Annotated in this window: 47 protein-coding genes, 2 tRNA genes, 1 rRNA gene and 7 pseudogenes (1 of these 57 only partly in view); 40 read left to right on the top strand and 17 right to left on the bottom strand. The window is 63.1% G+C overall.

The window, feature by feature from the left end; translation table 11 throughout:
• Positions 1–617 carry the 5' portion of an IS701 family transposase gene (locus OKW35_RS44085; RefSeq protein WP_429555333.1) on the bottom strand. The gene continues 565 nt to the left of window position 1, outside the view, so the window shows 617 of its 1,182 coding nt (coding positions 1–617); its start codon is at positions 615–617; its stop codon lies beyond the left edge, outside the window.
• A 258-nt stretch (positions 618–875) separates the two neighbouring features.
• Between OKW35_RS44085 and OKW35_RS44080 the strand changes: the two genes are divergently transcribed.
• Both OKW35_RS44080 and OKW35_RS44075 read left to right on the top strand, forming a co-directional pair.
• Positions 876–1,616, top strand: a complete 741-nt coding sequence (locus tag OKW35_RS44080) for an aldo/keto reductase (RefSeq protein WP_429555332.1) — start codon at positions 876–878, stop codon at positions 1,614–1,616.
• A complete protein-coding gene (locus tag OKW35_RS44075) occupies positions 1,606–1,797 on the top strand; it encodes a hypothetical protein (RefSeq protein WP_429555331.1) in 192 nt (63 codons plus the stop codon). Before OKW35_RS44080 ends, OKW35_RS44075 begins: the two co-directional genes overlap by 11 nt.
• Before the next feature lie 117 nt (positions 1,798–1,914).
• On the opposite strand, the gene OKW35_RS44070 is transcribed toward OKW35_RS44075, so the two are convergent.
• Positions 1,915–2,937: an IS30 family transposase gene (locus OKW35_RS44070; RefSeq protein WP_429445436.1), complete on the bottom strand. Its 1,023-nt coding sequence runs from the start codon at positions 2,935–2,937 to the stop codon at positions 1,915–1,917.
• Positions 2,938–2,962: 25 nt separating this feature from the next.
• On the opposite strand from OKW35_RS44070, the gene OKW35_RS44065 reads away from it, so the two are divergent.
• The 5 genes and pseudogenes from OKW35_RS44065 to OKW35_RS44045 all read left to right on the top strand — a co-directional run bounded on the left by OKW35_RS44065 (position 2,963) and on the right by OKW35_RS44045 (position 9,229).
• Complete coding sequence (locus tag OKW35_RS44065) at positions 2,963–3,724, top strand: glycosyltransferase (RefSeq protein WP_429555330.1); 762 nt, start codon at positions 2,963–2,965, stop codon at positions 3,722–3,724.
• Between the two features lie 141 nt (positions 3,725–3,865).
• Positions 3,866–5,320: a lipopolysaccharide biosynthesis protein gene (locus OKW35_RS44060; RefSeq protein WP_429555329.1), complete on the top strand. Its 1,455-nt coding sequence runs from the start codon at positions 3,866–3,868 to the stop codon at positions 5,318–5,320.
• Positions 5,321–5,399: 79 nt separating this feature from the next.
• Entirely contained in the window at positions 5,400–7,397 is a 1,998-nt protein-coding gene (locus tag OKW35_RS44055) for a hypothetical protein (RefSeq protein WP_429555328.1), read from the top strand.
• A 46-nt stretch (positions 7,398–7,443) separates the two neighbouring features.
• Positions 7,444–7,584, top strand: a pseudogene (locus tag OKW35_RS44050) (DUF6429 family protein); the annotation flags it as partial.
• A 585-nt stretch (positions 7,585–8,169) separates the two neighbouring features.
• Positions 8,170–9,229: pseudogene (locus OKW35_RS44045) on the top strand (IS630 family transposase).
• Between the two features lie 171 nt (positions 9,230–9,400).
• Here the strand turns inward: OKW35_RS44045 and OKW35_RS44040 are convergent.
• Positions 9,401–10,305, bottom strand: a pseudogene (locus OKW35_RS44040) (GDP-L-fucose synthase family protein).
• A gap of 400 nt (positions 10,306–10,705) precedes the next feature.
• Between OKW35_RS44040 and OKW35_RS44035 the strand changes: the two are divergent.
• Together OKW35_RS44035 and OKW35_RS44030 are read left to right on the top strand one after the other, a co-directional pair.
• On the top strand, positions 10,706–11,263 hold the full coding sequence (locus tag OKW35_RS44035; RefSeq protein WP_429555327.1) for a hypothetical protein: 558 nt from the start codon (positions 10,706–10,708) through the stop codon (positions 11,261–11,263).
• Complete coding sequence (locus OKW35_RS44030) at positions 11,260–11,664, top strand: DegT/DnrJ/EryC1/StrS family aminotransferase (RefSeq protein ID WP_429555326.1); 405 nt, start codon at positions 11,260–11,262, stop codon at positions 11,662–11,664. The genes OKW35_RS44035 and OKW35_RS44030 overlap by 4 nt, the downstream gene beginning before the upstream one ends.
• Here the strand turns inward: OKW35_RS44030 and OKW35_RS44025 are convergent.
• A pseudogene (locus OKW35_RS44025) lies at positions 11,561–12,073 on the bottom strand (IS4 family transposase); the annotation flags it as partial. The gene OKW35_RS44030 and the pseudogene OKW35_RS44025 overlap by 104 nt on opposite strands.
• Positions 12,074–12,393: 320 nt before the next feature.
• Here OKW35_RS44025 and OKW35_RS44020 point away from each other — a divergent pair.
• Positions 12,394–12,648 carry a hypothetical protein gene (locus OKW35_RS44020; RefSeq protein ID WP_184054953.1) on the top strand — a complete coding sequence of 85 codons (255 nt, stop codon included), beginning with the start codon at positions 12,394–12,396 and terminating at the stop codon, positions 12,646–12,648.
• A gap of 156 nt (positions 12,649–12,804) precedes the next feature.
• Here the strand turns inward: OKW35_RS44020 and OKW35_RS44015 are convergent.
• Positions 12,805–12,957: pseudogene (locus tag OKW35_RS44015) on the bottom strand (NAD(P)/FAD-dependent oxidoreductase); the annotation flags it as partial.
• Positions 12,958–12,978: 21 nt separating this feature from the next.
• A pseudogene (locus OKW35_RS44010) lies at positions 12,979–13,240 on the bottom strand (NAD-dependent epimerase/dehydratase family protein); the annotation flags it as partial.
• A gap of 709 nt (positions 13,241–13,949) precedes the next feature.
• On the opposite strand from OKW35_RS44010, the gene OKW35_RS44005 reads away from it, so the two are divergent.
• From OKW35_RS44005 to OKW35_RS43995, 3 genes are all read left to right on the top strand, one after another.
• Positions 13,950–15,434 (top strand): mannose-1-phosphate guanylyltransferase/mannose-6-phosphate isomerase, encoded by a 1,485-nt coding sequence (locus OKW35_RS44005; protein WP_429555874.1) that lies wholly within the window; start codon positions 13,950–13,952, stop codon positions 15,432–15,434.
• Between the two features lie 57 nt (positions 15,435–15,491).
• Positions 15,492–15,638, top strand: a complete 147-nt coding sequence (locus tag OKW35_RS44000) for a hypothetical protein (protein WP_429555325.1) — start codon at positions 15,492–15,494, stop codon at positions 15,636–15,638.
• A 153-nt stretch (positions 15,639–15,791) separates the two neighbouring features.
• Entirely contained in the window at positions 15,792–15,953 is a 162-nt protein-coding gene (locus OKW35_RS43995; RefSeq protein WP_429555324.1) for a hypothetical protein, read from the top strand.
• 512 nt (positions 15,954–16,465) lie between these two features.
• Here the strand turns inward: OKW35_RS43995 and OKW35_RS43990 are convergent.
• Positions 16,466–17,254, bottom strand: coding sequence for an IclR family transcriptional regulator (locus OKW35_RS43990; protein WP_429555323.1), 789 nt, complete (start codon positions 17,252–17,254; stop codon positions 16,466–16,468).
• A gap of 141 nt (positions 17,255–17,395) precedes the next feature.
• On the opposite strand from OKW35_RS43990, the gene OKW35_RS43985 reads away from it, so the two are divergent.
• From OKW35_RS43985 to OKW35_RS43965, 5 genes are all read left to right on the top strand, one after another.
• Positions 17,396–18,670 (top strand): Rieske 2Fe-2S domain-containing protein, encoded by a 1,275-nt coding sequence (locus OKW35_RS43985; RefSeq protein ID WP_429555873.1) that lies wholly within the window; start codon positions 17,396–17,398, stop codon positions 18,668–18,670.
• A gap of 105 nt (positions 18,671–18,775) precedes the next feature.
• Positions 18,776–19,558, top strand: a complete 783-nt coding sequence (locus tag OKW35_RS43980) for an SDR family NAD(P)-dependent oxidoreductase (RefSeq protein ID WP_090806258.1) — start codon at positions 18,776–18,778, stop codon at positions 19,556–19,558.
• Positions 19,559–19,572: 14 nt separating this feature from the next.
• On the top strand, positions 19,573–20,535 hold the full coding sequence (locus tag OKW35_RS43975; protein WP_429555322.1) for a PDR/VanB family oxidoreductase: 963 nt from the start codon (positions 19,573–19,575) through the stop codon (positions 20,533–20,535).
• A 92-nt stretch (positions 20,536–20,627) separates the two neighbouring features.
• On the top strand, positions 20,628–21,887 hold the full coding sequence (locus OKW35_RS43970) for an MFS transporter (RefSeq protein ID WP_429555321.1): 1,260 nt from the start codon (positions 20,628–20,630) through the stop codon (positions 21,885–21,887).
• A gap of 107 nt (positions 21,888–21,994) precedes the next feature.
• Complete coding sequence (locus OKW35_RS43965; protein ID WP_429555320.1) at positions 21,995–23,101, top strand: porin; 1,107 nt, start codon at positions 21,995–21,997, stop codon at positions 23,099–23,101.
• A 36-nt stretch (positions 23,102–23,137) separates the two neighbouring features.
• On the opposite strand, the gene OKW35_RS43960 is transcribed toward OKW35_RS43965, so the two are convergent.
• The 4 genes from OKW35_RS43960 to OKW35_RS43945 form a co-directional block, all read right to left on the bottom strand.
• The gene (locus tag OKW35_RS43960; RefSeq protein WP_429555319.1) at positions 23,138–25,735 is read right to left on the bottom strand and encodes an ATP-binding response regulator; all 2,598 of its coding nucleotides are present in this window, start codon (positions 25,733–25,735) and stop codon (positions 23,138–23,140) included.
• 30 nt (positions 25,736–25,765) lie between these two features.
• Complete coding sequence (locus OKW35_RS43955) at positions 25,766–26,998, bottom strand: hypothetical protein (protein ID WP_429555318.1); 1,233 nt, start codon at positions 26,996–26,998, stop codon at positions 25,766–25,768.
• Between the two features lie 297 nt (positions 26,999–27,295).
• Positions 27,296–28,537: a phospholipase A gene (locus OKW35_RS43950; protein WP_429555317.1), complete on the bottom strand. Its 1,242-nt coding sequence runs from the start codon at positions 28,535–28,537 to the stop codon at positions 27,296–27,298.
• A 791-nt stretch (positions 28,538–29,328) separates the two neighbouring features.
• Entirely contained in the window at positions 29,329–31,332 is a 2,004-nt protein-coding gene (locus OKW35_RS43945) for a VTT domain-containing protein (RefSeq protein WP_429555872.1), read from the bottom strand.
• A 149-nt stretch (positions 31,333–31,481) separates the two neighbouring features.
• Between OKW35_RS43945 and OKW35_RS43940 the strand changes: the two genes are divergently transcribed.
• Both OKW35_RS43940 and OKW35_RS43935 read left to right on the top strand, forming a co-directional pair.
• A complete protein-coding gene (locus OKW35_RS43940) occupies positions 31,482–31,874 on the top strand; it encodes a hypothetical protein (protein ID WP_429334063.1) in 393 nt (130 codons plus the stop codon).
• A 47-nt stretch (positions 31,875–31,921) separates the two neighbouring features.
• Positions 31,922–32,398 (top strand): OsmC family protein, encoded by a 477-nt coding sequence (locus OKW35_RS43935; RefSeq protein WP_090806238.1) that lies wholly within the window; start codon positions 31,922–31,924, stop codon positions 32,396–32,398.
• 70 nt (positions 32,399–32,468) lie between these two features.
• On the opposite strand, the gene OKW35_RS43930 is transcribed toward OKW35_RS43935, so the two are convergent.
• Together OKW35_RS43930 and OKW35_RS43925 are read right to left on the bottom strand one after the other, a co-directional pair.
• Entirely contained in the window at positions 32,469–32,702 is a 234-nt protein-coding gene (locus OKW35_RS43930; protein WP_429353939.1) for a hypothetical protein, read from the bottom strand.
• A gap of 87 nt (positions 32,703–32,789) precedes the next feature.
• A complete protein-coding gene (locus tag OKW35_RS43925; protein WP_018425024.1) occupies positions 32,790–33,260 on the bottom strand; it encodes an Lrp/AsnC family transcriptional regulator in 471 nt (156 codons plus the stop codon).
• Between the two features lie 154 nt (positions 33,261–33,414).
• Here OKW35_RS43925 and OKW35_RS43920 point away from each other — a divergent pair, with 154 nt between their 5' ends.
• Together OKW35_RS43920 and OKW35_RS43915 are read left to right on the top strand one after the other, a co-directional pair.
• On the top strand, positions 33,415–34,095 hold the full coding sequence (locus tag OKW35_RS43920) for a LysE family translocator (RefSeq protein WP_429555316.1): 681 nt from the start codon (positions 33,415–33,417) through the stop codon (positions 34,093–34,095).
• A 161-nt stretch (positions 34,096–34,256) separates the two neighbouring features.
• Positions 34,257–34,583, top strand: a complete 327-nt coding sequence (locus tag OKW35_RS43915) for a YnfA family protein (protein WP_429555315.1) — start codon at positions 34,257–34,259, stop codon at positions 34,581–34,583.
• 35 nt (positions 34,584–34,618) lie between these two features.
• On the opposite strand, the gene OKW35_RS43910 is transcribed toward OKW35_RS43915, so the two are convergent.
• On the bottom strand, positions 34,619–35,131 hold the full coding sequence (locus tag OKW35_RS43910; protein ID WP_184068086.1) for a DUF1993 domain-containing protein: 513 nt from the start codon (positions 35,129–35,131) through the stop codon (positions 34,619–34,621).
• A 311-nt stretch (positions 35,132–35,442) separates the two neighbouring features.
• Here OKW35_RS43910 and OKW35_RS43905 point away from each other — a divergent pair, with 311 nt between their 5' ends.
• The 5 genes from OKW35_RS43905 to OKW35_RS43885 all read left to right on the top strand — a co-directional run bounded on the left by OKW35_RS43905 (position 35,443) and on the right by OKW35_RS43885 (position 40,618).
• On the top strand, positions 35,443–37,002 hold the full coding sequence (locus OKW35_RS43905; protein WP_429555314.1) for a S53 family peptidase: 1,560 nt from the start codon (positions 35,443–35,445) through the stop codon (positions 37,000–37,002).
• 80 nt (positions 37,003–37,082) lie between these two features.
• On the top strand, positions 37,083–38,747 hold the full coding sequence (locus OKW35_RS43900; protein ID WP_429555313.1) for a S10 family peptidase: 1,665 nt from the start codon (positions 37,083–37,085) through the stop codon (positions 38,745–38,747).
• 184 nt (positions 38,748–38,931) lie between these two features.
• Positions 38,932–39,606, top strand: a complete 675-nt coding sequence (locus OKW35_RS43895; RefSeq protein ID WP_429555312.1) for a hypothetical protein — start codon at positions 38,932–38,934, stop codon at positions 39,604–39,606.
• 79 nt (positions 39,607–39,685) lie between these two features.
• Entirely contained in the window at positions 39,686–40,036 is a 351-nt protein-coding gene (locus OKW35_RS43890) for a hypothetical protein (RefSeq protein WP_429555311.1), read from the top strand.
• A gap of 315 nt (positions 40,037–40,351) precedes the next feature.
• Positions 40,352–40,618: an RNA-binding protein gene (locus tag OKW35_RS43885; protein WP_184054915.1), complete on the top strand. Its 267-nt coding sequence runs from the start codon at positions 40,352–40,354 to the stop codon at positions 40,616–40,618.
• Positions 40,619–40,729: 111 nt separating this feature from the next.
• Here OKW35_RS43885 and nadE read toward each other — a convergent pair whose 3' ends face one another.
• Positions 40,730–41,590, bottom strand: coding sequence for an ammonia-dependent NAD(+) synthetase (nadE, locus tag OKW35_RS43880; RefSeq protein ID WP_429555310.1), 861 nt, complete (start codon positions 41,588–41,590; stop codon positions 40,730–40,732).
• Positions 41,591–42,040: 450 nt separating this feature from the next.
• Between nadE and OKW35_RS43875 the strand changes: the two genes are divergently transcribed.
• Positions 42,041–42,988: a L,D-transpeptidase gene (locus tag OKW35_RS43875; RefSeq protein ID WP_429555309.1), complete on the top strand. Its 948-nt coding sequence runs from the start codon at positions 42,041–42,043 to the stop codon at positions 42,986–42,988.
• 36 nt (positions 42,989–43,024) lie between these two features.
• Here the strand turns inward: OKW35_RS43875 and OKW35_RS43870 are convergent, their stop codons facing one another.
• Both OKW35_RS43870 and OKW35_RS43865 read right to left on the bottom strand, forming a co-directional pair.
• Complete coding sequence (locus tag OKW35_RS43870; RefSeq protein WP_184068103.1) at positions 43,025–43,894, bottom strand: DMT family transporter; 870 nt, start codon at positions 43,892–43,894, stop codon at positions 43,025–43,027.
• A gap of 86 nt (positions 43,895–43,980) precedes the next feature.
• A complete protein-coding gene (locus OKW35_RS43865; protein WP_429555308.1) occupies positions 43,981–45,537 on the bottom strand; it encodes an ABC1 kinase family protein in 1,557 nt (518 codons plus the stop codon).
• A gap of 295 nt (positions 45,538–45,832) precedes the next feature.
• Here OKW35_RS43865 and OKW35_RS43860 point away from each other — a divergent pair, with 295 nt between their 5' ends.
• From OKW35_RS43860 to OKW35_RS43805, 12 genes and pseudogenes are all read left to right on the top strand, one after another.
• Positions 45,833–46,588, top strand: coding sequence for a DeoR/GlpR family DNA-binding transcription regulator (locus OKW35_RS43860; RefSeq protein ID WP_184068108.1), 756 nt, complete (start codon positions 45,833–45,835; stop codon positions 46,586–46,588).
• Positions 46,589–47,093: 505 nt separating this feature from the next.
• The gene (gene phnS / locus OKW35_RS43855; protein ID WP_429353931.1) at positions 47,094–48,185 is read left to right on the top strand and encodes a 2-aminoethylphosphonate ABC transporter substrate-binding protein; all 1,092 of its coding nucleotides are present in this window, start codon (positions 47,094–47,096) and stop codon (positions 48,183–48,185) included.
• Between the two features lie 73 nt (positions 48,186–48,258).
• Positions 48,259–49,359, top strand: coding sequence for a 2-aminoethylphosphonate ABC transport system ATP-binding subunit PhnT (gene phnT / locus OKW35_RS43850; RefSeq protein ID WP_429555307.1), 1,101 nt, complete (start codon positions 48,259–48,261; stop codon positions 49,357–49,359).
• The gene (locus OKW35_RS43845; RefSeq protein WP_184068117.1) at positions 49,337–50,299 is read left to right on the top strand and encodes a 2-aminoethylphosphonate ABC transporter permease subunit; all 963 of its coding nucleotides are present in this window, start codon (positions 49,337–49,339) and stop codon (positions 50,297–50,299) included. The genes phnT and OKW35_RS43845 overlap by 23 nt, the downstream gene beginning before the upstream one ends.
• The gene (gene phnV / locus OKW35_RS43840; RefSeq protein WP_187613138.1) at positions 50,289–51,152 is read left to right on the top strand and encodes a 2-aminoethylphosphonate ABC transport system, membrane component PhnV; all 864 of its coding nucleotides are present in this window, start codon (positions 50,289–50,291) and stop codon (positions 51,150–51,152) included. The genes OKW35_RS43845 and phnV overlap by 11 nt, the downstream gene beginning before the upstream one ends.
• 107 nt (positions 51,153–51,259) lie before the next feature.
• Positions 51,260–52,015 (top strand): phosphonate utilization associated transcriptional regulator, encoded by a 756-nt coding sequence (locus tag OKW35_RS43835; RefSeq protein WP_184068122.1) that lies wholly within the window; start codon positions 51,260–51,262, stop codon positions 52,013–52,015.
• A 106-nt stretch (positions 52,016–52,121) separates the two neighbouring features.
• Complete coding sequence (phnA, locus tag OKW35_RS43830) at positions 52,122–53,402, top strand: phosphonoacetate hydrolase (RefSeq protein WP_429555871.1); 1,281 nt, start codon at positions 52,122–52,124, stop codon at positions 53,400–53,402.
• Positions 53,399–54,156 (top strand): annotated as a pseudogene (locus OKW35_RS43825) (aldehyde dehydrogenase family protein). Before phnA ends, OKW35_RS43825 begins: the two are co-directional and overlap by 4 nt.
• 3 nt (positions 54,157–54,159) lie before the next feature.
• Positions 54,160–54,720, top strand: coding sequence for a phosphonate degradation HD-domain oxygenase (locus OKW35_RS43820; protein WP_184054891.1), 561 nt, complete (start codon positions 54,160–54,162; stop codon positions 54,718–54,720).
• Positions 54,721–55,222: 502 nt separating this feature from the next.
• Positions 55,223–56,755, top strand: a 16S ribosomal RNA gene (locus OKW35_RS43815).
• Positions 56,756–56,830: 75 nt separating this feature from the next.
• Positions 56,831–56,907: transfer RNA gene (locus OKW35_RS43810), tRNA-Ile, on the top strand.
• A 53-nt stretch (positions 56,908–56,960) separates the two neighbouring features.
• A tRNA-Ala gene (locus tag OKW35_RS43805) sits at positions 56,961–57,036 on the top strand.
• Positions 57,037–57,258 lie beyond the last annotated feature (222 nt).

Genomic DNA, 57,258 nt, shown 5'->3' with positions numbered 1-57,258 from the left:
GCCGTACCGGGTGCCCACACCGAGGTGCCAGGCCGGATCCCAATAGCCTCGCGAAGTTGGGCCAGCGCAATCCGGGACTTGGTCTCGAAGGCCAGTTCGTCTGGAATGCCCGCGCGACGGGCACGTTCGCGGTCGTCAATCCATTCCTTGGGGACATACAGCTGATAAGCGATCGGCAGGCTGCCGCGTTGCGTCGCGATCGACAGGCTCACGGCGACCTGGCAGTTGTCCTGTTTGCCGAGCTGGCCGCAATACTGGCGTGCCACCCCGACCGAATGACGCCCCTTCTTTGGAAAACCTGTGTCGTCAATAATCCAGTAGTAGCCGGTTTCTTCGGCAGCGTGCGCGCCTAACGCGGGCATCACCCATTCGCGTACCCGCTGCAGGAGCGCACGATCAGACCATTCTGCCTTGGCCACAAAGTGGTGGAGTGACTGGTGCTTCGCACTCGCGTGAAGTGGGTCAATATGCGCGGCCATCGGCTCGACGCTCTTGCGTGACAGCCGCAATACCAGGCCCGAACAGTAGCCCTTGAGGCCGGCATGGCGATCGGCGTGCCCTAACGCTTGCGCCAGATGATTCAGATACGCGTCAAATTCGTCGACATCTTCTTTCATCGCGATCGCCTGGAGTCCGTATTACTCAATAGTACCAGGTATCGCTTTGCTGTGAGTATTTTATGACACAGTACGACTAAGGAACTGACGTCTTATCGCCGCGGTAACGCTGATCGTCGGTAGAACATTCTCGTCATTCAATTCAAGGCGCGGGCTTGACGAGCATTTAGCGGGAGCTAATCGTGCAAAGCGTTCAGTTGACCGGGACTCCCATCGTACTTTCGAGATTCATATTCGGCACCGCCAGTCTTTAAAACAGTGGCTCCGAAAAAAACAAGACGACGACTATTATTCTCTGCGGTGGACGCCGGGTTCACCCATTTCGACACGGCCCCCTACTATGGCTTTGGCTTGGCCGAGCGCGATCTTGGCCACGTTCTCAAAGGACGACTGGAGGTCACTGTCACCAACAAAGTCGGGATCTATTCGCCCGGCGGCGAGGAGCAAAGCGGGGCCGCTGTTTTTGTTCGCAAGGCGACAGGGCGCTTCATAAAGGCCATCTCGGGTCCAACGGTGGATTTCTCAGTCGCCCGAGCGAAGAGAACACTCGAGGGCAGTTTGCGTCGTCTAAAGCGTGACTCTATCGACATCTACGCGCTGCACGAGCCTGAACTTTCCCTGCTCAATACTGATGAATGGTTGAAATGGCTCGAGAGTCTCCTACGCGACGGAACGGTCCGTACTTTCGGCCTCGCGCTAACTACGGATAAGGTCGAACCGTTCCTCGCTGCCGGCTCCGAACTGACCCGCTTCATTCAGGTCCACGACAGTCTCACCGGTCGCGAGGCTGACGTACTGACCTGCTACAGCAAGCCCTTCCAGATCACTTATGGTTATGTCTCCGCGTCCCGCAAGGAGGGGTCGCCGCTGTCCGTGACAGAGGTTCTGCGTCGGGCACTACTTCGCAATACCAATGGCGCAATCATCGCGAGCACGAAGCAGTTGGCCAGGCTGCAGCAATATGCCCGGCTCGTGGAGGAAACGGCCGATGCTCAATGACCTGGGCGGGCAGGGCGCGATTTCGCGGGCAGCCGATTTCATAGTCATCGGCGCGGGAACCGTCGGCCTACCGATCAGCGTACTACTGGCGCGGAAGACAGGCGCAACCGTCATCTGCCTGGAAACCGGCGGATTGCGCCAGGAAGAGGACACGCATCCGCTCAATGAAGTCGTCCAGTAGGGGACGTTCTACAAGGGTGCCTCGCACGGACGTTTCCGATGCCTGGGCGGTACCTCGATGCGATGGGGCGGTGCCCTCATTCCCTTGGCGGTTTCAAAGGTGAAGCGCAACAGCGGGTTAATGAACGGAAGCTGAAGTTATCGAAGCGGTTGCGAGCATACGTTCGAACACCTCGAATGGCGAATGAAATGCATGCGTAGCACGCGGTCGGCTGTTGAGGCTGTCGGCGATGGCATCGAGTTCGTCCTGGCTGTAGATCGAGAGGTCGGTGCCTTTTGGCAAGTACTGACGCAGCAGCCCGTTGGTGTTCTCACAGGTGCCGCGTTGCCAGGGGCTGTGCGGATCGCAGAAGTACACGCGCACGCCGGTGGCTGCGCTGAGCTCCTGATGGCGGGTCATTTCCTTACCCTGGTCGTAAGTGAAGCTCTGGCGCAGAGGGGCAGCGATCGAATTCAGCTTGGCAGTGAAGCCCGCCAGTGCCGAGGCGGCGGTGGCGTCGTCCATCTTCGCCAGCAGCACCAGGCGACTGGTGCGCTCAACCAGCACGCCGACGGAAGACTGGTTGCCAGCGCCCTTGATGAAGTCGCCTTCCCAATGGCCTGGCATCACCCGGTCGTCGACCTCAGGCGGGCGCACATGGATGCTCACCATGTCGGGGATCTGGCCGCGCCGGTCAGTGCCCCGCTTGCGTGACATACGCGTGCTGTGGCCGTGGCGCAGACAGGCGATAAGCTGGCGGCGCAGCTCACCGCGTGGCTGGGCATAGATGGCGGTGTAGATGGTCTCGTGGGAGACGTGCTGGGTCGGATCGTTGGGCCACATGCGCTTGAGGGTACCTGAGATCTGCTGGGGCGACCACTTCCATTCCAGCAGGGTGAGTACCACGCGCCACGACACGCTTTGAGGGTGCAGCTTGGGACACGGGCGCGCAGCCTCGCGTCGGCTCGTGCTGAGCGCCTGCGCTGGTGCAGACGCATAGCCCACGGCAGAACACGTGTTTCTGGTCAGCTCGCGGCTCACGGTTGACGCCGCGCGCCCGAGTGTTCGGGCGATGACCTGAACGCTCGAACCCTGCTGCTTCATGCTTGCAATCGTCATGCGTTCTTCAGGCTGCAGTTGTTGGTAACTTCTTTTTTGCATTGGCACACCTTACACGAGCAAGGTGTTGCACTTCAAATTTGATCGCGCCATATTTGTGGAGCGTCATTTCATCAGCAATGCGAAGGGGATTCTCTTCACCACCGACAGTGAGCGCGAACTGGCGCGCTTGGCGTTTCCGCTGTACAGGGCGAAGGAGCTGATGATGATGATTGGCACGGCACCGCCACCTTCGACGGAAACGTTGGACGTTGCGCAGCGGCATTCGCTAGCGACGCCGGGCAAGATTATCCTCTTTCTCGGGCGAATTCACGAGAAGAAGGGCTGCGACTTGCTAATCCAGTCGTTTCACGATCTCCAGAACTTGAGCACCGACTATCGCCTCGTCGTCGCAGGCCCCGATGATCATGGACTCGGGGCCAGATTGCGTCGCGAGGCCGTGCGGCTCGGCATCGCGGATCGTGTTAGCTGGCCTGGCATGGTAACGGGGGCGCACAAGTGGTCGCTGCTGCGCGCTGCCGACGTCATGGTTTTGCCCTCGCATCACGAAAACTTCGGCGTGGTGGTGGCCGAAGCACTAGCGTGCGGCGTGCCGGTGCTCTTGACCGACAAGGTCGGAATCTGGCAAGAGGTCGTTGCCGATGGAGCCGGGTTCGTGGACGACGACACGCGAGAGGGTATCACCCGCCTTCTGACGCGATGGGCAATGCTGCCGGACGACGAGAAGGTTGCGATGCAATGTTCGGCAAAGCAGTGTTTCAACAATCGGTTTCATATCTCCAGAGTAACGCAGAACTATATCGCGTTGATGAGCAAGCAGGTAGCGTAAGCATTTCTGCTTTAACACACGCGTGCAGGATGGCTGTCGCAGGAAGTTGAGTTCGTCAGCGCGATTTTACGCTCAACCGTTGCTGCCCCTTCCAGGACATCTCATTCGCGGAAGAGCAGCGTCAGAGGATCACACGCTCCAATGCCGCTTGCAGATAATTTTTTCGTGCGCGCACCGGTTTCCATTCTGCGGCTCTGTTTTCGTCGCTTGCCGTTTGGTATCGGAGCCTCGGAAGGGCGCGACAGGGATCGCTATGTGCGCGCCGCGCGTTCCGCTGCATGCAATGCGGTGAGTGCCGCGATGGGCTTTGCGGTAGTGCTGCTCCCGGTCTCTTTAACGCTTCTGTATCCGTATCTCGGGCAAGAGCGCTTTGGCATTTGGATGACAATATCAAGCCTCGCAGTGATGTTGTCGGTGCTTGACTTTGGCGTGGCGAATGGCCTCGTCAACCTGGTTGCGGACGTGAAAACGAGCGACGATCCAGAGAAACTGCAGACGATTGTGACTCGCGGCGTACTCCTGCTCGTGGTGATCGGCGCAGCCGCTGGGGCTGTCCTCGTTGGTGCCGTGAGGTTGCTGGACTTCCAAAGGCTGCTCAAGATCGAATCGGCAGACGTCACAAGAGAAGCGGTGGAGTCAACCGTGGTTTTCATCACGCTGTTTTGCGTGAACATCCCACTAAGCGGCGTGAGAAAGGTTTTTCATGGTCTTCAGCGAGCATGGGAGCCACATATCGCTGCTGCGATCGGATACTTTTTCTCGCTACCGCTTCTTTATCTCTGCAACCGCTATCGCGCACCGTTGCCGTATCTCGTGGTTTCTACCTATGGCATGCGGGTCGGCACGACGTTGATTCTCGTTTGGCGTCTTCGACGTGAGCGGATTTTTCGAGTTCATCGCGGCATATGGCCGGGAACGGGGTGGCAAGACTCGAGGCTGCTACTGCGGACGAGCAGCATGTTCCTGATTCTTCAACTTGGCATGATATGCGGCAGCGCATGCGATCCCCTGATCGTTTCAAACATTCTCGGCGCGAAGGAAGTGGCGAGACTGGCCGTTGCGCAGCGGTTGTTTCAGGCGATCACCGTCGGGATGGCCATGCTGTCGGGGCCGCTCTGGGGTCTCTATGCCGACGCACACTCGCGCGGTGAGAAGGTGTTCATCAGGCAAACGCTGAAGGTGTCCATGGGCGTCACGGGCGGCATCGCGGTGCTGACAAGCGCGCTGATTCTGGCAGCTTCCCCCTGGCTTCTGAAGGTTTGGACGGGCAATCACCTGACTGTACCTTTCTCATTGCTGTGCGCGGCGGGGATGCTGGCGGTGGTTGAAACAACGGGAAACGCTTTCACCATCTTTCTGAATGGAATGAGCGAATTGCGCCCCCAGTTGCTTGCCGTGCTGATCTTTAGCGCGGTATCCATTCCGCTCAAGGTATGTCTGCTCTTGAAGTTCGGGCACAGTGGAATGGGTGGTCTGGTCGTCCATCATTGCGAGCATCATCGCCGACTATGGCGTCTATATCGGCCTCTGCAGGAAGCAGATTCTTGCGCACGCGTCGCTGGGTCCGCTTTCGTGACTCTCGCACCCACCTTCTGAACGTATGGCCGACCTCCAGGAAAAGTTGCGGTTGGCGGGGGACGCGCTCAAAAACAGACGTGGAGCCTTGAGGAGAATCATGGCCGCCTGCTTCGGCCTGTCTGGCGCATCTGCACAAGCGGCGCAGCGGCAGGCATCCGGACTGCAGCCGTCGCACACGCAGAGCGGTTCGACCTCGATGCAGCCCGTGAGCGACTTGTCGCCCGACGACAGGGTGATAGTCACCAGGTCTTCCCTCGCTTACACCGAAATCCGACACCTCGCTGAATTTGTGCTTGCACAAGGTCCGATTCAGGGCTACGCCAGCTTGCGTGACTACGGCGGACCGCTTACGAGACTGCTCGTTTCTCAGCACGCTGCGGGCGAACGCGATTTGGATGCTGCATATTATTGGCTCGATCCTACCGACGTCTTGAGCCGGGACAATGGTGGCACAGTGCTGGTTTCGAAGAGCGGAAGGCGTTGGAAGCGCGTATTCGAGGGCGACATCCATGCCCGATGGTTCGGTGCACGCGGTGACGGCACGACGGATGACGGTGACGCGATCAATCGCGCCGTCGCATTCGCAGGATCGCTCTATGCATCGACGGGCCGGACTCAGTGCGTTGTGCTTGATAACGGCACGTTCTACCTTGCAGCCGCGCGCGGAACGCTGGCCATCCCTTGTCACGACGATGGCACGGTTAAGCAGGGAAAAGGCGGGAGACTCCCGTCTGAGCCTCCCATGCGACAGCCCTATTGCGTAGGCGTATGGCCGGGGGTCAAACTCTATGGACATAACGCCGTGGTGAAGGGCAACTATCGCTACGGCATGGCGGACGCGTCGCAGCCAGTCACTTTCGGCTTGCTCGATCAATTCGACACGGCGATGGATGCAGGGCTCGAGAATCTGACATGCGTGGATTGCTTCATGGTTTTTGGCGCCCTGTCCCCGACGCTCGCAGGCTGCATCTTTGACAGACTTCACTTTGTCGGCTGCGGGGTGGGTATCTATGCGGCTGTGCTGGAACAGTGCACGTTCAGCAATATCGAGGCGCTGCGCACGGGCGTCCCTGTTCTTGTCGGAGGGCAATGGGTCGATCGCAACGACGACTACAACGAACGAGGCGGCTTCGCGGACAAGTGCACCATCATCAACGTACGTAACATCTATGACCGCGTCTATGGCGACGATGAGCGCAAGATCGATCAATGGTTCGATGCCACGTTCTTCAAGTCAATCAACAGCGAGCGCAGACTCAGCGCGTCGACGAATGCCGCGTCACCGGCCAGGGCGTATCCCTATCGGGGCATTTGCGGATTCTGCATACGCGTCATGGCGCGCTATGCGCGCCCTTCGAATAGCAATGTCTTCATGCAAATAACGCACGCTTACTCGCCGCGTCCAGCGGTGCTGGTTGATGCATGCCAATCGGCTGTCTTCAACGGCGTTTATATGGAACGCGTCGGCTATCGCGACCATCGCAAGCGAACCGGTGCCGTTGGCGCCGGATGGGACGATCCTTACCTTGGTCATGGCGTCCTCGTCCCGGCGTTCATAGGAGAACTCGACGTCTCCTCCTGCGTTTCCGGTGTCAACATCCAGCAGTCTTTCGGCGTTTCGGTCGTTCGATCTGACGGCCCTGTCGGATCCGTCCAGTCATCGGACTGTGTTTTCAAAGAACCGCAGCCTCGCTACACCCTGCCTGCCACCACTTTCACCGACGATGTGACGATACGCAGTGGCGCGCTTCGCGCATTGGAGGATGCCAGGCATCGGATCGGTGGATTGAGCCTCTACACCGTGCATTTCGATGGCGGCAGTTTCGACACTGAGATTTCCTGCCCGAAGGACGAAGAAGGGCATGCAGTCATGGTGCTGGTGTCACGCGATGCGAACCGCGTAGAGAGCGCGTCGTCCGGTCTCTATCTGCTGCAGCTTTCGCGTAATAGTACGAGCGCTCCGGTTGGAACGCTCGTGTCGGGAAGCGATGTCCTGCGTTTTGCTGTAAGTCCGCGGAACATGCTGGAACTACGAGCTACTGTCCATGGCGCACACCACGTCGTGATGATCGGCAACCGGCCGTTCGAGACTTAGACCGACCCCGCATCTGGGGCAAAGCTGATCAAGTCCACCGCAGACTCTCAACCGACTGCATGAACGAGGTCTCATTGCCGATCCGGTCAATAAAGCGAAATCCGTGGTGATGACGGAGGACGGTCTGCGAGAATCTGAACGCCTCTTCAAGCAGCACTTCGTCACCGCTGGCAGCAAAACCGATTAATGAAACGAATTTCCAACTCACGACACCAGGGGTCACGCTACTGGCCAGTGGATCGTTTCATTCTAAACGACCGTCCTATCGTGCCCGACAACATCTTGGCGATTTCGGTCTCGACACGGCGCAAGCAGCAGGCCTATCTAAAATAAACTGCGGCGGCGAATGTTCCGCGTTCTCGAATTTCAGTCATTGAAGTAGTAGCAGAGTACCCGTCTAAATGGACGCACGGTCAATGCGTCGTCGCTCCCGTAACTGGTTGCGCCTGGCGTTATCCCGCTGGCGGGCGCAAAGCACTCCACCCGAGAAACCATGGCCTCAAGGAAATAGATCACGCGCGATGATCCGATGCATGAAGGAGATTCACGACGCCATATGCTTTGTTTCCGCGGATGCAAGGTCCATCGCCGATGCGTTGGCAAACGTAGAGCAGACGTATCGCCGCAAACGCATGAGCATCGAGCGGGCAATGAAAGCAGCCGCCCAACTTCTGACGCGAGACGCGCTAGAAAGGTCAATATCCAGGGCTTTGAGCAGTCGAATCAAGGACTAGTCCATTGAACCAATGAAATTGCACCGAGCTAATAGTGCATGGGCAAAATGAATCTGAGCGAAACCGAGCGCGAAGAGCTGATGTCGATGCAGCGCAGCCGCACGATGGCCGTTGGCCAGGTGAGGCGGTGCGCGGTTGATCTTGCTGCTCGACGAAGGAGCCTCGCGTGCGGCGATCATGGCGGAATTGCGTTGCGATTCGCGTTTCATTACAACGTGGCAAATGCGTTTCACCAGTGAGCGTTTGGCTGGGTTGTACGGCAGACATCCAGGCCGGGCACCGCGACCTGACCTGGCGGTCCTTGAAGCGAGAGTGCTCGACTACACACTGCGACGTAAGCCGGCCGACGGCTCGACACACTGGAGCAGCCGCAAACTGGCGGCACAGTTGGGCACGGCCTTCGTGACGGTGCAGCGTATTTGGCGCAAGCACGACATTCGGCCACATCGTCTCGATACCCACATGGTGTCCAACGATCCCGACTTTGAGGCGAAGGCAGCCGACGTGATCGGGCTGTACCTCAATCCGCCGTTGCATGCGGTGGTGTTCTGCGTGGACGAGAAGACAGCCATCCAGGCGCTGGATCGCAAGGACCGGATGTTGCCGCTCTCGCCTGGACGCGCCGAGAGCCATGGCTTTGAATACAAACGCAACGGCACCCTGAGCCTGTTCGCCGCATTGAATGTTGCCACCGGTGAGGTGCTGGGCAAAACCGCGCCACGCCATACCAGTGGCCAGTTTGTTGCGTTCCTCACGGAGGTGTTATGGGCACAGCCGCGCGGAAAGGAGATTCACGTGATCTGTGACAACGTTAGCAGCCACAAAACCAACGCCGTTCAAACATTTCTGGTTGACCATCCGAAAGTGTCGATACATTACACCCCGACGTATTCGTCATGGCTGAATCAGGTCGAGAACTGGTTTGCACGCATCCAGCGCGACGACATTGCGCGTGGCGTATTCACCAGCACTAAGGATCTCAACAAAAAGCTCATGCGTTATATCTGTCAATACAACAAGCAGGCGCGCCCATTGAAATGGAAGTACTCCGATCCATCGCGGCGAATCCGGTGCAATTCATTCGGTTCAACGGACTAGGCCGACGCTTTGATCAAGCCGCTCTAACCCGGAATGACCTGTCGTGGCCTTGAACGTGACTTGATTTGCTGGCATTGAGGGACAGGAACCGCAGTCGGCAGACGGGTGCCCTGGGTACCAGGGGCGGAACTTCAATCCGTGGTGCAGGATCGCGCACGCCGCGTGAATTCGTCAGGCGCTGGCGAGCCCGGTACGCTGCACGTCATTCTCGAAGTCGGCGTAGGTTGAGGCGATGCCCTCTCTGAGCGTAATCGTGGGCGCCCATTCCAGAGCGGCGAGCTTCGATACGTCGAGCAACTTTCGCGGCGTCCCATCGGGCTTCGACGAGTCGAATCTCAGCGATCCAGAAAAACCGACGACATCGCAGATCAGTCGTGCGAGGTCGGCAATCGCTATGTCCTTTCCATATCCGACATTGAACATGCCCTCGACCAGGTCGTTGCTCAGCAGGACGAGAACCGCGGACGCCAGATCGTCTACATGAAGGAATTCCCGTCTCGGCAATCCGGAGCCCCATACCGGGAGCGATTCGAGTCCGTTCAGCTTTGCCTCGTGCGCCTTGCGGATGAGCGCGGCCAGCACATGGCTGCCTTGAAGATCATAGTTGTCGTTGGGGCCATAGAGATTCGTGGGCATCACCGATATGAAGCGCGTTCCGTATTGCTTGTTATACGCTTCACAAAGCTTGTGACCCGCGATCTTTGAGATGGCATAGGCTTCGTTGGTTTGTTCGAGAGCGCTCGTGAGCAGGTAATCCTCTTTTATGGGCTGAGGGCAAAGCCTTCGATAGATGCACGATGAACCGAAGAAGACGAGCTTCTGCGTGTGACTCTTGAATGCTGCATGAATCACATTGGTTTCGATGACGAGGTTCTCGTAGAGAAACGAAGCCGGCTGAGTCGAATTGGCATGAATTCCGCCGACTTTGGCTGCGGCCAGGAGGACGACGTCTATGTGCTCTCGAAAAAATCCATCACGGCGCGCTGATCCAGCAAGTCGAGCGACTGTCTCGAGGCCGTGATCACGTGATCATATCCGGAACTGGCAAGGCGCCGAAGGAGAGCCGAGCCGACCATTCCCTTATGTCCGGCGACATAGATGCGAGAGTTTCTGTTCATGTGAATGGCCAATAGTCGAGAGAGACACGTCGGTCGGAACGTGAGTTGCCCCGCCACTTGATTCAAAGGGCTACGACGTGCGATTTCATCAGCTTAGCAATGCATATGGACCATTCAAGGTCATGGCGGACGGTGCCAATATATTGGCGCGGTCCGTGTGCACCTCTCCGCGGTCGTTGCGGAGGATATAAAGATGCGCGAGGTGACGCTGCAACGTAATACCCCGGTCAGCCAACTTCATTCCGTATTCGGCCATCTGACCGTGTGACCACCGAACCGATCCTATGCTTCACGGACGCATGAAGGACCACCGTGGGCCAATTTATGTCGTAAGCGGCCTGCTCCCGGAAGGTTCGGTGTGTCGGGATACTACCGGCTCTCTTCGAGGAAAAAAATGGAAGCTCTACCGATAACGAACAACGCAGAGGTCGTTCATGACTCGAATTTCGAAGTAGTCTCGTTCGAAGGTGAAACGCTCGCCATGATCATCCGGGATTCGTTCTCGAGAAGTGGTGTGAGTTTCTTTACTCCGAAGGAGTTTCCTCAGCAACTCGCGTACATGGAACATCCCGCCGGAAAAATGATCGACGCGCATCTTCACTGCAAGTTGGTGCGGCAGATCGAATGGACGCAAGAAGTGCTCTTCGTCAAGCGTGGCCGTGTCCTGGTGAAGTTCTATACGCCCGATAAGGACTACCTGTCGAGCCGTGTACTGTACGCGGGCGATGTCATCTTGCTAGCGTCGGGCGGTCACGGCTTCGAGATGCTCGAGGACGCGTCTTTCTTCGAAGTCAAACAGGGGCCCTATATGGGAGAGCAGGAAAAATTGCGCTTCGCGTCCGCAAACCTGAGCCGATGCAGTGAAGCGAGTAACGGCCCAGGCGTCGAGCTTGAAGTTAAGGACGGCGCGCGATGATTCCGGTCAACGAACCCCTGCTCGACGGAAAGGAGCGCGTCTATCTGAACGAATGCATTGAAAGCGGGTGGATTTCTTCGGACGGGGCGTTCGTCGAGCGTTTCGAACGTGCGATGGCGGGTTACGTCGGCCGCAGACACGCGATTGCCGTCGCGAACGGCAGCGCTGCGTTGGACGTGGCGGCGGTGGCTCTGCGGCTCGGTCCCGACGACGAAGTTATCATCCCCACGCACACGATCATATCGTGCGCATCGGCCATTGTTCGCACCGGTGGACTCGCGCACCATCAGTTCATCGGGGAAGGCCTGGTACTCCTTCGGCCTGAGCACTGGACTGCGGGAAACGGGCCTGGTTCGACGGCGTATCGGGCATCGAGATCCCGGTGCCGTCAACCAGCTTGACCGGGCGCCCGCGCCACTTCCAGGCCGGCTCGGCCTGCTCATGCAGTTGGCGCCCCGTCTCGCGCGCCAACTCCCGCACCATCGTCAGCAGCAGTCTCTGGCGAGCGCGGCAGTAGCCTCCCGTACGCACACTCATGGGCCGCAGCCCGTCGGCAGCTCGCTGCGCCGCCCACCCGTTGACTGCCTTCTGACAGGAGGCGTCCTCTTCCAGCGCCTGGCGCATGAACATCGACAGGGTCACCGTCGGCGGATACAGCCGTTCCCGATGTTCTGGCAAATACGCTTCTGTTATGCCCAACAGCCCCGGGCTCGTCAGTATGTTGAAGTAGTCTACCGCCTGGGCCCTGCACGCCCGGCTTTGAACCCTGCTTCGTGTTTGCCTGTGATGACTTCGTGCATTACGATCCATGGGGGCTGATCTTTGGAATGAGACGGTGTTTGCCTGGTAACAACCATCGTATCAATCCCTGGATCAGCCCCCTCCCTTTCTCTTCAAGCACTTACCCGCGTCTTCTCCTCCATGCAGGCTTAAGTAAGTGCCATTCTGTCTAGTGATAGACCAACATGCCAAAACAGTCCGCCTTGAGATGTAAAATCCGCCGAAACGCCGGTTTTTGCTGGTAGCTCGACCGCCTCTGCATCGCTAAAGGTCAGGGTTTCGGGGATGAAGTTTTGTCAAAAAACCCGGCGCTAAGCCCCGTTAGAACAGTGTTGCAGCATGGAGCCATCTTGAAAAAAGTATTCGTCACCGTGTTTTTAGTGTCGCTCGCGGCGTACGCCAATGCCAGTTCGGCCGATACGCCCTCGCAACAGGCCGCTGATAGGGGCTATGGGAACCTGCACAGCCAATCCCTCGCACCCATTAAACCGTCCAATCGGGCTCCGCAATCCGGTGCAAAAACGAGCAAGCTGACGAAGCAGCAAGCGGCAGACAGGATCTATGGAAATATTCACAGCAACAGCATGAAGCCGCTCAACAAATAAACCGAGCCGGATTGCGGGAAAGGTCAGGGTTTCGGGGATGGTTTTTCAGGGTTGTATATCTCAATGCAAGGCAAGCCCGCGACGCGGGCGCGTCAGCCCGTAGGGAAAAGCATCGCGGGGAGTCGGTGTGCAACGTTGGAACCCGGCCCTCTGGCCGACGAAACCACAGGACGCTTCGTCGTCGCCGAGATAGTCAGCGAAATTATTGAACGCCCACCGCGAAGCGCGCGCGAGTTCCACGTTCTGGCGCACCGAATAGTGCATGCGCAACAGGCCGGACGACTGTGACGTGCTGCCCGCGCCGATCATGCCCTGTTCGATAATCAGCACCCCGTTGAGCTTTGCCTCGTGTGCCGTACGGATGAGCGCAGCCAGCACATGCCCGTTCTGCAAATCATCGTCGTTCGGACATCACCGATATGTACCGCGTTCCGTGCCGTCGGTTATACCCCTCGCAAAGCTTGAGCCCGGCGACGTTCGCGATAGCGTAGGCTTCGTTGGTATGCTCGAAGCTGCTCGTGTGCAGGTACTCTTCCTTTATGGGCTGCGGGCAACACTTTGGATAAGTGCATGATGAACCAAAGAAGAGCAGATCGGGTGGTGATAGCCGTGACTGGCAATGCGCCGGAGAAGGCCGAACCAACCATACCCTTGTGTCCAGCGACATAGATCCGGGAAGTCTTTATTCATGTTGGTGCCCAATCGTCCATTGAGGCGCATTGATCCGAAGGTGATTTCAAGTGGAGCGTGGATCCTGAAAGGCCCGACGTGCGATTCTCAGGTTAGTGACGGGTGTAGACAGGTCTCAGCCTGTTGCGGCCGGTGCCAGGATCTTGTCGCGGCCCGCGCTTCCTCTCACCGATGACATCGGCGAAATGAATGCGTGTGAGACCACCTTGTACCGCGAAACTCGCTTCAGCCAACGTCATGGCATATTCGGTCAACCCGTCTAGTGACCCTGGAACTGCTCCTATGCTTGCAGACGCGTGAGGTCGTTCTCTCTTCATCAAGCGGGGCCGCGTGATGGTCAAGCTCTATACGGCCGATCGAAAATTCCTGACGAGCGCGTGCTGTGCGCGGGTGATGTCATCTTGCTGGCGTCAGGTGGGCACGGGTTCGAGGTCATCGACGACGTATCTTTCATCGAAGTCAAGCAGGACCCCTAGGTGGGAGAGCAGGAGAAAGTGCGCTTCACGGCGAACCCATAACCGATGAATTGAATTGGCGATGCCGGGAAGTACGTGTTCGACGCAAGACCAGAGGGGTGGATGATGGAAGACGCGGTGAGTTCTGAAGACGCAATGGCAGCGGCGATCGCAGAAGCATCGCTCGGGCACTCCTGTCGGCGCATCGTCCCGGTCATTCTCGCAGGCGGATCGGGCACGCGCCTCTGGCCGATGTCGCGTGAGCAGTTTCCAAAGCAGTTGATCGAAGTGGTCGGACGGGATTCATTGCTGCAGGCTACCGTCACACGGATGGAGGGTTTCGTCGGCGGCTTCGACGTCGACACTCAGCCGATTATCGTGTGTGGGGAGGAACACCGGTTCCAGACAGAAGAGCAGGTGCGGGCGTGCGGCGTCTGCGCGAAGATTATCGTCGAGCCTGCGCGGCGCGATACGGCGCCGGCGCTCACGCTCGCGGCGCTCGAAGCCGTTAATCAGGATGACGACGCGATCATGGTGGTGATGCCGTCTGACCATTCCATCTCAGACATTCCGGCGCTGCATCGTGCGATCGCAATTGCCGCTGAATATGCCGAACGCTCCATGATCGTGACGCTCGGCGTTGCGCCCACACGGCCGGATACCGGCTTTGGCTACATCCGAATCGGCGACGCCCTCGAAAACGGCACACATCTGATCGACCGCTTCGTCGAAAAGCCCACGACCGAACTTGCCGCGCAGTACGTCGCTGCAGGCACCTACTGGTGGAACAGCGGCATCTTCATCGTGCGAGCAGGCGTGTGGCTCGAAGCGCTAGCCAAGCTCAACGGCGACATGCATGCGGCCTGCACCGCGGCGTTCGCGGAAGGCAAGGCGGACGACAACTTCATTCGTCCTTGCCCGTTTCAGTTCGGCCGTGTGCCGGCGGATTCCATCGACTATGCGGTAATGGAGCACATCGGCGCGGCCGGCTCGCCTTGCAAAGGCGTGGTCGTGCCATTGGCGGCGGGATGGTCGGACCTCGGATCCTGGGATGCCGTGTGGGAAGCGATGGAGAAGGACGGGCTCGGCAACGTCGCGAGCGGGCGTGTCGTGTTCGAAGGCGCGACCTCGAGCTATGTGCGCGCCGAGGGCGGGCGGCTGGTTGCATGCGTTGGCACCTCCAACGTAGTCGTTGTCGACACGGACGACGCCGTGCTCGTCGCCGACCGCTCACACGCGCAGGACATCAAGACGCTGGTGGCGCGCTTTCGCGAGCAGCGCGCGCCTGAAGCCGAGACGCACCGGAAGGTGCGCCGTCCGTGGGGCTTCTACGATGCGATCGAGCGCGGCGAGCGGTTTCAGGTGAAGCGCATCGTGGTTGCGCCAGGCGCTCGCCTGTCATTGCAGATGCACCACCATCGCGCCGAGCACTGGGTCGTCGTGCGCGGCACCGCGCTCGTGACACGGGGCGAGGACCAGTTTCTTCTTTCAGAAAACCAATCGACCTTCATTCCGCTCGGCGTGCAGCATCGGTTGGAGAATCCGGGCAAAGTGCAGCTCGAAATCATCGAGGTTCAATCGGGCAGTTATCTCGGCGAGGACGATATTGTGCGCCTGGACGACTGCTACGGCCGAATTTGACGCTATCGCATTGCATAGTGCATCGGAAGCCAATCCTATCGACTTGAGGATTGCCACATGATGGCCGTGGCAGCGAAGGCCTTGTGTGGCACGATTGCCGACGAGAAACCAGCAAACGAGCGCGACGAAGTCCAGCACGCGGCGACGGCCGAAATGCCGGGGTTGTATTGGAAGCAGGGCTCCCAGGCCAGAGGTATGACATGAGCGATATACAGGGGGGGGCTCGCACGCGTATTCGATGTCGGCATGGTGGTGTGCGCCGCGGCCGTCGCGTCGCGTCGCGTCGCGGATCAGGTTCAGGCGCCGCAGATAAGCAATCCGCTCGATCCAATATCTGTGACGAGCCGAACTGGCGCCATGCCGCTCACGACCATTCAGCGAATCGCGTTCGACAGTGCGACGGGCGCTCTGCGCGAGAAACTCGCGGCATTGCCCGTGGATATTCCGACGACAAGGATGGCGCCGAATGCTGAAGGCACACCGAATCGATCTGCAAAGCCGGAAGGCTCCTCGGTTTGAGCAGCGAGACGATGCGGAGATTGTCGCATTGACGAAGTCAACGGAATTCGTCGCGCGGTAACGTAGATGAGCATGATGGCAAAGACGAGAACGCCGGGCATCGCGCCGGCTTTGGAGGGTAGCGAAGCGTCTCACTGCTCATTGGAGATGATTCTGCTGTGTCTCGCCATTCGGACGGATCACGACGGGCGCGGTTGCCCGTATCGTGCGCGTGTCCGATGGCGCACAGGGCGTACAGCCGGTCAACAACTCTAGCGACCAGCTGTTTAACCCAGGCAAACCAGGCCATCAACGATGTCGCCAATAACGCTTATGCCGGCATCGCAGCGGCAATGGCTATGCCGAACATAATGCCGTCCGGTCCCTGGCGCAAGGCGCTCGCGGGGCGCGTGATAAACGCACGGCCAGAGGCGTGAGGTTTCGGCTTCAGCCCTGAATCAGCGGGAGCCTGAGCAAAGCGTCGACCTTTCTGACGACGCTCCCGGCGTTGGCCAGCGCCTTAGAGGCCGATTTCACCGACGCGTCGTACCCGGCGGCCGTCCAGTTTCCCCTTGATGCCCAAGCGCACGCGACAGATTGCCCACCTCGCGCTTGAGCAACTCCGCGAATTGCGCGACGCGCTCATCGGTTACGCGCACGCTCGGCCCGAAGATGCACACCGAACCTGCCACCTGGTTCGCGCCGTTGAAGAACGGCGCGGCTACCGCGACTGCGCCGGCGATCAGCTCGTGATGGCTGGTGCCGAAGCCTCGTGCGCGGACCGCGTCGAGATCGGCGGCTAGCGCCGCGACGTCCTGATCCGGATCGGTCAGATAGCGCCGCAGATCGCCCTCCGACAGCGGCATCTGCGAAAGAATCGTGCGGCCGCTCGCGCCGAGCACGAGCTTCTCGCGATAGCCGACCCCGCGCCGGAAACTCAGCGGCTGCGGACTTTCCAGTTCGGCCACGCAGATCCGGTACGTCCCCTCCGGCACGAACAACGCGACCGTCTCCGATGTCGCTTCCCAAAGCTCACGCAGCATCGGCTGCGCGAGCTGCGCGATCGTATTGTTCGCCATCCACGCGTGCGCGAGTTGCGCGACCGAACTGCCGAGCCTGAAGCGTTGCGGCTCGCCCGACGAGGCGAGAAAGCCGTTCTGTTCGAGCGTATTCAGCAGGCGGTACAGCGTCGGTCGGCTCAGGTCCACGCGGGTCAGCAGCTCCGCGACGGTCAATTCTTTGTCCCCGGGTCGGAACGCCAGAAGAATTTCTAGCGCTCGTTCGACTGCCCGCACATTTTCGTGCGGCTTTTTTTCTTCCATTTGAAATTTCCTTTCTGCGGCGGTCCGCGTCGATTGCACATTGTAGTGAAAGTCCCTAGCCGCAAGAACTTGACGTCGATCAATCTGTCCGTACAATGAGACTGCATTCTCATACAACGGACAAACGGATTCGGAGGAATGATGGACAAGAACATGTCGGAAACTCTGGTTCGCACTGGCCCAGGCACGGCGATGGGCGATCTGATGCGCCGCTACTGGGTGCCGGTGCTCCTCGCCAGCGAAATCGCAGAGCCTGATTGCCCGCCGGTGCGCGTGCAGATCCTCGGCGAAAAGCTGCTCGCTTTTCGCGATTCCGGCGGCCAGCCGGCGCTGATCGACGAGTTCTGCTCGCACCGCGGCGTGTCGCTGTACTTCGGCCGCAATGAAGAGAACGGCATCCGCTGCTCGTATCACGGTCTGAAATTCGACCGCAACGGCAACTGCGTGGAAGTGCCGTCCGCGCCGCAGGCGTGCAAGCACATGGGCATCACCGCGTATCCGTGCATCGAACGCGCGGGCATCGTGTGGGCGTACATGGGGCCGAAGGACCGCCAGCCGGCGCCGCCGGATCTCGAGTGGTGCAATCTGCCGGAGAGCCACGTGTTCGTCTCGAAGCGGCTGCAGGAATCGAACTACCTGCAGGCGATGGAAGGCGGCATCGACACGAGTCACGTGTCGTATGTACACCGCTACGAGGTCGACGAGGACCCGATGCATCAGGGCACGAAGGCACTCGACTACATCAAGGCGGACGGCAACGTGATCTTCGAGATCGAGAAGCAGCCGTTCGGCCTCACACTGTTCGGCCGCCGCAACGGCGAGCCGGATTCGTTCTATTGGCGCGTCACGCAGTGGCTGTTCCCGTGGTACACGCTGATCCCGCCGTTCGGCGATCACTCGCTCGCGGGCCACGTATGGGTGCCGATCGACGATCACACCTGCTGGGCGTGGAGCATCAACTTCCGCCCGGACCGTCCGCTCGACGAGCAGGAACTGGCCGACCTGAACGCCGGCAAGGGCATTCATTGTGAGTACGAGGAGGGTGGCACGTTCCGGCCGAAAGCGAACAAGGACAACGACTACCTGATCGACCGCCAGGCTCAGAAGGAAAAGCGCGCGTACTCGGGCGTGTTCGGCTTCGCGATGCAGGACGCGTCGCTGCAGGAAAGCATGGGTCCGATCCAGGATCACAGCAAGGAAAAACTGCTGCCGACCGACCGCGCGATCGTGATGGCGCGCCGCATGATGTACGAGGCGGCAACGGCGCTGGTGCCCGACACCGATCCGCCCGCGATCGACGCCGACCAGCAGCGCGTACGTGCTGCCGGCGTGCTGCTGCCGCGCGATCAGAAGCCGCAGGAATGGGCGGTGATCCATCTGCACGACGGCAAGGACCAGCCGATCTACTCGATCTGATGCACGGCGGTGCCGGACTCTGGTCCGGCCCCGCGTGTCGTCGTCTGGTCCGACTGGACCTTCTGCCCATTCCGCAAAAGGAGGCCGGCTGCGCGCCGGCATGCAATGCAGCAACGTAAAAGACTCGAGGACAAGGTCGCGCTGATCACCGGAGGCGGAGGCGGCATCGGTGCCGCGACCGCGCGCGTGTTCTGCGCGGAGGGCGCCGCGGTGGTGCTCGTCGATGCGAACCCGGAGGCGCTCACGCGTGTCGCCGACGAACTGAAGGCGGCTGATCCGTCCGCGCGTGTCGAGACGTTCGCGGCCGACGTGTCGCACGACGCCGACGCGGTGCGCGCGGCGCAACTCGCCGCCGATTCGTTCGGCCGGCTCGACGTGCTGGTGAACAACGCGGCGATGCGCAACTACAGCGCGCTCGCCGACGCGACGCCGGCCGAGTGGCAGGCGATGGTGTCGGTCAATCTGGTCGGCACATCCAACTATTGCAGGGCAGCGCTGCCGTTCCTGCGTCGCGCGGGCCGCGCGAGCATCGTCAACGTGTCGTCGTGCTACGCGGTGACCGGCCGCAAGGGCATGGGCCTGTACGACGCGACCAAGGCCGGCATGCTCGCGATGACCCGCACACTCGCGTTCGAGGAGACCGCGAACGGCGTGCGCGTGAACGCGGTGTGCCCGGGTTCGACGCTGACCGAATTCCACATGAACCGGGCCATTGCATCGGGCAAAAGCGTCGAAGTGCTGAAGACGCAACGCCAGGACACGTCGTTGATCGGCCGTTGGGCGTCGCCCGAAGAGATCGCATGGCCGATCCTGTGGTTCGCGAGCGACGAGGCTTCGTACATAACCGGCACGACGCTGATGGTCGACGGCGGCCTGTCGGCGATGTGAGCGGAGGAGGTGGCATGAACATGACCGATTCCACGCTGATGCTGCGTGTCGCCGCACGACGCGACGAAGCCGACGGGATTGCCGGCTTCGAGTTCGTCGACATCGACGGCCGCGACCTCCCGCCGTTCGAGGCGGGCGCGCACATCGACGTCTACGTGCCGGGTGGGCCGGTGCGGCAGTACTCGCTGTGCAACGCGTCTCGCGAGCGTCACCGGTATCAGATCGCGGTGTTGCGCGCCGCCGATTCGCGCGGCGGATCGCAGCGCATGCACGACGCGGTGAACGAAGGCGACGCGATTCGCATCGGCGTGCCACGCAATCACTTTCCGCTCGCCCGGCATGACGCGAAGCCGCTATTGCTCGCGGGCGGCATTGGCGTGACGCCGATTCTCTGCATGGCGGAGCAGCTGACGGCAATGGGCGCGGCGTTCGAAATGCATTACTGCGCGCGCTCGAAGAGCCGTGCGGCGTTCGTCGAGCGAATCGCCGCGTCGTCGTGGGCGGACAACGTGCAATACCACTTCGACGACGCGCACGGCATGCTCGATCTGAATGCACTGCTGACGGACGCCGGCGCGGACCGGCATCTATATGTGTGCGGTCCGCAGGGCTTCATGAACGCGGTGCTCGACACGGCCCGCTCGCTCGGCTGGAGTGACGATCGTCTGCATTACGAATACTTCGCGGCGGCGCAGCCGTCGGGTGATGGCGCGTCGTTCGACGTGCGGCTCGCGCGCTCGGACCGCGTCGTGTCGATTGCGGCCGATTGCACGGTCACCCAGGCGCTCGCGGCGGCGGGCGTCGACGTGCCGGTGTCGTGCGAGCAGGGCATTTGCGGCACCTGCGTCACGCGGGTGCTCGAAGGCGAACCTGACCACCGCGACCTGTTCCTGTCGCCAGAAGAGCAGGCCCGCAACGATCAGTTCCTGCCGTGCTGTTCACGCGCGAAGTCGAGGGTGCTCGTGCTCGATCTGTAACCGTAATCGCCGGCCCGGCCGCCAGGCGCGGTCGGCGCCATCCATCAGAAAGAAAACGGGCGGCCGCTGGCACGCCCGGCATCGGAGGAGTCATGGAGAAGAATCTGGCGTCGTCGGAGGGTATGCCCGCGAGCGTCTGGACCGGGAACGATGCGAGGGCGGCGAGTAGCGCCGACACGAGCCCGTATCGCTGGGTCGCGCTGTTCATCGTCTGGGCCGCGTTTCTGCTCAGCTATGTGGTCCGCGTCGCGTGGAGTACGGTGGCCGCGCCGGTCGGCGCGTCGCTCTGCATCGGCGTGTCGATGCTCGGTGCGTTCGTGACCGCGTTTTACGCGGGCTATGTGATCGCGAACGTGGTCGGCGGCATGCTGACCGATCTGCTCGGCGGTCGCGCAATGCTCACGGTTGCGCTGCTGCCGCTCGGCGTGCTCACGTTCACGTTCGGCTATACGCATTCGCTCGCATTCGGCATCGTGATTCAGGCCGCGATGGGTTTCGCGGCGGGCGCCGACTACTCGGCCGGCATGAAGATCATTCCCGCGTGGTTCACGCGCGACCGTGGCCGCGCAATGGGCCTCTACACGACCGCTACGTCGCTCGCCGTCGTGATCGCGAATGCGGTCGTGCCGTCGTTTTCCGCGCGGCACGGCTGGTCGAACGCATTCCATATGCTCGGCATCGTCACGTTCGCGTGGGGCATCGTCACGTTGCTGCTGCTGAAGAACCGGCCTTCGAACGAAGCGAAGCCCGCGCGCAACAGCCTCCAGGAAATGCTTGGCCTGTTGCGCAACCGTAACCTGATCGCGCTGTCGATCGCGGGCTGCGGCGGGTTGTGGGCGACCGTCGGCTTCGGTGCATGGGGCAACGCACTGATGACGCGCCAATACGGCATTGCGCCGATCGTCGCCGGATCGATCGTCGCCTCGTTCGGCATTGGCGCGGTGATCGCGAAGCCGACGCTCGGCTGGATCTCCGACCTGCCTGGTGTGTCGCGGCGGATGATGTCGATCGGCTGCCTGATCGCCTTCGCGATCGCGCTGCTGGTGTTCGGCTACTGCTCGACGGTGCATCAGTTCTATCTGGTCGCGCCGATTCTCGGTGCGTTCTCGTTCGGCTATCTGCCGGTGCTGATGGCTCAGGTCAGCGACGCATCGGGCAAGCGTCTCGCGGGCGCGAGCGCCGGCTGGACCAATGCTATCTGGCAGTCCGGCAGCGCGGTGTCGCCGATGGTGGTCGGCTCGCTGTATGGCGCGAGCCATTCGTTCATGCTCGCGCTCCTCACACTTGCGATCGGACCCGCTATCGCGGTCATCGCGATGTTCTTCGTCAACCCGCACATCGCACGCGAATGACCGATTCTCCGGTAGCCGACGCGGCCCCGCGCCGGCTACCGCGACGACAGAGGTCGAACGATAACTAATCCGCATCACAAAACAACTCACTTTCCAGCAGGAGATACATGGTGAAGCACAAGCCTCTCGCCAGGCCGTCGAAGGTCCTTTTTGCATGTGGTATTGGTATCGGCATCAGCGGCGCGGCGCATGCGCAGTCGTCGGTCACGCTCTATGGCATCGTCGACTCGGGGGTGACCTACGTGACTCACGCCGTCACGTCGCAGGGATCGTCGGGCACGCAGGTCGCTCTCGGCACCGGCAACCGGCTGAATTCGCGTTGGGGTTTCACGGGCAAGGAAGATCTCGGCGGCGGACTGCGGGCGATTTTCACGCTCGAATCGGGCATGTCGATGAACACCGGTGCCCTGCAGCAAGGAGGGCGGCTGTTCGGCCGGCAGGCGTTCGTCGGACTCAAATCGGACCGCTACGGCGCGATGATGCTCGGCCGGCAGATGACGCCGATGTATCGCTACTTCCTAGCGCTCGACCCGCTCGGTTATTCGAGTTACGGCTTTTCCGCGCAGGACGCGCAGTTCGTCGGTCGCGCGGATAACGCGGTGTCGTATCTCGGCCATGTGGGACCATTCGAGCTGAATGCGCTCTACAGCCTCGGCTATGACGCAGTCACCTACAACGTGCCGGTGGCGGGCTCGTTCCGCGTCGGCAAGCAGTACGACATCGGCGGACGCTATGTGCAGGGGCCGCTGAATCTGACGTTCGTGTACGAGCAGCGGCAAGGCTCAGCCATTGCGTCATCGGGCGACAGCGAACGCCGCTACGTGGCCGGCGGTTCGTATCAGATCGGCAAGGCGACGCTGTACGGCGGCTACGAATTGCTGCTGAACGACGTCCGGTCGACGCTCGCCGCATCGCCGCCGCAGTCGATGGCGTTCGCGGGCGTGCGCTACAGGGTGACACCGGCGCTGGACCTCGCAGCCGCGACTTACTACCACGCGTATCGCCAGGTCGACGCGCACGCATTGAGCACCGGTGTCAACGCGGACTACTGGCTGTCGAAGCGCACGGCGCTGTACACCGACATCACGTATGTGATCAACAGCTCGAAGGCCGCGCTGAGTGCGACGGGGTGGGCGACTTCGGTCGCGACGACCACCGTGAAGACCGGCGCGAACCAGCTCGCTGTTGCGGTCGGCGTGCTGCACAAGTTCTGACTTGACGCTGCAAAGAGGGCGACCGAGGCCGCCCTCTCAATCGCTCAGTGCGTCGCGATGATCGCGCCGCCCTTTCGCCGACGCGTAATACCGCTGCAAGGCGTCGGTCGAGCGCGCGCCCAACGCGCGGATCTGGGCGTGCCAGTCGGTTTCCACTGGCCACTCACCGGCGATCACGCGCGGATAGATCTGCCGTGCGTAGCGATGCAGTGCCTTCGCGCCGATGTTGCCGCTGACGCCAAGCAACGCATGCAAGCTCGCGTGCGTCGCCTTGATATCGACGGCCGCGCTGTTGCCTGCGAGGCGCACGACGAGCGAGCGAATCTGCTCGATGCCGTTCAGGAACGATTCGTCAAGCAGATCGAGCGAGACCAGTTCCATGAGGTGCGCTTCGTCGAGCAGGCTTTCTTCAGCGATGGTGGCGGCCGCGGGCGCGTTCGCAGTGGGGGGCAATGCCACCGGCGTCGCCGCAAAATCCGTTTGCGCGGCTCCGCCCGCGGTTTCCGTGATTCGTTGTGGAGCGTCCGCAACCAGCGCGCCGCGTGTGCCGAACTGCCGCGCGAGACATGCGTACAGCGAGCCGGCCTGCACCGGCTTGATCAACACCTCGTTCACCCCGGCGGCAACGCAGGCCTGCACCGCCTCGGCATCGGTGTGACTGGTCAGCGCAATGATAGGCAGCGTCGCGTAGGCATCGGTGCGCGCGCGAATCGACTTCGTCGTCTCGATGCCGTTCATGCCCGGCATGTTCACGTCCATCAGGATCGCGTCGATGAAGCCGTCTTCGTGCAGTTTGGTCAGCACCGCCTGACCGTGGTCGGCCTCGACGACGCTCGCGCCGCAGCGCTCCAGATACGCCTTCGCGACAAGCCGGCTGTAGGTGTCGTCGTCGGCGATCACAAAGGTTCTGCCGGCGAAGACATCGGGCAGTTCGCCCGGCTGATGATGCGCACCGTTGTCGAAGAGGGTCTGCAACGCGGTGAGCAGCTCCTGCACACTCGACGTCTTGCTGATGATCTCGTCCATGCCGGCGCGCCGCGCGCGCAGTCGCACCGCGTTGCCCGGTTCGGCGGTATAGGCGGCGATCAGCACGTTGCGGTTCGGGCAGTCTCTGTCGGCGCGGAGGCGCTCGGTCGTCGTGTAGCCGTCCATCGCGGGCATGCTGATGTCCATCAACACGAGGTCGTAGAGCGGCGCGCGCCGCAACGTGGCGAGCGCAAGCTCGCCGCCCGACGCCTCGCTGACATAGGCGCCGGCCTGCGTCAGCACGCGGCGGGTGCGGGCGCGCAGCGTGTCGTCGTCGTCGACGACGAGCACGCGCTTGCCCTTGAACGCCGGCATCGCCCGTTCGAACAGGCGCCGCTCGTGCTCCTCGACCTCGTCGGCCGCTACCGGTGGAAAGCGCAGCGTGAACGCGGTGAACTTGCCGAGTCCCGATTCGCAGTCGATGCTGCCGCCGAACGCGCGCATCGCGCGCTGGCAGTACGCGAGCCCGAGCCCGGTGCCGCCAGAGTTGCCGGCCGTGCGAAACGGCTCGAACAGATGCTGCAGGATCTCCGGCGCGATGCCGGGGCCGGTGTCGCGTACGATCACCGAGTCGCGGTCGACGGTCAATGTGAGCGTCGCCTGCGGATACGCGACGATGTGATGCAGCGCGTTCTTGATCAGGTTGAACAACGTGAACAGATAGACCGTCTCGTCGACCTTGAACACGAAGTCGCGCCTGACGACGACGCTCACCTTCGCGCGTTCCTTGTCGTTGTCGAAGCCGTATTCGGCGAGCGCCTTGCGCGTGGTCGCGCCAGCATGGAGGTAGCTGAGACTATCCGGGCGGATCGATTTCGCGGCGACTTCGTCAAGCGTCATCGCGATGATGCGCAGGCCGCGCTCGATCGACAATTGCCCCTGCGCGAGGTGGTTGTACATCAGCGAGGCCGTGCCGTCGGTCAGCGTCGGCGCCGCGCCCGCTTCGGTCGCCGCGGGCAGCGCTTCCTCGACGCGGTCGAGCACGTGCCGCAACTGGCTCAGCGGATTGCGCATCTCGTGCGCGATGGACCCCGCGAGCGCCTGCAACGCGCGGTTCTTTTCGACGAAGATGCGTCCCTTGCTGATCGCATGACTGAACGCCATGCTGCACAGCACGACCACCGGCAGCAACGCGAGGTTGGACTTGTCCTGCGCGCTGAGAACGACCGGCGTCGGCGCGCTCAATACGCCGGCGAGCCCGCCGGAAAACACGCCAATACCGATGCAGGTTATCAGCAGCAGGGGGTTGTCGATACACAGCGCCAGAATGAAGATCATCATGACCTCGGTCATCATCCACATCGTGGAGAAACCGTTTCTGACGGTCAGAAACGTGCAGACGAACGGCAGCACGTAAATCAGACAGCAGTGCCAGTAGATCAGCAGCGCGGGGTTGTAGCGCCTCGGCCAGCGCGCATGGAACAGCAGGGGAACGCAGACGGCCGCCGCGCTGAGCCGCAGCAGCAGGTTGTCGTAAGGCTGCGGAAGGATGTAGGTCCAGACGACGTAATAGATGGGGTGACACAGGAGGCCGAGTGCGCCTCCCCATCGAATTGCGAACCTGCTTCGTTCCAGCATATCCCGCATGCTTTCGCGCGGTATCGCCATCAGGCCTCCGAGTTCATTACTCCGAGTTCATTAGGAACCCATCATTTCATGCGTATTGAATTGCTGTGATTCGACGACTTCGGCGAGCGAATCGCCGTTCTTGCCGTGAAACGGTCCGACCGAAAAGCCATACTTCTTCAGCAGACCATGAGTATAAGAGACCGACCACACGGGCGGGCTGCCAATGATGAAATCGGAGGCGATACCTTCCTGCCATGCCGAATAGCCTTCGGCGAAGCAGGTATAGCAGTCGCGGGTGGATGGCAGCCTGAACGGGAACGCGGTGTCGAGTCCGGCGGGCCCGCGCGCGAAGCATTCAATATAGAGCGTATGACCGCGAGAAGCGAGTTCCGCTTCGACGCTTGCCGCGCGCGGATGCGAGTCGTCGATCCAGAATTGCGCGCGTTTGAGATCGGCGGCGCTCAGGTATGGCACGCTCGTGCTGCTCGCGAGAATCGCGCCGTCGAAGTCCGGCAGCGGCGTGTCCGGGCTGAACGTATGCACCGAGACTTTCGATTTGCCAAGCAGGTCCGACGCGAGCAGCTCGTTCGCCTGATCGATCAGCAGGTTGATCTTGTCGGGCAGATCGATCAGCACCAGCTCCTTCGGCGCATCCTTGTAGAGCAGATACTTCGCGACCGTCGTGCCGAGCCGGCCGGCCGCGCCGAACAGCGCGAGCTTCGTGTTGCCGAGCTCTAGGTCGAGCTGTTCGCAGCAATGCATCGCCCAGTCCTTCAGCATCGCCGCGGTCGCCGCGTGGCCCGTCGTGATGTGAGGCGGCTTGACCGGCCGGGGCAGCGCGCCGTAGTTGCACGCGTAGGGCGTCGACGCGCCCATCGCGACCATGTTCAAGCCCGCCTTTCGGGCGAGTTCGAGCGCCGGAAAGAATTGCGTCTCGCGAAAGCGCTTGATGCCGCGCGGGCTGCCGAGCCACATTTCGAGCGGCACCGGGCAGGCGATATTCGCGCCGATCACCTGCGCGCCCGAATAGATCGGCGATGCGATGAAAGGCCTGGTTTTCCACAACTCCTCTTCGAACGATTCGCTTCGTTCGCGAACGTTGTGAAAAGAAAATGAAAGGGTTTCCCAATCGGTCGCGTGGAACAGAAAGCCGACTCCCCCCTGACGGGCCGGCAGGCTATCCCGGATCTGTTCCGGGTGAATTTCGTGCTTGAGCGCAAGCGGTGCACTATTCCGATGCAAAAGAAGTCCGGTTGGCTCGTTTGAAACAGGCGACACGTCTTTAAGGAGAGCGGTTTTCATTGGTTTTTCCGTGGTTTTGATTAGACGCTGGAAAAGTCAGCGCGCTGCGTGGCCAGCCGGTTGGACCGGCGACCCTTCAACTCTAGAGAAATCCACACCGATATGCCCGTCTGTTCGTGCACACAGCATTCACGAGCGGTCCATGACGGGTTGCCCGCCGGGTGGAGGTCGGCTTTGGGCAAACTTTTGAAAGGATTACGGCAGAAGTTTCGATGTATTAGGGCGCGTCGTGGGCCGTCATCGAATGGAAAAGGGCCGCTCGGCGGCCCTTTGCTTGCATGCCGGGCGAATTCCGGATTAGCGTGTGATGCTATAGCCGATTCGCGCAATCCAGCGATGCTGGTTGTAGTCGAGAATGTCCTCGCCATAACCGCTGAAGAAGCCAAGCCACAGATAACCGCCCCAGCGGCTATTGATCAGCTTCGCCAATGGATAGGTGAACTGCGTATCGACGCTGCCTTTGCCGCCTTGCGTTCCTTTGCGCAGCGTCGTGTCCAATTGCGCGCCGTCGGGGCTGCCGTAGATGAACCGCAGGTCCACATAGCCGCGGTAGTCGGCGATGTCGTGGTTCTCGCCGGCGATGTGCGTATAGTAATAAATCTTCGGCTGGATGGTCAGATGGTAGCTGTGGATGTCGCCGAAATCCCAGATCGGCTTGAGGAACACATAGTCGACGCCGCGCGATTCCGGACCGTCGCGTCCATTCGATTCGTGTTCGTAGCCGGCCATCACGCCCATTCTGCTCCACCACGTGCTCTTCCAGCCGGTGTCTTCGAGGTAGTAAAAGAGTGCCGGCATATAGCTGGTGTCGCGGAACGGCGCCGAGTACTTCTTGAGATCCCACAGCGAGGTTTGCGCATAGGCGAAGTACAGGTTGTCCGCGAAACCACGCGAGCGCGGGTCGTCCGGAACGACGAGGCGGAACTTGAAGCTGAGCTGGAATTTCGCGAGGGACTCGCTACCGCCGCCATCGGCGAAATACATCGGTTCGAAGGCGGAGAAGCGGCTCAGGAAAGTGTTGATTTGCGGCACGGGCGCATCCGGTCGTGATGGCGCGGGCGACGACGCGATCAGGCTCGTCGACGACGGTGCGCCGCTCGCGGTGGCCGCCGCCGTTGCTCCGTTGGCGCTCCCGGCCGACGCGAGCGCCGCGTCCTTGCCGGAGCGCGGCGGACGCGTCAGCAGCACGTACGATGGCGACACGTCGAGATCCGGCACGTCGATCTGCATCGCGCCGCGCGCCCATTCGGGCCACGTGCCGGTATAGCGCACTGCCTTCAGTTCGCCGGCGGCGAGCTTCAGATGCTCGGGTGCGCCGCTTTCGCGCGTGAGCGCGAGCCGATGCGGTACCACGTCGGTATTGCTGATCGCGATATTCAATTGCGCCGGCACGTCGACTTCGGTGCCACCGGGTTGATCGCCGGCATAGACGATCGTCACTTCGAGTGGACTGCTCGATAGCGCTTCGCGCGGCGGACGCAATACGGATACGCCGGCGACGCTATACGCGGAGTAGCTGCCGAGCACCAGCGCAGTCATGCAAAGCGATAACCAGGGGAGAAGCCTGGAAAGCGAGCTGGAAACCGAGCCGGAAAGCGGACTTGAAGATAATCGGGAAACACGCGAGCGGTGGCTGCGAACGGCGGACTGGCGGTCTTTCTTCACGCGAGACATCGATCGATTCCGCACACGAAGCTCCTGGTGGTCTACGAGAGTTCAGGTCGCAAAGAGACGATAGCGTTAATGCGTGCAATTGGGTAGAAAATCGCGGCCGCCGTGTTTCATTGCGGAAATGGCGACGCATGCCGGTTCCCGCTATCTGGCATTCTGCTCATTCTGCCAGTGCGATTACGGATTGCGTGAGTGGAAAAATGAATTAGGAGCGCTATCGGTGCAAATAGCGGGGGGGAAGTGGGGATAATGCCGGTGTGTCGTTGCATTTGCGCAACGAAGACTTAAATGTCAAATCGATTGTCATTCGCGACCCGGTGTATCCCCGCGGTCGCCTCAGTCATTTCCGTTATGGCAATTGCGCGTCAATTGGCGATTCGCTTTCGTGACAATTCGTTGCGCGGCCAATGCGGCGACTGAATGCTTTCTTCAATAGGCGAATTTCCGGTATTGCTCCGGCGCGCTTGCATTGTCGAGTTCGCTCACGCGCGGCATATGGCGCAGCAGGCGTTCCGCCCGTGGCGCCAATTGCTGATAGACGGCGCCGGGTACGTCGATGTGGACTTCCGAAGCGGCCCACGGTTGTCTCCTTTATCGAATCGTCGAGTTGGGGATGCCTGAGATGCCTGAAGTTGCCTGGATGTGCCTGGATGTGCAGCTCATTGCCTCGGCGAGACCAGCAGCGACACCGGAACGCCGTGACAATCGACCTCCGCGAGAACCGTCGCGCCGAGCTCGGCGCCCGACCTGGTGGGCGCGTCGAACGGGCTCGCGCCGTGATCGATGCGCAGAATGTTCAGCGGCCAGGACGGCCGCGTCAGCCGCTCGTGCGCGAACGCGCCGACCCAAAGCGGCGCCGCGGAGGTGCCGTTGTCGACCGCGAAGCCGCTCGGCCAGAAGCGAAGCACGTAGCGTTCCTCGCGCGAATTGCCCGGTCGCATGAAGACCAGCGACGACGGCACGCCATTGTTCAGCTTCGGCAGCACCGGCAGCGACACCGCCGCGACGTCGGGCGAAGCGAGCGACAGCAGGCTGTGCGCGGACACGTCGGTGCCCTCGACCCAGCCCTGCGCGCGCAACTGCTCGCGTATCGAAGCGGGCTCGGAGACCCATTGCAGCGTCAGCGGCTCCTTGCGATCGCCGCCCATGTCGGAGCGAAAGCACGGCAGCCGCTTCCACCCGGAGAGCTTCCACTGCGTCTGCGTGAACTGCACGGGGGGTGGTTGCGGCGCGCCGTCCGGCGGCGTCGGCATTGCGAGGCCGAGCTGCAGGCCGACACTGAGCGCTACGACCGCGAGCACCACGAGCGGCATGAAACGGCGCGGCGGCGGCGGCCGCGGATGCCGCCAGATCGCCGTCAGCGCAATCAGCGCGACCCACACAGACGCGAGCGCCGCGCCGCCGATCGCGTCGGACACCCAGTAGCGGCCGAAGTAGACGCCCGCGAGCGCGACCACGATCACGACGATGATGCTGGCGCCGGCAACCAGCACGCCTCCGAGCTTGCCGATCCGGCGCGCGAGCAGAAACGCGAGAAAGCCGTAGATGATCACCGTCGCGGCGACGTGATTGCTCGGAAACACGAAGTGGCCATTCATGAGTTCGTTGGGCGGGGCGCGGCGCATCGCGAGTTGCAGGCCGAGAATCAGCAGCTGCGAAAACACGACCGCCGCGAGCCAGTAGACGATCGTGCGCCAGCGCCGCTCCCACACCATCCATAGGGCGACCGTGACGACCAGCGCGAACAGTGTGATGCCGCTGCCGAGCGTCGCGAGCGCCGCGAGCAACGTGTCGCCCCACGGCGTGCGTATCGATTGCAGAAAGTGATAAACGGACAGGTCGATGGTCGTCAGCGGATCGCCGCTGACGACGTCCTCAAGGACCCCGAAGAAAAGCGCGCCGGCCACCAGCACGATCAGCGACGTCGCGAGCAGGTGGGTCGCATCGGGCGTGTCGGGGTCGAGCATGCGGCGCGCGATGCGGCCGAGCGGACCCGGATGGCGGCATGCCCAGCTGCCGAGATGACGGCCTGCCGCGCTCGACCAGGCATTCGCGTGTGACACCAGAAACCCAGCGCCGCGAAAGCTGAGCCACACGATGCACGCCAGCATCGCGATGATCACGACGAGCCGGAACGACACCGCCCCCGCGAGCAGCACCGACGCGCCGAACACGACGCCGGGCAGGATGTGCGCGGGCGCCCACAGCAGCGCGGAGAGCACGTTGATCGAGAGGAAGCGCAGCGGCCGCATGCCCATCATGCCCGCGACGACCGGCACGATCGCCCGCAGTGGGCCGATGAAGCGGGCGAGCACGACGCTCTTCGCGCCATGCTTCAGAAAGAAGCGCTGGCCCGCGTCGAGTACGCCGGGGTGTGCGCGGAACGGCCACAGAGTGACGATGCGCTCCCTGTAGCGAGCGCCGAGCCAGAAGCTGGCGCCGTCGCCGGCGACCGCGCCGACGATCGCCCACACGAAGACCCAGGCAAGGCTCAGCGAGCCGGTGCCCGTCAGCGCGCCGGCGAGGAACATCGCGGTGCTGCCGGGGACGAAGGTGCCGATGACCGCGATCGCTTCGAAAAAAGCGGCGAGGAAAACGACCGCGAGCATCCACGTCGAGTGGCCGGCGAGCAGATGCAAAAGGTGGATGTAGGCGTGCTCCATCGTGCGATCGGCCGTTCGGGCGTAACGATCGATCATAACGCGCACGGACACGCCGTGGGCGCGGGCGGGAGCGGCGCCGCTGCATCGGTCGCGCGATCGGCTCAGAATAGATATCGTGCTCGGCGGATCGATGCGGTTGGAGGGTAGCTATGAAGACAGCAACAGGTGGGATCGTGTGGTCGGCGTTGCTTGCGGCGCTGTTGACGGTGGGGGCCGCTGCAACGGTCGAGGCCCAGCAACCGGGCAATCCTGGCGGCAGCCAAAACGGCACTCGTGCGGGCACGAACGCGGGCACCAGCGGGGGCAGCGGGGGCAGCGGCAATGCGGCTGTCGGCGGCGCGATGGGCATCGGTACCGGCGTCAGTCCGAGTGCCATGCCGGTGCCCGGCATGTCGGCGGGCGGCTCGTACGGGCTCGGCTCGGGTGGCGCGACCGGCTCGGGCGCCGCGCTCAACAACATGCGCGCGAACGGCACGGCGCTCTATATGAATCCCGACCCACGCGCGCCGAACGTGACCGGCCGCGCGGCGCCGCCGCGCTAGTGTGGCGCGGATAGAATGCAGGTCCGATCCGACCAAAGGGGAAGCGAATGGCGCACGGCGAGCACAAGTACCACGTATCGGTGAAATGGACCGGCAACCGCGGCAGCGGCACCTCCGGCTACCGCGACTACGACCGCGATCACGTGATTTCTTCCGGCGGCAAGCCCGACATTCCGGGCTCGTCGGATCCGGCGTTTCTCGGCGACGCGACGCGCTGGAATCCCGAGGACCTGCTGGTCGCGTCGGCGAGCGCGTGTCACAAGCTGTGGTATCTGCATCTGTGCTCGGAGGCGGGCATCGTCGTGCTCGACTATCGCGACGACGCCGAAGGCACGATGCTCGATACCGCGCAGGAAGGCCGCTTTTCCCAGATCGTGCTGCGCCCGCGCGTGACGATCCGCGCGAGCGGCGATGTCGAACTGGCCACGCATCTGCATCACGTCGCGCATCAGAAGTGCTACGTCGCGAACTCCGTCAATTTTCCGATTCTCTGCGAGCCGGTGGTGGAGACGGACGCGCGTTAAGGCGCATGCGGCGGCGCGAAGCGTGCGAGCCGGCTGGCGAGCGGGGCGCCGGCCAGACGCTCGCTAGCGCTCAACGATTGCCGTCGAGCAGATCGCCGAGCAGTTCGTCGAACGCGGCTTGTGCGTCTTCGAGTTCCTGCAGCGCGGCGTCGAAAGTCTGCAACGCAAATTGCGAGGGTTTGCCGCTGCCTGACGGCGGGAATTGCGATTGCAGCGACGCGAACGCGGTCTGCACCCGCTTGGTGGCGGTCAACACGCGTTCCATTGCGGCGGTTTCTTCGGCTCGCGCCTTGTCGTGATCCATGAGAACTCCGGGGTCGTCGGGTTGCGTCGGAACGGCTCGCGCCGCTTCAAAAGGGGACTAAAGGGGGGGACTATGCCACGTTCGCGCTCAGGACAGCGGCAGACCGCCAAACGCTTTCACTTCGCGCAACGATAAGGCCGATTCCACCGACGTCACGCCCGGCAGGCCGCGCAGTTCGTCGCGCATGAACGTGCCGTAGTCGTCGAGGTCGCGCGCGACGATCTGCAGGATGTAGTCGGCGCTGCCCGACACGTTGTGGCACGACAGGATCCGCGGGATCGCCTGCACCTCGCGCTCGAAGCGCGTGGCCACCACGCGGTCGTGCACCGCGAAGCGCACGAGCACGAACGCGATCACGCCCAGACCGAGCCCGGCGCGCGACAGCACCGCGCGGTAGCGGTCGATGTAACCATCGTTCTCCAGACGTTTCAGACGCCGCGCGCAAGGCGTCTCGCTGAGGCCGACCATCTCGGCGAGACGCGCATTCGACATGCGGCCGTCGTTTTGCAGCGCGGCGAGAATCGCGCGGTCGGTTTTGTCGAGATCGTCCGTGGACATGGTCGGGAGGGGGGCTGCAGGGTGGTGGAAGGCGTCGTCAGATGTCGAAATATTAGCGCATTCCGCTATTTTTTGAATGCAGAGGACTGAAAGTCGCCAGCAAACGCTCCGCATCCGATAGCAACATGGAGCCTCGAACAACAAGGAGGCTCCGATGATTTCCGCTCACCTGCTGGCCGTCTACGTGGCGGCATTGATTGTCGTTTATGCGGTGCCTGGGCCGGACATGGCGCTGATCCTGCAAACCAGCATCGCGCGCGGCGTGCGCAGCGGCTTTGCGGCCGCGGCGGGGCTCGGCGTATCGCGCGCGACGCACGTGACGCTGTCGGCGTGCGGCATGGCGGCGCTGCTGCGCAACGCGCCGTGGCTGTACGACGCGGTGCGCTATGCCGGCGCCGTCTATCTCGCGTGGGTGGGGATTCAAATCTTCCGCTCGCCGGGGTTCGCATTGCCGGCCGGGTCGCGCGACGGGCAAGCGGCCGGCGCGCCGCGAGTGGAATCCACTGCTTCGAGCGATGCGGGCAATGCGGTGCGGCCGTTGCGGACCGCGTTCGTCAAAGGTCTGCTGACGAACCTGCTCAACCCGAAGGCGCTACTGTTCTGCTCGGTGCTGTTGCCGCAATTCGTGCGGCCGGAAGCGGGGCCGGTAGCGTGGCAGATGATCGAGCTTGGTGTCGTGCTGCTCGTGATCGGCGCATGCTTCGACGCGTTGTATGCGATCGGCGCTGCGCGCATCGCCAACTGGATGCGCGTCCATCCTTTGGCGCAGACCGTACAACGGTGGACCTTCTCGGCTGCGTTGATCGGCTTCGCGCTGCGGCTTTCGCTGGAATGAACTTTCGCTGGATTGAAACTTGGAGCTGGCTTTTGCATTCGTCGCGCGTGCGCATACAGCCGATGCAAAGGCCGCGGTGCCAAGTGATTGTGTTAATAAAGCCGATAGCGCGGCCGGCCGCGCGCACGCGCGGCGACACAACCACCTTCTCACGCTCATCGATGCATACCTTCCTGCTGTATGTCGTGACCGCTGTCGCCGAGATTCTCGGCTGTTACCTGCTGTGGCGCTGGCTAAAACAGGGCGGCTCCGCGTGGCTGTTGCTGCCAGGCGCGGCAAGCCTCGCGCTATTCGCGTGGCTGCTGACGCTGCATGGCACCGCAGCGGGCCGCGTGTATGCGGCCTACGGCGGCGTGTACGTGGCGGTCGAGATTGCGTGGCTGTGGGTCGTGGACGAGGTGCGGCCCACGCTGTGGGACGCGGCAGGCGTCGCGCTGACGCTGGCCGGCATGGCGGTGATCGCATTCCAGCCGCGCCTGCACGCGTGAGGGCGGCCGCGCGATCGACGACCCGCCTGCTCCGTTTACTGCTGCATCCCGCCCAGATAGTCGAGCTTACCGAGCTCGACACCGTTATGACGCAGGATGTCATACGCGGTCGTCACGTGGAAATAGAAGTTCGGCAGCACGAAACCGAACAGATATGACGCTCCGGTGAACTCGATCGAACCCGTCCGCATTTTCAGCGTGATGGTGCGGCTTTCCGAACCGTCGATCTGCGCCGCGTTGAATTCCTTCAGGTAATCGATCGTTTTCTGGATACGGGCCTGCAGTTCATCGAAAGTCTGCTCGACGTCGTCGAACTTCGGCGGCTCGACGCCGGCGAGGCGCGCCGCGCAACCCTTCGCGGTATCGCTCGCGATATACACCTGGCGCACGAACGGCAGCATGTCCGGCGCGAGCCGGGCATTCGTGAACACCGACGGTTCGATCTGCTTTGCGGCCGCGTGCGCTTCGGCCTTGCCCAGGATGGCCTGCAGGTTCGTGAGGCCGCGAATCAGCACAGGCAGTGATGCTTGATACATCGAAATTGACATGGGTTCCTCTGATTTCTCGATCGTGCGCGCAGTCGGCGCGCGCGGCAATGAAACGGCGGGAATGCCGCTTGAGCATCATAGCGTGTCGCATCCACGCCGCGCATTAGACCCTGGCCATGCGGACGACTGTCGCGCTGGCCGGAACTGTGTTCGAATGCTTTGGTCGGACGCTTGGACGAAGTTCTTGAACAACCCCTGCCGCGTATCGCCACGATGCGCTTCATGCAGGCGCGTGGCGTGCCTGGCCGCCGCCGGGCCGCGCGGTCGTGCATGACCGCGTGCCAAGCCACGCTAACAGGAGAGTCGATACCATGGTCACCAAGCATCCATTGCCGGGCAGCGAGCGAAAGGTCGCGCAGGGCACGACGGTCATCGGGCAATGCGATCCCGCCGAGCGGATCGAGGTCTTCGTGATGCTGCGCCGCCAGCAGCAGGCGCAGTTCGACGCCTTGATGAAACGCATCGAAGCCGGCGACGCGAGCGTGAAGCCGCTGTCGCGCGAGGCGCTCGCCCAGGACTACGGCGCCGCGCCCGATGACATCGCGAAGGTCCGCGCGTTCGCGGCCGCGCATGGGCTCACCGTCGCGCGCGAGGATCCGGCGGCGCGCTCGGTGCTGCTGAGCGGCACGATCGCGCAATTCCAGAGCGCGTTCGAGGTCAAGCTCGAGCTCTACCGGCATCACGCGGCCGGCCAGTTCCGTGGCCGCACCGGCACGATCAGCGTGCCGGACGATCTGCATGGCGTCGTGGAGGCGGTGCTCGGACTCGACAACCGGCCGCAGGCCCGTCCGCACTTTCGCATCCGGCCGCCGTTCGTGCCGGCGCGCGCCGGGCAGACGTCGTACTCGCCGCCGCAGATCGCCTCGCTCTACCAGTTTCCGCAAGGCGACGGCGGCGGTCAGTGCGTCGGCATCATCGAGCTCGGCGGCGGCTACAACACGTCGGACCTCAAGACCTATTTCTCGAGCCTCGGTGTAAGCGAGCCGACCGTGACCCCGGTCGGCGTCGATCAGGCTGGCAACGAGCCGAGCGGCGATCCGAACGGGCCGGACGGCGAGGTCACGCTCGACATCGAGATCGTCGGCGCCATCGTGCCGGGCGCGGCCATCGCCGTGTACTTCACGCAGAACAGCGACGCCGGCTTCATCGACGCGGTGAGCCGCGCGGTGCACGACACAACTAACAAGCCGTCGGTGATCTCGATCAGTTGGGGGGCGCCGGAATCAGTGTGGACCAGCCAGTCGATGCAGGCGCTCAACAGCGTACTGCAATCGGCGGCGGCGCTCGGCGTGACCATCTGCGCGGCCTCGGGCGACAGCGGGTCGAGCGACGGCTCGGGCGGCGGCGACGCGGTCGACTTCCCGGCGTCGAGCCCGTATGTGCTCGCCTGCGGCGGCACGCACCTGAGCTCGTCCGGTTCGGCGATCACGCGCGAGGTCGTGTGGAACGACGGCGAGCAGGGCGGGGCCAGCGGCGGCGGCGTGAGCAGCGCGTTTCCGGTGCCGGCGTGGCAGCAGGGTTTGTCGGCCACGGCGACGGGCGGCGGCAGCCAGCCGCTCGGCGGGCGCGGCGTGCCGGATGTCGCGGGCGATGCCTCGCCGTTGACCGGCTACGACGTGCTGGTCGACGGAATGCAAACGGTGGTGGGGGGCACCAGCGCGGTCGCGCCGCTGTGGGCGGCGCTGATCGCGCGCATCAACGCGGCGAAGGGACAGCCGGCCGGCTTCGTCAACGCTAAGCTGTACAAGGCGCCGGGCGTCTGCAACGACATCACGCAGGGCAACAACGGCAGCTTCGCGGCGTCGAAGGGGTGGGATGCCTGCACGGGACTGGGCAGCCCCAATGGCGGGAAGGTGGCGGGCGCACTATAGTCTGCAACACAGCGCATAACACAACAACGAGACGTAAGAACGAGGACGCATGGCAATTAAAACGAACCCTTGGAGCGATCATGACGAATACAGAATCAGCTTCCGGTAGCCAGCATTCGCCGCACAACACGCATGCCACGGCCTCGGCAGGCGCGTCCACCGCCACGAGCGCGCCGCACAAGGCCGGCGACCAGCCGCTCTTCGACCCGCTCGCCTATGGCAACGGCCCGGACGATTCGGTTACCGATACAGTCGAGACGGCCGCGATCACGCATCATTCGGTGACGATCGGCGGTCACAAGATCGACTACGCGGCGACCGCGGGCCATCTGGTGATCGTCGATCCGAGCAGCTCGCAACCGTCGGCGAGGATGTTCTACGTCGCGTTCACGCAGGACCATCAGAAGGAAGAAACGCGGCCGGTCACGTTTTTCTATAACGGCGGGCCAGGGTCGTCGTCGGTATTCGTGCTGCTCGGCTCGTTCGCGCCGCGCCGCATCAAGACGTCGATGCCGGGGTTCACGCCGCCTGCGCCTTATTCACTCGAAGACAATCCGGACAGTCTGCTCGACAAGAGCGACCTGGTGTTCATCAATCCGGTCGGCACCGGCTATTCGGCGGCGATTGCGCCGAAGAAGAATCGCGACTTCTGGGGCGTCGATCAGGACGCGGATTCGATCAAGCAGTTCATCAAGCGTTTCCTGACGAAGAACAACCGCTGGAATTCGCCGAAGTATCTATTCGGCGAGTCCTACGGCACGGCGCGTAGCTGCGTGCTCGCGTACCGGCTGCACGAGGATGGGGTCGATCTGAACGGCATTACGCTGCAATCGTCGATTCTCGATTACACGCAATCGGGCAATCCGGTCGGCGCGCTGCCCACGGCGGCCGCTGACGCGTGGTATCACAAGAAGCTCGGCGTCGCGCCGCGGCCGACCGATCTCGGCGCGTTCGCCGAGGAGGTCGCGCAGTTCGCGCGCACCGACTACCTGGCCGCGCTGCGCAAGTTCCCGACCACAGATTCCGCGACCACCGAAAAGCTCAGCGAATACACCGGCATCGACAAAACGACGCTGCTCGCGTGGAGCCTCGACATCGCGGGCTACGACAGCCGCGGCAATTCGCTGTTCCTGACCACGTTGCTGAAGTCGCAAGGCCTCGCGCTCGGCGCCTACGACGGCCGCGTGACCGCGATCGACACCGGCATCGCCGGCAAGATCGACCCGAACTCCGGCGGCAACGATCCGACGATGACCGCGGTCACCGGCGTCTACACGACGATGTGGAACGTCTATCTGAACGAGCAGTTGAAGTACACGTCGAACTCGTCGTTCACCGACCTCAACGATCAGGCGTTCAAGTACTGGGATTTCGGCCATATCGATCCAACCGGCGCGCAGAAGGGTCTCGACTCGACAGGCAACATCATTCTGTACACGGCCGGCGACCTTGCCGCCGTGATGGCGCTCAATCCCGACCTCAAGGTGCTGTCGGCGAATGGCTTTTTCGATTTCGTCACGCCGTTCTATCAGACCGTGCTCGATCTGCAGCAGATGCCGCTGGTCAGTCAGCAGGTGCGGCAGAACCTGTCGGCACGGTTCTATCCATCTGGGCATATGGTGTATCTCGATGGCGGTTCGCGCACCGCGCTGAAAGCCGACCTCGCAAAGATGTACGAAGAGACGGTGTCGAACGCGCAGGCGCTCGGGCGGATCCGCGCGTTGCAGGCACGGGTGGCGAAGTAGAGGCGGCGCGGCGTCCCCACTCATCGCGACGTCGCGCTGGGTTGGTCTGCGCCTGCTCGCGGCGGCTGCCGCGAGCAGGCAAACGCCGCGCCCTCATGTCCGGCTTTTGTACTCATCCATATTGAATGTGTTTTAATTGCCTTGCGAATTGAACTACCGCGTGCCGCCGCCGGCGCGCCGACGAATGAACGCAGGCATCGCAGACACCCATCGGCGCGGTCTTTCCCGCGACACGACCAGCAGCAATGACGCGGCCAACGCGCCGCGGCTCGGACGCACGCGCGTCCTTCGTCCGCGCGTGCGCATCACGCACCGTGCGCTGCTCGTCACCGTTGGCGCACTGCTCGCGCTGCGCATCGGAGATGCCGCCGCGCAACCGAGCGCCGTGCTCGACGAACGCGTGACCCAGCAGTCGATCGGCCAGACGATTTGCCGCCCCGGTTATGCGGAAACCGTCGCGCCGCCGTTCGACGAACTGATGGCGCACAAGGATCGCATGCTTGCCGCACGCGGCATCGATGCGGATGACGTCGCCGCGTTCGCGCTCGACCGGCGTGTGCCGATCATGCTCGGCGGATCGCCCGATGCGCCGGCCAATCTCGATCTATTGCCGTGGTCCGGCCCGCAGGGCGAGCGCCGCAAGGCACGCGCGGCGGCGCTGCTCAAGCGCTGCGTCTGCGAAGGCAAGCTGAGTCTCGCGCAGGCGCAAGCGGTGATCGTCGGCAACTGGTCGGCGGTGTATGCGGGCTTTGGCCAGGCGTCCTGCGACGTGAGCCGGCTCGAGTTCGCGACTCGCGACGACGATGGCGTCGACAGCGAAGACAGCCGACACGGCGACGCGCATGCCCGCCAGCGTTGAGCGCGCCGCGCGTCCGCACGCTTGCGCATTCCTCGCGGAACCACGGTTCGCTGCCCCTCACTTTTTTCGGAGAAACACGATGACCCATTCCCGTCTCGCCGCCGTCGCGCTGACGATCGGCTGCCTGAGCGGCAGCGCCGCCGCAGTTGCCGTCGCGCCCGCGCATTGCGCGCGCGCCAATGAGCTCGAGATTCGCGGCGACGTGCCCGCGGCGCTCAGCTTCGACGTGTATCGGCAACTGCGCCCGCTGGATGCGCAGCGAATCGCGCTGTTCGAGGCCGCTGGCGAAGTGAAGCGTCTGCCCGACGGCCTGCCGGTATGCCAGATCGCCGATGACGGCGTCGAGGATCCTTCCTCGGTGCTGGTCCGTCTGCCGCAAGGTAAGAATGCGTGGTGGGTGAGCGCGGCGAACGTGCAAGCGGCGGACTGATCGGCGCGATTTGGCGCGACCGATTCAGGTACAGTGCATCGACGGGGACGTTTCGCCATTGCCTACGACACTGCGTCACAGTGTGTTCGCTGTCGAAGCGGGCTATCCTGACAACAGGATGCAATTCGCACAGGAGATTTGAACGATGGCCTTCTACTTGTCATGGCTCGCTATGGGGTTAGCCGGCGCGACCGGCGTCGTCGCACTTCGCGCACTCGGCGCGACTCAGACGAAGCAGCGTGCCGCGCTGCGACCGGTGCGTATCGCAAGCGCTGACCGACGGACGGACCGCCAGGCGCGGCGAGGGTAGGCCGCATGAACCTGACCGTGCGCAATATCGCCGAATCGTGCAGCGAGCAGGACGTGCGGGAATTTCTGAAGCGCGAACTCGGCCGTTACGCGAAACACGTCGAGGTGGTGGACGCCGGCAAGCCCGGCGCCTACGCGACGATCGAACTCGACGCGAGCGTGCCGTATGTCGGCGACGTGATCGCGCGGCAGATTCACGGCAAGCAACTGGGTGGCCAGCCGCTCGAAGCGAGCGCCGATCTGTTCAGCGACGAACCGCCGCCCGAGCAGTAAGCGCCGCGGATGGTGCAGTAAGCTCTATTGTTTTCGAAGGCGGTGGACAGGCGCGACGACGCGCGCATGTCCACCGCCTTTATTCGTTTGAGAGCGCCGTTCGCGGCCGCATCATTGCCCATCCGGCGACGCCGGCCAATCGAACGGCGTATACGGCAGCGCCCGCTTGTGACGCGTCGCGTTGTAAAACTCCAGGACCACGTCACGCACGATATCGCTGACCGGCTTGCCTTCGAGAAAATCGTCGATCGCGTCGTATGGGATGCCATATGCGTCTTCGTCGGGACGAAGCGGCCGCAGCATCTCGAGGTCGGCGGTCGGCACCTTGTGCGCCAACGCGTCGGGCGCGCCGAGCGTATTCGCGACCGCACGCACGCGGCGCTTGCTGAGCCCGGCGAGCGGCAGCACGTCGGCGCCGCCGTCGCCGAACTTCGTGAAAAAGCCCATCACCGATTCGGCCGCGTGGTCCGTTCCGATCACGACGCCCGAGCGCGCGCCAGCCACCGCGTATTGCGCGATCATCCGCTGGCGCGCCTTGATATTGCCGTGCACGAAATCCCGCTGGGCTTCGTCCTTGAACGACACGCCGCTTTTATCGAGCGACTCGAGCATCGCATCGGCTGCGGGTTTGATATCGATAGTCAGATTTTCGTCGGCGCGAATGAAGCGTAATGCCTCGAGCGCATCCGCTTCATCGCGTTGTTTGCCGTAAGGCAGACGGACGGCGACGAAACTCGCGTCGTAATGGTTCGCCCGCAAACGCTCGACCGCGAGTTGCGCGAGACGCCCGGCCGTAGTCGAATCGACGCCGCCGCTAATGCCGAGCACATAAGTTCTCAGGTGGCTGTCGCGCAGATAGTTCGCCAGAAAATCGACCCGGCGCTCGATTTCGCGGCTTGCGTCGAATTCGGCGGCGACGTGCATTTCGGTCGCGATGCGGGCCTGGCGCGCGGCTGGATCGGATTGAGCCATGATCGTTGTTGTCCTCGCGAGAGAAAAAGCGATTGAAGTGGCTTGAAACAGATTGCAAGCAGGTTGAAAAACGGCGTGAGTATCGGCACGTGCCGCCGTCTTCTGTCTACCTTTCGTCGAACGAAATCGTATATTGCCTTTTGGGGTTTGATTTTCCGATGACCGATTTAATTGCGTATTAATTGCGTTTTCGCTGGCATGTCGATTGTCGAAAAATAGCCGATCATTTTTGAAGAGTTCGCAGGTTAGAAGGTATTTTCATCGACACGCCTCGCTTCGCTGAGTAACATCGGTCGTGCCGAACGCCGCAGGGACCCGGCGTGCGATCAATAATAATCATGTTTGCTCCAAGACGCGATGAGATACCCAGATCGGCCTGGCCAGCCTGGATTGAACCGCCTGAGGATTTGCGCGTGGGTTTGCGCAGCCGTCGTCTCGAGTGCCGGTGCGATGGCGGCGCCGGTTCATGCGGCGGCGCCCGGTAGCGCTCAGTCACCTGCATCCACGACATCAGCGGCGCATACGGTGAATCTGGTAAATCCGGGCAACGCATGGAATGGCGCGAGCCGGCCGTTGCCCACGATCGACGCCGCCACCATCGCCGCGCCCGACGCGGCTGGCGTCGTCGATCCGCGCCGCGCGTTCCTGCTGCGCGACGTATTCGCGCGGGACGTGACGCGCCGGCTCAGACTGCCCGTCGCGGCGCAGCGAGCGTACGCCGATCGTCTGGAGACGGCGCTCAATGAGAACGAGCTTGGCAATCTGTCGGGCGAGTACGTGGTGCTCGTCGATCGCAATGCGAACGTGCAGGCGCTCCTGATTTACTTCCGCCCGGCGCCCGCCGACAACTGGCAGATGATCGGCGCATCCCCGGTATCCACGGGACGGCCCGGCGAGTACGACCACTTCATCACGCCGCTCGGCGTGTTCGAACATACGCCCGACAACATGGATTTCCGCTCCGAGGGCACGCAGAACGAAAACCATATTCGCGGCTACGGACGGCGCGATATGCGCATCTTCGACCTCGGCTGGGCGCTGGGTGAACGCGGCTGGGGCAAGGGCGGCATGTCGCAGATGCGCTTCCAGATGCACGCGACCGACCCCGAGCGGCTCGAACCGCTGCTCGGCATTCGTCATTCGAAGGGCTGCGTGCGGATTCCCGCATCGCTGAACACGTTTCTCGATCGCTACGGGATTCTCGACGCAGCATATGCGCAGCTCGTCGATTCCGGCCAATCGCTGTGGGTGCTGAAAAGCGACCGGCAGATCATGCCGTGGGCGGGGCGTTTTATCGTCGTGGTCGATTCGCAGCGCAAGAGTCGGCCGGCGTGGTCGCCAGCACCGGGCGCGGTTGCGCGAGCGAAAATGCCCGCGCGCGCGGATACGGCCGACTGACGGGCGCTTGGTGGCAATACTGGCGCGGGGCGCCCCTCACGACCTCGCCAACAACACGCCAGCCAGCGCGACCGCAAATCCGGCGATCTGCACTGGCAGCAGCGTTTCGCCGAACCCCAGATAGCCTTCGAGCGCGGCAAGCGGCGGCGCAAGAAACAGCAGAGCAGTCGCGCGCGCCGCATCGCCGCGCCGGACCATCCAGACGAGCAACGTGACGCTGATGCCGGACAGCATCACGATGCCCCACGCGAGCGATGCCCACAGTGTCGGCGACGCGATCCAGCGATGCTCACCGAGCGCCAGCGCCAGCACCCCCGCGACGATCGCCGCGCCGACGTTCTGCACGGCGCTCGCGCTGCGAATATCGGCCTTCGCGAGCGAGGTCTTCTGGAACAGCGTGCCCGCCGTGATCGCCCCCACCGCGACGATCGATATCAGCACGACCAGCCACGCGGGTGCGTTGCCGTGCGTGGGCGGCGTCGCGGCAGCGAGCTTCGGCGCGAGCACCAGCACGACGCCGGCGAGGCCGAGCGCCATGCCGCTCCAGCCGCGCCGCGACAAGCGCTCGCCGAACAGCGGCGCGGCGACGGCGGCCGTCGCGAGCGGCTGCAGCGCGCCGAGCAGCGCCATCACGCCGGCGCTCAGACCTTGCGCGACGGCCCAGTAGCCGGCGCCGAGATAGACGCCTTGCAGCAGCGCGCCCGCGGCCAGGTGCTTGCCGAAGTCGCGTCCGGTCGGCCAGGCTGCGCGCGCGACCAGCGTGGCTAGCGCGAAGACCAGCGCGGTGCCGCCGAAGCGGGCAAGCAGAAACAGATTGGGATCGGCATAAGGCGTGATCGCGCGGGCGACCACGAAACCGGTCGACCACAGCACGACGAAGACGGCGGCAAGAAAGGAAGCGAGCATCGAGGCGGGAGGCGTGAAAAAGCCGCCATGTTGGCGGCACGGGCGGCGCGCGTCTTGTTCAAAGCTGCAACGCGCGCGCGGGACCGTCACCACGCGAGCAGCGTCATCCCCGCTCCGAGCACGCCGCCACAGACGACGCATGCCCACAGCAGCCAGCGCGTGCGCCGGTATTCGCGCGCGAGATCCGCGAGCAGTTGCGCGTTCTGCTGCGGGGTGCCGGTGCGATCGTGCTGCTGCAGATAGCGCACGGCCAGTTGCGGCACGCGCGGCAGCATATGCGCGAGATGCGGCAGCTCGTGTGACAGTCGCTTGAGCCAGCCCCGATGATCGAGATCGCGTCGCGCGATATCGGCGAGCACGCCGCGCGCGATGTTCCATGTATCGATGCCCGGATGCAGCGCCCGCGCGAGCATCTCCGCCTGCTGGAACGAGCGCTGCGCGGTCGCGAGCGCGCCCGGCACGTGGCCGTCGAACGGTTGCACGCCGTGCAGCAGATGGTGAAACAGCGAACCCGCCGAGCGATCCTCGGGCGCCGCCGCGAAGTGCGCTTCGGCGCGCGTGCGCAACTCGGCTTCGAGCAGCTCGGCGCGCGTGTCGTCCGGCACGTGGCCGGCCTCGCGATGCATGTCGGCGAGCCGCCCGTAGTCCTGGTCGAACAACGCGGTCGCGCCGTGCACGAAAAATTCGCGCTCGTCGCTCGACAGCGTCGCCATGATCGAGAACTCCGCGAGCACGAGGCGCCCGAGCGTGTCCGGCTCGATGCTGACGCGCACGCGGCGCGCATCGAGCGTCGCGTGGAAGAAGCCATGCTCGAATGCCTGCTCGGTGACGACCTCGACGATATGCGCGGCGAGCGGCGCCAGCTTGATGCCGTGCGCGTGCAGACCGGGCAGGTCGTTCGCGGACAGCGTGTTGACGCGCTGCATCGTCAGCGTGTGGTCGGTGCACAGCTCCCAAATCACGTCCGGCACGACGATGCGCTTGTCGCCGTCGAAATGGTGGCCGGTCTGGCTCAGATTCGCGGCTTCGGCGCGCAGGTCGAAGCGGCGCAGGATGTCGTCGGTGAAGGTTTGCGCGAGCGCGCGCAACTGCAGCCGGCGCGCGACGCGCGACAGCTTTTCGAGCCAGCGCGCGACCCAGCGCAACAAAGCGAGTTCATCGCCGATCTGTTGCAATTGCTGCGCGCGCACGAGCTTGACGGCGACTTCGTGATGACCTTTGAGCGGCATCGCGAGCCGCGCGAAATGGGTCTGCTCGGCGAAGCCGCTGCGTACCGGCACGAGGTCGACCGCGCCGAACAGCTCGCCGAGCGGCCGGCCGAACGCGCGAGTCAAAGCCAGCGCGGAGTCGTCCGGCGACAGCGGCACTTCCATGTGATCGATGGCGTCCAGCGCGTCATGCAGCGTGCCGCTCGCGAGCTCGGGGCGCCTGGCGAGCGTCTGCGCGAAGCGGCTCGCGAGCGGACCGAGCGCCGGCAGCAGACCATGCAACTGCGCGCCGCTGCGCTCCGACGCATGCACGCGGCCGATCAGTTCGATCATCCAGTGCAGCTTGTGGTCGGGCGGGGCGGCGAGCCAGATCAGGCGCGCGCCGTAACGCAGCGCATGGAACAGCAGCAGTAGACGGCGAAACAGTGGCGGCATCGGCGGTTCGGTTGACGGGCGAGGCGTTGTGCGCGGGACTCGGCCGGGCGGCGGCGTTGCGTTCGCCGCATGGCCGGCGAGTCCAGCCGTCAAGGTTAGCAGGTCGGCGCGATGGCTGGCGTGTTCGCGCGCAAGGGCGGCTCGATGCAAGCCGAGCGCGCCATGAACGCGCCCCCACGCCACCCTGAGCGCCACCTGCACGCCAGCACCGACGACGCTCAATACGCGTAATACAATACGGCGGCCTTCCTCAACCACGGCGAAACCCAAGCGTGCCGGCTTCCGGCCTTCTCAGATGCTCGCAGAACAACGTCATCAATACATCCTCGCGCAAGTCGCAAAGAACGGCGCGCTGTCGGTCGCCGAACTGGTGCGCGAACTGAACGTATCGCGCGAAACGATCCGTCGCGACCTCAACGCGCTGGCCGGCCGCGGCCTGCTCGTGACGACACACGGCGGCGCGTTGTCGAGCGATCGGCGCGAGCCCGATCTCGATACGCGCGAAGCCGAGAACGCCGGCGCGAAGCGTGCGATCGGCGAGCGCGCGGCCGAGTTCGTGCCGGACGGCGCGTCGCTGATCATCGATTCGGGCAGTACTACGCAGTCGGTCGCGCGGGCGCTGCTCGACCGGCATCGGCTGACGGTCTACACCAACGACTGGCGCATCGCTTTGCTGCTCGGCCGACGCAACGACAATCGCGTGACGCTGCTCGGCGGCGAGCTGTCCGATATCGAAGACGCTACCTTCGGCCTCGACACGGTTCAGCAGCTCACGCAGTACCACGCCGATTTCGCGTTCATTGGCGCGGGCGGAATTTCGCCGGACGGCTATCTCACCGACTACAGCCGCATGGCGGCCGAAGTACGCAGCCGCATGATCGCCGCGGCCGACATGGTGGTCGTCGTCGCCGATCATTCGAAATTCGGACGCGTGACGCCGGTGCGCATCAACGGGATCGAGTCGGCGCGGTATCTGGTCACCGAACTGGCGCCCGAGCGCGCGCTTGGCACGGCGATCACCGCGCATGGTCCGGAGATTCTGATCGCCTGAGACGGGCTGGCAGGGCGGTTCCCGCCGCGTTCGTACGCCGCTCGCGCTGAGCGACATTCCGCGCCCGCCAAAATCTAAATACAAAAAAGCCACCCGCCCCCTCCGCATTTTCCCGACGCACCGTGCATACATCGTCATTTTCGCCATGTACGATCCACACGGGATCGGCGCGCGGGGTCCGCTTTGGGGTGGCGCGACGAATTCCATCGGTTGGCGCGAGTTGGCAATTTGTGTCTTTTTTTGGAATTCGGCGCAATCGTCATGGCCTTGTCATCGAAACCTGTGATTCTTGCCGTGCCCGCTCAGGCGCGGCAGGCAGCGCGGGTGTGATAGGGGCTGTCAGTCAGGCTGGGCGAGAAGCGGCAAAGTTGTCGGCAATCTGCAATCCACGACAGACCGGCGCGGCAACCGCAGCGGGCAACACGCAAGCGGCGCGTGCCGCCGTTCAATCACTACAGGTATGGGTTATCCCGACCGTCTGGTTTTTAGCTTCGGAGAGAGCGACATGAAAAAGACGAATTCCCTTCACGCCGCGGCCGGCCTCGCGCGCAAACTGTTGCCGGCGCTGGTCGCCGCGGCCGCGTTCGGCGGTGCCGCGATGCAGGCTCATGCGGCCGACGCCGTCGTGCTGTACACGGCCGACGGCCTCGAAAATCTGTACAAGGATGTGCTGCCGGCCTTCGAAAAGAAGGAGGGCGTGAAGGTCAATATCGTCACGGCGGGTAGCGGCGAAGTCGTGAACCGCGCGACGATCGAGAAGGATCAGCCGAAGGCCGACGTGCTCGTCACCCTGCCGCCGTTCATTCAGCAGGCCGACCAGAGCGGCCTGCTGCAGGCGTACCAGAGCGCCAACTACAAGAACGTGCCGGCCATCGCGAAGGCGCCGAACGGCGCGTGGGCGACCTTCGTGAACAACTACTTCTCGTTCGCGATCAACCCCGAAGTCACGAAAACCGAGCCGAAGACGTTCGCGGACCTGCTGCACCCGGACTTCACCGGCAAGGTCGCGTATTCGAATCCGGCGACCGCCGGCGACGGCATGGCGGTGATCATCCTGACCTCGTCGCTGATGGGCGAAGACCAGGCGTTCGACTATCTGAAGAAGCTCGAACAGAGCGCCAAGTTCCACACCAAGGGCACGGGCTATCTCGACGTGCTGCTGTCGCGTAACGAGATCGCGGTCGCCAACGGCGATCTGCAGATGGATCTCGACGACGCGGCCAACGGCGGCCTGTCGCTGAAACCGGTGTTCCTCGCCGCCACGCCCGGCGGTCAGCCGACCACGTTCCAGCTGCCGTACGCGATCGCGCTGATCAAGAACGGTCCGAACCAGGCCGAGGGCAAGAAGCTGATCGACTATCTGATGTCGACGCAAGTGCAGTCGAAGGTGCCGGACATCTTCGGCATTCCGGGTCGCAGCGACGTGCCGCTCGCCGGCAAGAACGGCGAAGCGGTCAAGCAGGCGATCAGCGGCGTCAAGCTGATTCCGGTCGACTGGAACCACGTGATGGCGAAGAAGGCCGACTGGACCGCGCGCTGGAAGAGCGACGTGATCGGTTCGTCGGGCAAAGAGATCGAAGTGGTCAAGCCGAAGTAAGTCGATTCAGGCGGCGCTTCGCACGTAATGCGCGGCGCCGCATCAGCATTAATCCTGTTGGAGGACGACTCCGGTGAATACGGCCAGTCTCGCTCACCCCACTGCGCCTGGCGCTCCGCTGGATGCGCTCGACGCCGCGCGTTCGGACGCGCCGGGCGGCGTGCAGATCGATCACCTGACGGTGCGCTTCGGCGCGCGCACGGTGCTCGACGATCTGTCGTTGACCATCCGGCGCGGCGAGTTGCTCACCGTGCTCGGGCGCAGCGGCTGCGGCAAGACGACCTTGCTGCGCTTCATCGCGGGCTTCATCGAGGCCGACGGTCTGGCCGGCACGCTGACGGTGGCCGGCCGCGATCTGACGCACATGCCGCCGCACAAGCGCAACCTCGGACTGCTGTTCCAGAGCTACGCGCTGTTTCCGCATCTGACGGTATTCGAGAACGTCGCGTTCGGGTTGCGCGCGCGGCGTATTCCGGCGCGCGACGTCGCGCGCCGCGTCGCCGAGGTGCTGAAGCTCGTGCAGCTCGGCGATGCCGGTCACGTGATGCCCGCGCAACTGTCGGGCGGCATGCAGCAGCGCGTGGCGCTCGCCCGCGCGCTCGTGATCGAGCCCGACGTGCTGCTGCTCGACGAACCGCTGTCGGCGCTCGATGCCAATCTGCGCGCGTCGGTGCGCTCCGAACTGAAGGCGCTGCATGAACGCCTGCCGAATCTGACGATCGTCTGCGTGACGCACGATCAGGACGACGCGCTCGTGCTGTCCGACCGCACGCTGCTGATGCGCGATGGCCATATCGCGCAGCTCGGCACGCCGCAGCAGCTGTACGACTTGCCGGCCGACGGCTTCGTCGCGCGCTACCTCGGCGCGGCCAATCTGCTGCCGCCGCAGGTCGCGTTCGGCATGGACGACGCGCGCTACAACGAGCGCGAACGTGTCGCGTGTCTGCGTCCGGAGGCGCTGCGCATCGTGCCGCTCGGAGAGGGGCAGTTGCACGGCGCGATCGCGTCGGTCGAGTGGTACGGCGCGGCCTTGTCGGTATCGGTCGTGCTCGATGCGCTGCCGAACGACCCCGTGCTCGTCACGCTGCAGCGTGGTCTCGGCATGACGCCGGAGAAGGGCGCGCGTGTTTCCCTGCGTTACGAGGCTGGCGATGTCGTCCTTATCAAGCCCTGATACGTCCAACCCACTCGACCTTGCCGCGCAAGCCGAGGTCGAAGCCGCCGCCGCGCGCCGTCTCGCGAGCGCGGCGGCGCACGCGGCCGCCGTCAAGCGGCGCGAGCGCCTCGCGCAATGGCATCTGCTGTTCATTGCAGTCGTGGTGCTCGGACCGCTCGTCATCTATCCGCTGGTGCGGCTCGTGATGCTGAGTCTGACCGGCGCGCATGGCCTGTCTGGCCACGCGTACGTAACGTTCTTCGGTAACCCCGAAACGCGCGGCGTGATCGGCACCACGCTCGGCATCCTGTTCGCGAGCGCGAGCCTGGCGTCGCTGCTCGGCGTGGCGCTCGCGTCGCTGCTGTTCTTCAAGCCGTTTCCGGGCGCGCGCATGGTCACGCGCTTTCTCGAACTGTTCGTCGCGTTCCCGTCGTTTCTGGTCGCGTTCACGCTGATCTTTCTGTACGGCTCGCAAGGCTCGGTCAGCATCGGGCTGCAGCGGCTGTTCAATCTGCAGGCGCCGCCGCTCGATTTTCTGTTCGGCATCGGCGGCGTGATTCTCGCGGAAGTCGTGTTCTATACGCCGTTCGTCGTGCGTCCGACGTTGGCGTCGTTCGCGCTGCTCGACCAGCGACTGATCGAAGCCGCGCGCAGCCTCGGCGCGAACGGCCTGATGGTCGCGTTCAAGGTGATCCTGCCGCTCGCGTGGCCGGGCATCGCGGCCGGCACGATCCTGTGTTTTCTGCTGACGCTCAACGAGTTCGGCATTCTGCTGGTGCTCGGCAGCGCCCATCTGATCACGCTGCCGGTCGCGATCTACAGCGCCGCCACCGTCGATCTCGATCTGCCGACCGCCGCCGCCGGCGCGGTCGTGATGCTGCTGATGTCGTTGTCGTTGTACGCGTTGTACCGGCGCGTCAATCGTCGCAAGGTGAAAGGAGCCGGTCATGGCCGTTGAACTCGATCCGACCGTGCTGCCGGTCATGCACAAGAAGGGCCGGCCGGTGCGGCACAGCCTCGCGGTGCGACTGCTCGGCGGTCTGTTTCTCGGCTTTGCCGCGCTGCTGTGCTTCTGGCTGTTCGTGCTGCCGGTGTTGGTCGTCGCGCTATCGAGCGTCGCGTCGCACTGGTCCGGCACGATCCTGCCCGACGGCTTCAGCATGCGCTGGTTCGAGCGCCTCGGTTCGAGCGACTTCGACGCGCTGACCACCAGCCTCGAAGTCGGCATGGGCGTCGCGGTGCTCGGCACGATCCTCGGTTTGTGGCTCGCGCTCGCGCTCGAAGGACGCGACCGGCGCGGCCTCGGCGCCGTCATCGACACGATCGCGATGATGCCCAACGGCGTGCCGAGCGTCGTGCTCGGCCTTGCGGTGCTGATCGCGTATCACAAACGGCCGCTCGATCTGTCGAGCTCGGCGGCGATCGTGGTGTTCGTGCAGCTCGCGCTGGTACTGCCGTTCTGCTACCGCTGCGCGGCCGCCGCGCTGCGCCCGGAGGTGACCGTGTTGCGCGAAGCGGCCGCGAGCCTCGGAGCGCCGCCGTCGATGGTGCTGCGCCGCGTCGTGTTGCCGCAACTGGTGCCGGCGATACGCGCGAGTCTCGCGCTCGGCTTTGCGCTGTCGCTCGGCGAACTCGGCGCGACGCTGACCGTATATCCGCCAGGCTTCGCGACGGTGCCGATCGTCGTCGTCGGGCAGGTGGAACGCGGCTATTACCTGCCGGCTTCCGCGCTGTCGCTGATTCTGCTGCTGGTCTCGCTGGTCGCTCTGCTGCTGATCGCGGCGCGCGCTCCGCGGCGCCGGATCGACTGACCCGACTGAGCCCCGACTGAGCCGAGTGATCGGCGAGCGATTTCGTTGATCTGAAGCACGCGCGCGAACCGGTGAGCATCGATGTAGATGTGGCAAAAGTTGTCAAAATGACAGAATATATGCACTCTGCTTCCGTCGATCCGATCGAGGTCCTGCGCCGCCATTCGCTGACGACGCTGGTGCGCGACGAGATCGAGCGGCATATCGTCGGCGGCATGCTGGTGCCGGGCGACAAGCTCAACGAAGCCGACTGGGCGGCGCGATTGCAGGTGTCGCGCGGGCCGGTGCGGGAGGCGTTTCGCGCACTAGAGCAGGCGGGTCTGGTGCGCACCGAGAAGAATCGCGGCGTGTTCGTGCGGACGGTGTCGCTCGCGGAGGCGGACGAGATTTACGCGGTGCGCGCGGTGCTCGAAGAGGGGGCGTGCCGGATGCTCGCGTCGAGCATCGATGCGGGCAAGCTCGCGGTGCTGCGCGACTGGGTCGACGCGATGCGCGCGGCGCTCGCGTCGCACGATCACGATGCGTATGCGCGCGCGAACGTCGCGTTTCACGATGCGCTGGTCGCGGCGGCGGGCAACACGAAGTTGTACGACACGTATCGCAGGCTCGTCAGCGAGCTGAGCCTGTTTCGGTGTGCGGCGCTAGTCGTGCAGGCCGACGCGATGGCGCGCTCGCTCGCCGAGCATCGCGCGATTCTGACAGCGCTCGCGTCGCGCGATGCGGAGCAGGCCGCGCAGTTGATGCGCGCGCATGTGCAGGGCGGGTTGCAGCGCGCGCATGCGGCCTGCGAGGCGGCGGGCGATGCGGCGCACGAGCAGCGCCTCCCGGCAGGCGCGGGTGCGGCCGGCTCGCGCGGGCGATGACGGCGCGGCGATGAAGCCGAGGCAAGCGTACCGGCAAACGCCGCGGCAGCTTCGCCCCACGAACAGACAACCCGGCGATGAAGCTTTTGCAATGACAACCCCGGCAATGGAAAACCACGCGATGACACACCCCGAGCAACGCACGATCGAGGTCAACGGCCGGAGCTACCGGCTGCCTTCGCAACCGACGGTCGTCGTCTGTGTCGACGGCTGCGAGTTTGCGTACCTGGAAGCGGCGGTCGCGGCCGGCGTCGCGCCGTTCATCGGTTCGATGCTCGAGGGCTGCGCGGCGTTTCGCGGCGACTGCGTGATCCCGTCGTTCACGAACCCGAACAACCTGTCGATCGTGACCGGCGTATTGCCGTCCGTGCATGGCATCTGCGGCAACTTCTTCTGGGACACCCACGCGAACGACGGCGCGGGCGCGGCGGTGATGATGAACGATCCCGCCTACCTACGCGCGCCCACGCTGCTCGCGGCCGCCGCCGACGCGGGCGCCGCGGTCGCCGTCGTCACCGCGAAGGACAAACTGCGCGGGCTGCTCGGCGCGCAGTTGAAGGGCATCTGCTTTTCGGCGGAGAAAGCCGACGAGGTGACGCGCGAGGAAAACGGCATCGACGACGTGTTCGATCTGGTTGGCCTGCCATTGCCCGACGTGTATAGCGCGGGGTTGTCGGAATTCGTGTTCGCGGCCGGCGTGCGGCTCGCGCAGACACGCAAGCTGGACCTCATGTATCTGTCGACGACCGACTATATCCAGCACAAATGGGCGCCCGGCACCGAAGGCGCGAACGCGTTCTACGCGATGATGGACGGCTATCTCGCGAAGCTCGACGCGCTCGGCTGGGTGATCGGCCTCACCGCCGATCACGGCATGAACGCGAAGCACGATCCGCAAACCGGCGAGCCGAACGTGATCTATCTGCAGGACTTGCTCGACGACTGGCTCGACGCGTCGAGGGCGCGCGTGATTCTGCCGATCACCGATCCGTACGTCGTGCATCATGGCGCCCTGGGTTCGTTCGCGACGGTCTATTTGCCGCGCGAGGTCGATGCTGCGTCCGTGATTGCGCGGATCGGCCGCCTGCCGGGAATCGAAGTCGTGCTCGATCGACGCGCCGCGTGTGCGCGCTTCGGGCTGCCTGAGGATCGCATCGGCGATCTGGTCGTGATCGGCACGAAGCATGTGGTGCTCGGCACGCGGCGCGACGAGCACGACCTGTCCGGGCTCACCGTGCCGTTGCGCTCGCACGGCGGGATTTCCGAGCAGGAAGTGCCACTGCTGTTCAACCGGCGCGTTCAGCCATCAGCCACCGGCAGCGAAGGCAAACGGCTGCGCAATTTCGATATCTTCGACGTCGCGCTCAATCGCGTGTCGACATCATGAACACGGCGCCGCGGGACCATCCTGAGTTCCGCGCCGAAGCGCTGCGGCTGAGCGGCGAGCGCGCGACGCGCGCCCGGACGCTCGACGTGTTCGATCCTTATACCGGCATGCGCGTCGGCACGGTGCCCTTCGCCAGCATCGACGATGTGCGCGCCGCGTTCGACTACGCGCTCGCGTATCGGCCGACGCTGTCGCGCTACGAGCGTTCGCAGATTCTCGAGCGCGCGGCGGTGCTGCTGCGTGAGCGGATCGAACCGGCGTCGGATCTGATTTCGCTCGAGTCGGGTCTGTCGAAGCAGGACTCGCGCTACGAGATCGGCCGCGTCGCCGACGTGTTCCGCTTTGCCTCGTTCGAGGCGCGCGCCTGCGCCTCGGCAACGAGCGCCGCGGCGCGTTGTATGCGCAGACCGTGCTCGATAACGTCGATCCGTCGATGACACTCGTGCGCGAGGAAACCTTCGGGCCGGTATCGCCGGTCATCGCGTTCGACACGCTCGACGATGCGATTCGCATCAGCAACGGAACACCGTTCGGGCTGTCGTCGGGCGTGTGTACGAACCGGCAGGACGCGATCACGCGTTTCATTAATGAGCTGCGCGTGGGCACCGTCAACGTGTGGGAAGTGCCAGGCTATCGGATCGAGCTGACGCCGTTTGGCGGCATCAAGGATTCGGGGCTAGGCTACAAGGAAGGCGTTCAGGAAGCGATGAAGAGCTTTACCAATCTGAAGACGTTTTCATTACCTTGGGAGTAACAGGTGGCATTGAGTCTCGACGATATCCGTGTGCTCTTCGAGCGACACGGCAGCCTCGCGTATAGCGGCGAGCCGGTGACGCAGCTCGAGCACGCGTTGCAGAGCGGCGCGCTCGCCGAGGCGGAAGGCGCGAGCGACGAACTCGTCGCCGCGGCGTTCTTGCACGACCTCGGCCATCTGCTGAACCTGCAAGGGGAGACGCCGACGGAACGGGGTGTCGACGATCTGCATCAGTATTTCGCCTTGCCGTTTTTGCGGCCGGTGTTGTCGGATGCGGTGCTGGAGCCGATTCGTCTGCACGTCGACGCGAAGCGCTGCCTGTGCGCGATCGACGCCACCTATTTTGGCCAACTGTCCGCCGACTCGGTGCGCAGCTTGCAATTGCAGGGCGGGGTCTTCAGCAGGGAAGAGGCGCAGGCGTTTATGCAGAAACCGTACGCCGAAGACGCGATGCGTTTGCGCCGATGGGACGATCGCGCGAAAGAGAAGGATCGCGCGACGCCGGGGATTGACCATTATCTGGCCGTGGTCGAACGGGCGATGCGCGCGCATGCGACTGCGTGAGTCGAGGTGTTTTGGGTCGCGCTAGGTTGCGCGCCGAGCGGTCAAAATATCGCTTGCAAGTCCCGATGTCGGCGACTAGAATTCCGCTCTTTCGCGCTCCGGACGCCGGGGTGCGGAGAAGCGGGAAGCCTTTGATGGCGTGGGCTTCGGCGGCGTGGGCAGGTTAGGCGAGTGATAAAAACCTGTTGACGATCCGACGGAAGTTCTCCATAATCTCGCTTCTCTGCTGCAGACGCAGCGACGCAAACGAAGCGGTGCCGGGTAGTGGTGGTTCAGGCGCGGCGGGTTTGGCGGACCGATCTTTAAAAACTAACAGTCGATAAGTGTGGGCGCTTGATGCGGAATGCGGCGGCGGATTCTCCGGAGTCTGCTGTCAGGCAGAAGTATCAGAAGCCTCACACAGTATTGGAGGAAGGTTTGTCTGTCGAAAGACGGATCAATCATCGTCAGTACGTTGAGTGAGCGACCGGGTTCGAGAGAGCCCGAACACAGTAACAGGTTTGAACTGAAGAGTTTGATCCTGGCTCAGATTGAACGCTGGCGGCATGCCTTACACATGCAAGTCGAACGGCAGCACGGACTTCGGTCTGGTGGCGAGTGGCGAACGGGTGAGTAATACATCGGAACGTGTCCTGGAGTGGGGGATAGCCCGGCGAAAGCCGGATTAATACCGCATACGCTCGGGAGAGGAAAGCGGGGGATCTTTCGGGACCTCGCGCTGCAGGGGCGGCCGATGGCAGATTAGGTAGTTGGTGGGGTAAAGGCCTACCAAGCCGACGATCTGTAGCTGGTCTGAGAGGACGACCAGCCACACTGGGACTGAGACACGGCCCAGACTCCTACGGGAGGCAGCAGTGGGGAATTTTGGACAATGGGCGCAAGCCTGATCCAGCAATGCCGCGTGTGTGAAGAAGGCCTTCGGGTTGTAAAGCACTTTTGTCCGGAAAGAAAACCTCGTGGCTAATATCCGTGAGGGATGACGGTACCGGAAGAATAAGCACCGGCTAACTACGTGCCAGCAGCCGCGGTAATACGTAGGGTGCGAGCGTTAATCGGAATTACTGGGCGTAAAGCGTGCGCAGGCGGTGCTGTAAGACCGATGTGAAATCCCCGGGCTTAACCTGGGAACTGCATTGGTGACTGCAGCGCTGGAGTATGGCAGAGGGGGGTGGAATTCCACGTGTAGCAGTGAAATGCGTAGAGATGTGGAGGAACACCGATGGCGAAGGCAGCCCCCTGGGCCAATACTGACGCTCATGCACGAAAGCGTGGGGAGCAAACAGGATTAGATACCCTGGTAGTCCACGCCCTAAACGATGTCAACTGGTTGTCGGGCCTTCATTGGCTTGGTAACGTAGCTAACGCGTGAAGTTGACCGCCTGGGGAGTACGGTCGCAAGATTAAAACTCAAAGGAATTGACGGGGACCCGCACAAGCGGTGGATGATGTGGATTAATTCGATGCAACGCGAAAAACCTTACCTACCCTTGACATGTATGGAATCCTGCCGAGAGGCGGGAGTGCCCGAAAGGGAGCCATAACACAGGTGCTGCATGGCTGTCGTCAGCTCGTGTCGTGAGATGTTGGGTTAAGTCCCGCAACGAGCGCAACCCTTGTCCCTAGTTGCTACGCAAGAGCACTCCAGGGAGACTGCCGGTGACAAACCGGAGGAAGGTGGGGATGACGTCAAGTCCTCATGGCCCTTATGGGTAGGGCTTCACACGTCATACAATGGTCGGAACAGAGGGTTGCCAAGCCGCGAGGTGGAGCCAATCCCAGAAAACCGATCGTAGTCCGGATCGCACTCTGCAACTCGGGTGCGTGAAGCTGGAATCGCTAGTAATCGCGGATCAGCATGCCGCGGTGAATACGTTCCCGGGTCTTGTACACACCGCCCGTCACACCATGGGAGTGGGTTTTACCAGAAGTGGCTAGTCTAACCGCAAGGAGGACGGTCACCACGGTAGGATTCATGACTGGGGTGAAGTCGTAACAAGGTAGCCGTATCGGAAGGTGCGGCTGGATCACCTCCTTTCCAGAGCTGTGCATTCATTGCACTCAAGTGCTCACGCTTATCGGCTGTGGTTAGAAGAAACGCAGACAGGCTCAGGGGTCTGTAGCTCAGCCGGTTAGAGCACCGTCTTGATAAGGCGGGGGTCGATGGTTCGAATCCATCCAGACCCACCACGGTCTTGTCTGGTGAGCTGAAGGGCTGGGGCCGCTGGACTATCTGTGGGACTGGGGGATTAGCTCAGCTGGGAGAGCACCTGCTTTGCAAGCAGGGGGTCGTCGGTTCGATCCCGTCATCCTCCACCAATCCTCAATGCGCAGGGTTCTGCATGAAGGCAGAGCGTTGCGCATTGGCGATTGAGCCAGTCAGAGCGGTATGAGGCACAGGCTTCATACCGGCTGCCGTTCTTTAACAATCAGGAAGAAGTAGTAAAGAGATTCACGAAAGCATACCTGGAGATGGGTGTGTGAGTAGGTGAATCAGGGTTGTGATTGTATCGATGTATTTTAAAGGTGATCGAGAGATCG

The organism is Paraburkholderia sp. MM5477-R1, assembly GCF_050436385.1.
GTDB classification, from domain to species: Bacteria; Pseudomonadota; Gammaproteobacteria; order Burkholderiales; family Burkholderiaceae; genus Paraburkholderia; species Paraburkholderia tuberum.
This window is presented reverse-complemented; position numbering and strand designations above follow the sequence as displayed.

Coding starts and splice junctions, on each gene's coding strand:
- phnA (WP_429555871.1), top strand. CDS start 52,122: ATGGAAAACCACGCGATGACACACCCCGAGCAACGCACGATCGAGGTC.
- OKW35_RS43975 (WP_429555322.1), top strand. CDS start 19,573: ATGAACATGACCGATTCCACGCTGATGCTGCGTGTCGCCGCACGACGC.
- OKW35_RS43965 (WP_429555320.1), top strand. CDS start 21,995: ATGGTGAAGCACAAGCCTCTCGCCAGGCCGTCGAAGGTCCTTTTTGCA.
- OKW35_RS43895 (WP_429555312.1), top strand. CDS start 38,932: ATGAACGCAGGCATCGCAGACACCCATCGGCGCGGTCTTTCCCGCGAC.
- OKW35_RS43940 (WP_429334063.1), top strand. CDS start 31,482: ATGAAGACAGCAACAGGTGGGATCGTGTGGTCGGCGTTGCTTGCGGCG.
- OKW35_RS43920 (WP_429555316.1), top strand. CDS start 33,415: ATGATTTCCGCTCACCTGCTGGCCGTCTACGTGGCGGCATTGATTGTC.
- OKW35_RS44060 (WP_429555329.1), top strand. CDS start 3,866: ATGCCGCTTGCAGATAATTTTTTCGTGCGCGCACCGGTTTCCATTCTG.
- OKW35_RS43935 (WP_090806238.1), top strand. CDS start 31,922: ATGGCGCACGGCGAGCACAAGTACCACGTATCGGTGAAATGGACCGGC.
- OKW35_RS44030 (WP_429555326.1), top strand. CDS start 11,260: ATGATTCCGGTCAACGAACCCCTGCTCGACGGAAAGGAGCGCGTCTAT.
- OKW35_RS43955 (WP_429555318.1), bottom strand. CDS start 26,998: ATGAAAACCGCTCTCCTTAAAGACGTGTCGCCTGTTTCAAACGAGCCA.
- OKW35_RS43875 (WP_429555309.1), top strand. CDS start 42,041: ATGGCGGCGCCGGTTCATGCGGCGGCGCCCGGTAGCGCTCAGTCACCT.
- OKW35_RS43885 (WP_184054915.1), top strand. CDS start 40,352: ATGAACCTGACCGTGCGCAATATCGCCGAATCGTGCAGCGAGCAGGAC.
- phnS (WP_429353931.1), top strand. CDS start 47,094: ATGAAAAAGACGAATTCCCTTCACGCCGCGGCCGGCCTCGCGCGCAAA.
- OKW35_RS44055 (WP_429555328.1), top strand. CDS start 5,400: ATGGCCGCCTGCTTCGGCCTGTCTGGCGCATCTGCACAAGCGGCGCAG.
- OKW35_RS43860 (WP_184068108.1), top strand. CDS start 45,833: ATGCTCGCAGAACAACGTCATCAATACATCCTCGCGCAAGTCGCAAAG.
- OKW35_RS43990 (WP_429555323.1), bottom strand. CDS start 17,254: ATGGAAGAAAAAAAGCCGCACGAAAATGTGCGGGCAGTCGAACGAGCG.
- OKW35_RS43980 (WP_090806258.1), top strand. CDS start 18,776: ATGCAGCAACGTAAAAGACTCGAGGACAAGGTCGCGCTGATCACCGGA.
- OKW35_RS43865 (WP_429555308.1), bottom strand. CDS start 45,537: ATGCCGCCACTGTTTCGCCGTCTACTGCTGCTGTTCCATGCGCTGCGT.
- OKW35_RS43910 (WP_184068086.1), bottom strand. CDS start 35,131: ATGTCAATTTCGATGTATCAAGCATCACTGCCTGTGCTGATTCGCGGC.
- OKW35_RS44075 (WP_429555331.1), top strand. CDS start 1,606: ATGCTCAATGACCTGGGCGGGCAGGGCGCGATTTCGCGGGCAGCCGAT.
- OKW35_RS43925 (WP_018425024.1), bottom strand. CDS start 33,260: ATGTCCACGGACGATCTCGACAAAACCGACCGCGCGATTCTCGCCGCG.
- OKW35_RS43960 (WP_429555319.1), bottom strand. CDS start 25,735: ATGGCGATACCGCGCGAAAGCATGCGGGATATGCTGGAACGAAGCAGG.
- OKW35_RS44000 (WP_429555325.1), top strand. CDS start 15,492: ATGATGGCCGTGGCAGCGAAGGCCTTGTGTGGCACGATTGCCGACGAG.
- OKW35_RS43995 (WP_429555324.1), top strand. CDS start 15,792: ATGCCGCTCACGACCATTCAGCGAATCGCGTTCGACAGTGCGACGGGC.
- OKW35_RS43890 (WP_429555311.1), top strand. CDS start 39,686: ATGACCCATTCCCGTCTCGCCGCCGTCGCGCTGACGATCGGCTGCCTG.
- OKW35_RS43845 (WP_184068117.1), top strand. CDS start 49,337: ATGTCGTCCTTATCAAGCCCTGATACGTCCAACCCACTCGACCTTGCC.
- OKW35_RS43915 (WP_429555315.1), top strand. CDS start 34,257: ATGCATACCTTCCTGCTGTATGTCGTGACCGCTGTCGCCGAGATTCTC.
- OKW35_RS43985 (WP_429555873.1), top strand. CDS start 17,396: ATGGACAAGAACATGTCGGAAACTCTGGTTCGCACTGGCCCAGGCACG.
- OKW35_RS43945 (WP_429555872.1), bottom strand. CDS start 31,332: ATGGAGCACGCCTACATCCACCTTTTGCATCTGCTCGCCGGCCACTCG.
- OKW35_RS44070 (WP_429445436.1), bottom strand. CDS start 2,937: ATGCAAAAAAGAAGTTACCAACAACTGCAGCCTGAAGAACGCATGACG.
- OKW35_RS43950 (WP_429555317.1), bottom strand. CDS start 28,537: ATGACTGCGCTGGTGCTCGGCAGCTACTCCGCGTATAGCGTCGCCGGC.
- OKW35_RS43970 (WP_429555321.1), top strand. CDS start 20,628: ATGGAGAAGAATCTGGCGTCGTCGGAGGGTATGCCCGCGAGCGTCTGG.
- phnV (WP_187613138.1), top strand. CDS start 50,289: ATGGCCGTTGAACTCGATCCGACCGTGCTGCCGGTCATGCACAAGAAG.
- OKW35_RS43930 (WP_429353939.1), bottom strand. CDS start 32,702: ATGGATCACGACAAGGCGCGAGCCGAAGAAACCGCCGCAATGGAACGC.
- nadE (WP_429555310.1), bottom strand. CDS start 41,590: ATGGCTCAATCCGATCCAGCCGCGCGCCAGGCCCGCATCGCGACCGAA.
- OKW35_RS43905 (WP_429555314.1), top strand. CDS start 35,443: ATGGTCACCAAGCATCCATTGCCGGGCAGCGAGCGAAAGGTCGCGCAG.
- OKW35_RS44005 (WP_429555874.1), top strand. CDS start 13,950: ATGGCAGCGGCGATCGCAGAAGCATCGCTCGGGCACTCCTGTCGGCGC.
- OKW35_RS43835 (WP_184068122.1), top strand. CDS start 51,260: ATGACAGAATATATGCACTCTGCTTCCGTCGATCCGATCGAGGTCCTG.
- OKW35_RS43900 (WP_429555313.1), top strand. CDS start 37,083: ATGACGAATACAGAATCAGCTTCCGGTAGCCAGCATTCGCCGCACAAC.
- OKW35_RS43870 (WP_184068103.1), bottom strand. CDS start 43,894: ATGCTCGCTTCCTTTCTTGCCGCCGTCTTCGTCGTGCTGTGGTCGACC.